Source organism: Leptospira sanjuanensis (assembly GCF_022267325.1).
Lineage (GTDB): Bacteria > Spirochaetota > Leptospiria > Leptospirales > Leptospiraceae > Leptospira > Leptospira sanjuanensis.
The window spans coordinates 115,344-173,014 of record NZ_JAIZBG010000001.1 but is presented as its reverse complement, the minus strand read 5'-3'; the positions used below and the strand labels follow the sequence as shown (position 1 = coordinate 173,014).

47 protein-coding genes, 1 rRNA gene, 1 other RNA gene and 1 pseudogene (2 of these 50 cut by a window edge) are annotated in these 57,671 nt (G+C 44.0%); 13 read left to right on the top strand and 37 right to left on the bottom strand.

The features are described from left to right. The 7 genes in view from LFX25_RS00805 to rpmH are tightly spaced (at most 47 nt apart) and all read right to left on the bottom strand, a layout consistent with a single transcriptional unit that may run on beyond the window. Positions 1-1,005, bottom strand: partial view of a malic enzyme-like NAD(P)-binding protein gene (locus tag LFX25_RS00805; protein ID WP_238728408.1) — the 5' portion only. 258 nt of this gene lie to the left of the window's left edge; only the first 1,005 of its 1,263 coding nucleotides appear in the window; its start codon is at positions 1,003-1,005; its stop codon lies off the left edge, out of view. Between the two features lie 47 nt (positions 1,006-1,052). Beyond that, positions 1,053-2,423, bottom strand: a complete 1,371-nt coding sequence (gene mnmE, locus LFX25_RS00800; RefSeq protein ID WP_238728407.1) for a tRNA uridine-5-carboxymethylaminomethyl(34) synthesis GTPase MnmE — start codon at positions 2,421-2,423, stop codon at positions 1,053-1,055. Next, a complete protein-coding gene (jag, locus tag LFX25_RS00795) occupies positions 2,416-3,126 on the bottom strand; it encodes an RNA-binding cell elongation regulator Jag/EloR (protein ID WP_118954369.1) in 711 nt (236 codons plus the stop codon). Before jag ends, mnmE begins: the two co-directional genes overlap by 8 nt. A 43-nt stretch (positions 3,127-3,169) precedes the next feature. Beyond that, positions 3,170-5,050 carry a membrane protein insertase YidC gene (gene yidC, locus LFX25_RS00790; RefSeq protein ID WP_238728406.1) on the bottom strand — a complete coding sequence of 627 codons (1,881 nt, stop codon included), beginning with the start codon at positions 5,048-5,050 and terminating at the stop codon, positions 3,170-3,172. Further along, positions 5,040-5,285, bottom strand: coding sequence for a membrane protein insertion efficiency factor YidD (gene yidD / locus LFX25_RS00785; protein WP_238728405.1), 246 nt, complete (start codon positions 5,283-5,285; stop codon positions 5,040-5,042). The genes yidC and yidD overlap by 11 nt, the downstream gene beginning before the upstream one ends. Beyond that, positions 5,282-5,572, bottom strand: coding sequence for a ribonuclease P protein component (gene rnpA / locus LFX25_RS00780; protein WP_238731460.1), 291 nt, complete (start codon positions 5,570-5,572; stop codon positions 5,282-5,284). The genes yidD and rnpA overlap by 4 nt, the downstream gene beginning before the upstream one ends. 40 nt (positions 5,573-5,612) lie before the next feature. After that, the gene (gene rpmH / locus LFX25_RS00775; protein ID WP_000828326.1) at positions 5,613-5,774 is read right to left on the bottom strand and encodes a 50S ribosomal protein L34; all 162 of its coding nucleotides are present in this window, start codon (positions 5,772-5,774) and stop codon (positions 5,613-5,615) included. A gap of 55 nt (positions 5,775-5,829) precedes the next feature. Here rpmH and LFX25_RS00770 point away from each other — a divergent pair, with 55 nt between their 5' ends. After that, on the top strand, positions 5,830-6,006 hold the full coding sequence (locus tag LFX25_RS00770) for a hypothetical protein (protein ID WP_238728404.1): 177 nt from the start codon (positions 5,830-5,832) through the stop codon (positions 6,004-6,006). Positions 6,007-6,015: 9 nt separating this feature from the next. On the opposite strand, the gene rrf is transcribed toward LFX25_RS00770, so the two are convergent. From rrf to LFX25_RS00750, 4 genes are all read right to left on the bottom strand, one after another. Next, positions 6,016-6,132: ribosomal RNA gene (gene rrf, locus LFX25_RS00765) — 5S ribosomal RNA — on the bottom strand. A gap of 47 nt (positions 6,133-6,179) precedes the next feature. Then, the gene (locus LFX25_RS00760) at positions 6,180-8,087 is read right to left on the bottom strand and encodes an FG-GAP-like repeat-containing protein (RefSeq protein ID WP_238728403.1); all 1,908 of its coding nucleotides are present in this window, start codon (positions 8,085-8,087) and stop codon (positions 6,180-6,182) included. 207 nt (positions 8,088-8,294) lie between these two features. Then, on the bottom strand, positions 8,295-10,634 hold the full coding sequence (locus LFX25_RS00755) for a hypothetical protein (RefSeq protein WP_238728402.1): 2,340 nt from the start codon (positions 10,632-10,634) through the stop codon (positions 8,295-8,297). 88 nt (positions 10,635-10,722) lie between these two features. Further along, positions 10,723-11,976: a valine--pyruvate transaminase gene (locus LFX25_RS00750; protein WP_238728401.1), complete on the bottom strand. Its 1,254-nt coding sequence runs from the start codon at positions 11,974-11,976 to the stop codon at positions 10,723-10,725. 128 nt (positions 11,977-12,104) lie between these two features. Between LFX25_RS00750 and LFX25_RS00745 the strand changes: the two genes are divergently transcribed. After that, on the top strand, positions 12,105-14,003 hold the full coding sequence (locus LFX25_RS00745) for an adenylate/guanylate cyclase domain-containing protein (protein WP_238728400.1): 1,899 nt from the start codon (positions 12,105-12,107) through the stop codon (positions 14,001-14,003). 19 nt (positions 14,004-14,022) lie between these two features. Here LFX25_RS00745 and LFX25_RS00740 read toward each other — a convergent pair whose 3' ends face one another. Further along, positions 14,023-14,673: a DsbA family oxidoreductase gene (locus tag LFX25_RS00740; protein WP_238728399.1), complete on the bottom strand. Its 651-nt coding sequence runs from the start codon at positions 14,671-14,673 to the stop codon at positions 14,023-14,025. A gap of 183 nt (positions 14,674-14,856) precedes the next feature. Continuing rightward, positions 14,857-15,206, bottom strand: a transfer-messenger RNA (tmRNA) gene (gene ssrA, locus LFX25_RS00735). A gap of 172 nt (positions 15,207-15,378) precedes the next feature. On the opposite strand from ssrA, the gene LFX25_RS00730 reads away from it, so the two are divergent. Further along, positions 15,379-15,600, top strand: a complete 222-nt coding sequence (locus LFX25_RS00730) for a hypothetical protein (protein WP_135572701.1) — start codon at positions 15,379-15,381, stop codon at positions 15,598-15,600. 42 nt (positions 15,601-15,642) lie between these two features. On the opposite strand, the gene LFX25_RS00725 is transcribed toward LFX25_RS00730, so the two are convergent. From LFX25_RS00725 to LFX25_RS00715, 3 genes are all read right to left on the bottom strand, one after another. After that, positions 15,643-16,491, bottom strand: a complete 849-nt coding sequence (locus LFX25_RS00725) for a hypothetical protein (protein WP_238728398.1) — start codon at positions 16,489-16,491, stop codon at positions 15,643-15,645. 126 nt (positions 16,492-16,617) lie between these two features. Beyond that, on the bottom strand, positions 16,618-17,988 hold the full coding sequence (rsx, locus tag LFX25_RS00720) for an LIMLP_03685 family anti-sigma factor (RefSeq protein ID WP_238728397.1): 1,371 nt from the start codon (positions 17,986-17,988) through the stop codon (positions 16,618-16,620). A 9-nt stretch (positions 17,989-17,997) separates the two neighbouring features. Beyond that, positions 17,998-18,522, bottom strand: coding sequence for an RNA polymerase sigma factor (locus LFX25_RS00715; protein ID WP_118954379.1), 525 nt, complete (start codon positions 18,520-18,522; stop codon positions 17,998-18,000). Positions 18,523-19,172: 650 nt separating this feature from the next. Here LFX25_RS00715 and LFX25_RS00710 point away from each other — a divergent pair. Beyond that, positions 19,173-19,421, top strand: coding sequence for a DUF433 domain-containing protein (locus tag LFX25_RS00710; RefSeq protein WP_238728396.1), 249 nt, complete (start codon positions 19,173-19,175; stop codon positions 19,419-19,421). A 59-nt stretch (positions 19,422-19,480) separates the two neighbouring features. Here LFX25_RS00710 and LFX25_RS00705 read toward each other — a convergent pair whose 3' ends face one another. From LFX25_RS00705 to LFX25_RS00680, 6 genes are all read right to left on the bottom strand, one after another. After that, a complete protein-coding gene (locus LFX25_RS00705) occupies positions 19,481-20,008 on the bottom strand; it encodes a NuoI/complex I 23 kDa subunit family protein (protein WP_238728395.1) in 528 nt (175 codons plus the stop codon). Then, positions 19,995-21,452 carry a 2Fe-2S iron-sulfur cluster-binding protein gene (locus LFX25_RS00700; protein WP_238728394.1) on the bottom strand — a complete coding sequence of 486 codons (1,458 nt, stop codon included), beginning with the start codon at positions 21,450-21,452 and terminating at the stop codon, positions 19,995-19,997. The genes LFX25_RS00705 and LFX25_RS00700 overlap by 14 nt, the downstream gene beginning before the upstream one ends. 166 nt (positions 21,453-21,618) lie before the next feature. Next, the gene (gene aroC, locus LFX25_RS00695) at positions 21,619-22,761 is read right to left on the bottom strand and encodes a chorismate synthase (protein WP_238728393.1); all 1,143 of its coding nucleotides are present in this window, start codon (positions 22,759-22,761) and stop codon (positions 21,619-21,621) included. A 75-nt stretch (positions 22,762-22,836) separates the two neighbouring features. After that, positions 22,837-24,330: an HD-GYP domain-containing protein gene (locus LFX25_RS00690; protein WP_238728392.1), complete on the bottom strand. Its 1,494-nt coding sequence runs from the start codon at positions 24,328-24,330 to the stop codon at positions 22,837-22,839. 390 nt (positions 24,331-24,720) lie between these two features. Further along, the gene (locus LFX25_RS00685) at positions 24,721-26,190 is read right to left on the bottom strand and encodes an HD-GYP domain-containing protein (RefSeq protein ID WP_238728391.1); all 1,470 of its coding nucleotides are present in this window, start codon (positions 26,188-26,190) and stop codon (positions 24,721-24,723) included. Positions 26,191-26,356: 166 nt separating this feature from the next. Further along, the gene (locus tag LFX25_RS00680; RefSeq protein WP_238728390.1) at positions 26,357-26,971 is read right to left on the bottom strand and encodes an ACT domain-containing protein; all 615 of its coding nucleotides are present in this window, start codon (positions 26,969-26,971) and stop codon (positions 26,357-26,359) included. Positions 26,972-27,153: 182 nt separating this feature from the next. Between LFX25_RS00680 and LFX25_RS00675 the strand changes: the two genes are divergently transcribed. Next, a complete protein-coding gene (locus LFX25_RS00675) occupies positions 27,154-28,983 on the top strand; it encodes an ABC transporter ATP-binding protein (protein ID WP_238728389.1) in 1,830 nt (609 codons plus the stop codon). Between the two features lie 54 nt (positions 28,984-29,037). Then, on the top strand, positions 29,038-29,436 hold the full coding sequence (locus LFX25_RS00670) for an SET domain-containing protein (protein WP_238728388.1): 399 nt from the start codon (positions 29,038-29,040) through the stop codon (positions 29,434-29,436). Here the strand turns inward: LFX25_RS00670 and LFX25_RS00665 are convergent. Together LFX25_RS00665 and LFX25_RS00660 are read right to left on the bottom strand one after the other, a co-directional pair. Continuing rightward, positions 29,425-30,651 (bottom strand): DUF3095 domain-containing protein, encoded by a 1,227-nt coding sequence (locus tag LFX25_RS00665; protein ID WP_238728387.1) that lies wholly within the window; start codon positions 30,649-30,651, stop codon positions 29,425-29,427. The genes LFX25_RS00670 and LFX25_RS00665 overlap by 12 nt on opposite strands. Before the next feature lie 381 nt (positions 30,652-31,032). Continuing rightward, positions 31,033-33,075, bottom strand: coding sequence for a sigma-54-dependent Fis family transcriptional regulator (locus LFX25_RS00660; RefSeq protein WP_238728386.1), 2,043 nt, complete (start codon positions 33,073-33,075; stop codon positions 31,033-31,035). A 465-nt stretch (positions 33,076-33,540) separates the two neighbouring features. On the opposite strand from LFX25_RS00660, the gene LFX25_RS00655 reads away from it, so the two are divergent. From LFX25_RS00655 to yihA, 3 genes and pseudogenes are all read left to right on the top strand, one after another. Next, the gene (locus LFX25_RS00655) at positions 33,541-35,424 is read left to right on the top strand and encodes a GAF domain-containing SpoIIE family protein phosphatase (RefSeq protein ID WP_406600466.1); all 1,884 of its coding nucleotides are present in this window, start codon (positions 33,541-33,543) and stop codon (positions 35,422-35,424) included. Between the two features lie 20 nt (positions 35,425-35,444). After that, positions 35,445-36,748, top strand: a pseudogene (gene tilS, locus LFX25_RS00650) (tRNA lysidine(34) synthetase TilS). Then, a complete protein-coding gene (gene yihA / locus LFX25_RS00645; RefSeq protein ID WP_238731459.1) occupies positions 36,748-37,413 on the top strand; it encodes a ribosome biogenesis GTP-binding protein YihA/YsxC in 666 nt (221 codons plus the stop codon). Before tilS ends, yihA begins: the two are co-directional and overlap by 1 nt. Positions 37,414-37,419: 6 nt before the next feature. Here yihA and LFX25_RS00640 read toward each other — a convergent pair whose 3' ends face one another. From LFX25_RS00640 to LFX25_RS00630, 3 genes are all read right to left on the bottom strand, one after another. Further along, positions 37,420-38,124: a hypothetical protein gene (locus LFX25_RS00640; protein WP_238728384.1), complete on the bottom strand. Its 705-nt coding sequence runs from the start codon at positions 38,122-38,124 to the stop codon at positions 37,420-37,422. A gap of 113 nt (positions 38,125-38,237) precedes the next feature. After that, entirely contained in the window at positions 38,238-38,588 is a 351-nt protein-coding gene (locus LFX25_RS00635; protein ID WP_238728383.1) for a PilZ domain-containing protein, read from the bottom strand. 128 nt (positions 38,589-38,716) lie between these two features. Continuing rightward, a complete protein-coding gene (locus LFX25_RS00630) occupies positions 38,717-39,655 on the bottom strand; it encodes an MBL fold metallo-hydrolase (protein WP_238728382.1) in 939 nt (312 codons plus the stop codon). A 49-nt stretch (positions 39,656-39,704) separates the two neighbouring features. On the opposite strand from LFX25_RS00630, the gene trmB reads away from it, so the two are divergent. After that, positions 39,705-40,358 carry a tRNA (guanosine(46)-N7)-methyltransferase TrmB gene (gene trmB, locus LFX25_RS00625; RefSeq protein ID WP_238728381.1) on the top strand — a complete coding sequence of 218 codons (654 nt, stop codon included), beginning with the start codon at positions 39,705-39,707 and terminating at the stop codon, positions 40,356-40,358. 147 nt (positions 40,359-40,505) lie between these two features. Here the strand turns inward: trmB and LFX25_RS00620 are convergent, their stop codons facing one another. The 5 genes from LFX25_RS00620 to rsgA all read right to left on the bottom strand — a co-directional run bounded on the left by LFX25_RS00620 (position 40,506) and on the right by rsgA (position 49,199). Beyond that, complete coding sequence (locus tag LFX25_RS00620) at positions 40,506-44,099, bottom strand: tetratricopeptide repeat protein (protein WP_238728380.1); 3,594 nt, start codon at positions 44,097-44,099, stop codon at positions 40,506-40,508. Next, the gene (locus LFX25_RS00615) at positions 44,096-45,721 is read right to left on the bottom strand and encodes an LIC10124 family lipoprotein (protein WP_238728379.1); all 1,626 of its coding nucleotides are present in this window, start codon (positions 45,719-45,721) and stop codon (positions 44,096-44,098) included. The genes LFX25_RS00620 and LFX25_RS00615 overlap by 4 nt, the downstream gene beginning before the upstream one ends. Before the next feature lie 151 nt (positions 45,722-45,872). After that, on the bottom strand, positions 45,873-46,802 hold the full coding sequence (locus LFX25_RS00610) for a FecR family protein (RefSeq protein ID WP_238728378.1): 930 nt from the start codon (positions 46,800-46,802) through the stop codon (positions 45,873-45,875). 133 nt (positions 46,803-46,935) lie between these two features. Further along, positions 46,936-48,246, bottom strand: a complete 1,311-nt coding sequence (locus LFX25_RS00605) for a hypothetical protein (RefSeq protein WP_238728377.1) — start codon at positions 48,244-48,246, stop codon at positions 46,936-46,938. Further along, the gene (gene rsgA, locus LFX25_RS00600; protein WP_238728376.1) at positions 48,243-49,199 is read right to left on the bottom strand and encodes a ribosome small subunit-dependent GTPase A; all 957 of its coding nucleotides are present in this window, start codon (positions 49,197-49,199) and stop codon (positions 48,243-48,245) included. Before rsgA ends, LFX25_RS00605 begins: the two co-directional genes overlap by 4 nt. Positions 49,200-49,217: 18 nt before the next feature. Between rsgA and LFX25_RS00595 the strand changes: the two genes are divergently transcribed. Genes LFX25_RS00595 through thiD form a run of 3 tightly spaced genes read left to right on the top strand, consistent with a single transcriptional unit; the run spans position 49,218 to position 52,306 of the window. Continuing rightward, positions 49,218-51,035, top strand: coding sequence for an ATP-binding protein (locus tag LFX25_RS00595; protein ID WP_238728375.1), 1,818 nt, complete (start codon positions 49,218-49,220; stop codon positions 51,033-51,035). Between the two features lie 2 nt (positions 51,036-51,037). Next, the gene (locus LFX25_RS00590) at positions 51,038-51,451 is read left to right on the top strand and encodes an MGMT family protein (RefSeq protein WP_240009027.1); all 414 of its coding nucleotides are present in this window, start codon (positions 51,038-51,040) and stop codon (positions 51,449-51,451) included. Between the two features lie 45 nt (positions 51,452-51,496). After that, entirely contained in the window at positions 51,497-52,306 is an 810-nt protein-coding gene (thiD, locus tag LFX25_RS00585; RefSeq protein WP_238731457.1) for a bifunctional hydroxymethylpyrimidine kinase/phosphomethylpyrimidine kinase, read from the top strand. 7 nt (positions 52,307-52,313) lie between these two features. Here thiD and LFX25_RS00580 read toward each other — a convergent pair whose 3' ends face one another. The 5 genes from LFX25_RS00580 to hisA all read right to left on the bottom strand — a co-directional run. Next, entirely contained in the window at positions 52,314-54,131 is a 1,818-nt protein-coding gene (locus LFX25_RS00580; protein WP_238728374.1) for a DUF885 domain-containing protein, read from the bottom strand. A gap of 75 nt (positions 54,132-54,206) precedes the next feature. Then, positions 54,207-55,613 (bottom strand): PP2C family protein-serine/threonine phosphatase, encoded by a 1,407-nt coding sequence (locus tag LFX25_RS00575; RefSeq protein ID WP_238728373.1) that lies wholly within the window; start codon positions 55,611-55,613, stop codon positions 54,207-54,209. Positions 55,614-55,619: 6 nt separating this feature from the next. Further along, on the bottom strand, positions 55,620-56,144 hold the full coding sequence (locus LFX25_RS00570; protein ID WP_238728372.1) for a zinc ribbon domain-containing protein: 525 nt from the start codon (positions 56,142-56,144) through the stop codon (positions 55,620-55,622). An 18-nt stretch (positions 56,145-56,162) separates the two neighbouring features. Continuing rightward, positions 56,163-57,383, bottom strand: coding sequence for a vitamin K epoxide reductase/DsbA family protein (locus LFX25_RS00565; protein ID WP_238728371.1), 1,221 nt, complete (start codon positions 57,381-57,383; stop codon positions 56,163-56,165). Positions 57,384-57,472: 89 nt separating this feature from the next. Then, positions 57,473-57,671, bottom strand: the 3' end of a protein-coding gene (hisA, locus tag LFX25_RS00560; RefSeq protein WP_238728370.1) for a 1-(5-phosphoribosyl)-5-[(5-phosphoribosylamino)methylideneamino]imidazole-4-carboxamide isomerase. The gene runs 527 nt beyond the window's last position; the window shows 199 of its 726 coding nt (coding positions 528-726); the start codon falls outside the window, past its right edge; it ends in the stop codon at positions 57,473-57,475.

Genomic DNA, 57,671 nt, shown 5'->3' with positions numbered 1-57,671 from the left:
GAGAGTAATATGACGGGCTCTGACATCCAAAGCGCCTCTGAAAATAAAAGGAAATCCTAATACGTTGTTCACCTGATTCGGATTGTCGCTTCTTCCCGTTCCCATGATTAAATCGGAACGGACCGCTTTTGCGACCTGATACGGGATTTCAGGATCCGGATTTGCTAATGCGAAGATCACCGGATTTTTCGCCATAGAACGAACCATGTCTTGGTCCACCATGTTCTCCACCGAAACTCCGATAAAGATATCTGAATCTTTCATTACGTCGCGCAGGGTCGTCGCATCCGTTGTTTGAACGTATTTCTTTTTGGATTCGTTGAGATCGGCGCGCTTATGATGAATCACACCTTTCGTATCCACGAGAAAGATCTGTTCTTTTTTGATGCCGATATGTTGAATGAGTTCCGCGATCGCGATTCCTGCCGCACCCGCTCCGCAGATTACGACTTTCACATCGCCCGGTTTTTTTCCGGTAAGTTCGAAAGAATTCAAAAGCCCCGCAACGGTAATGATCGCGGTTCCGTGTTGATCGTCGTGAAAAACGGGAATGTTCATCTTTTCGATGAGTTGTTCTTCGATATAAAAACTTTCGGGAGCTTTGATGTCCTCGAGATTGATTCCACCGAACGTAGGTTCGAGAAGTTTTACCGCATTGATGAATTCGTCCGGATCCTTCGTGTTGATCTCGATATCGAAAACGTCGATCCCCGCAAACTTCTTAAAAAGAACCGCCTTACCTTCCATCACGGGTTTACCGGCAAGAGCGCCGATGTCGCCGAGACCGAGAATCGCGGTTCCGTTGGTGATGATGCCTACGAGATTTCCCCTGTTCGTATATTCGTAAACGAGCTCGGGAGAATCCTTAATTTCCAAACATGGATAAGCGACTCCGGGAGAATAAGCGAGGGAAAGATCGTAAGAATCCTGAGTCGGTTTGGTTGGAACTACTTCAATTTTTCCCTTAGGATGAAGCGCGTGATATTGTAACGATTTTTCCCTCATACGATATTTCCCATATTTTTGAAATCAGGCGGTGCGACCATAACATTTCATTTACCTACACAGAACTTACTGAAGATTCTCCCCAAAATTTCTTCCGTGTCCACTCTGCCGTTCACCTCTCCGATTTCGGAAAGGGCATAGTCAATTTCTTTGATATAAATTTCCGCGGGAGCCCCTTCTCCGATCAAACGAAGCGTATTGTCGAGACAACGAACGATGGTTTCAAAATGATAACGTTGTCTTTCTTCTAAGAGGACATAATCTTCGGAATGTCCCATCGTTCCGGCCCTTTCTTTGATCGCCCCGAGAAGAATCGAAATTCCCTCTTTGGTTTTACAGGAAATTTCGCAGATCGTCAAATCGCGCACTTCCGAAAACAAACTCGGATTCCAGGAAGAATCTCGAATGTCAATTTTGTTTGCGACAAGAATCGATCCTTCGAGACGATCCTTCGTCTTGGTTATAAATTCTTTCCAATTCTCATGTTTAGAAGTATCGACGAGAAAGAGGCGAATGTCCGCCGATTGAAATTCTTTCTCGCTTCGTTCGATACCGAGTTTTTCGATTCGGTCTTCGGTTTCGCGAACGCCGGCCGTGTCGACGAGACGAACCGGAATTCCTTCGAGAAGAATTTCTTCGCTGATATAATCTCGGGTTGTTCCGGGAATTTCGGAGATGATGGAACGGTCCTTTCCGAGAAGGACGTTCATCAAACTCGACTTGCCCGTGTTCGGTTCTCCATAGAGAACGATTCTAAGTTGTTGAATCAATTTTTCCGCGGAGTCGGATTTGCGGATCACGGTTTGACAAAGAGTTTTTACTCTCTCGATGCGTGCCTTTCTTTCTTCCAAAGATTCGTAGGTAAGATCTTCGGTGGAGAAGTCGATCTCCGCTTCACATTCCGCTTTGAGAGAAATCAACTGGCTTCTCAGATTGGAAGTGAAACGGGAAACTTCTCCGAACACGTTTTTTTGCGCGAGTTCCAATTCGAAACGGGAACGCGCAGAGATCAGTCTTCCGATCGCTTCCGCTTCGGTTAAATCCAGTTTCTCATTTAAGAACGCTCTACGCGAGAATTCTCCCTGCTTAGCGGGCCGCGCTCCGGCCCGGAAGATGGCGTCTAACGCTTCTCTTAACAAAATCGGATTTCCGTGAAAATGAAATTCACATAGATCCTCTCCGGTATAAGAATTCGGCGCTTTAAAATAAAAGAACAAGATTTGATCGACCTTGCGATCGCCGATTTGAAAAACGCATTGAATCGCGGTTCTCGGTTGAATATCGGACGCGGAAATCGATTTGTTTTTTGAAAAGAGAAAGGAGGAAGAGATCGTGAGCGCCTCCGGCCCGGACATTCGGATAATTCCGATCGCACCGGACCCGGAAGCTGTTGATACTGCAGCTATCGTATCATTCAAAGTTCGCTTCTTCGAGAAGGTCGTTGTTCGGACCTTTCTCAGCAACGTCTTTGTATTTGTGTTTGTCTTTCATAGGAATGACTCTTACTTTTTTGTAAGTGCCGTTTCCTTCGGATCTTGTGAAAACTTTTTCGTTCTCTTGAAGAGCCATGTGGATGATTCTTCTTTCGAAAGGATTCATCGGCTCCAGAAGTTTGGACTTTCCGGTTTTAGCGACGGTTGCCGCTACGGATTTTCCGAGACGGACGAGAGAAAGTTCCCTTTTGTCTCTATAGGATTCGATATCCAAAACGATTTTTCTTCCGTGTCTGATCTTGGAATCGACCATCAGGTTGAAAATAAACTGAAGAGCGTCTAACGTAGCTCCTCTTTTACCGATCACGAGTCCGGATTCTTTGCTCGCGATTTCGACGTAGATCTTTCCGTCGACGTCGCCCATCCCGACTACTTCGGCCTCGATTCCCATCTTTTTCAAAACGGTGAGGACGACCCCGTGAATGATCTTCTCGGCGGGAAGATCCCGGGAAGTAACGTATGCCCGAACGACCGCGGGTTTCTTTTGGGAGATTCCGAAAAAGCCGCCTTTTCCGGAATCAACGGTTTCAAAACGAACCTCGTCCGAATTCAATCGGAGAGTTTTGAGAGTGTACTCTTCGGCTTCGGACTTCGATTTCGCCTCGGCTTCAAAGATGTAATTTTCCATGTGTTTATCCTCGATAATGAGTTCGTTGCGTCGCGATCCGCGATCAGGCCTTCGCCTTTTTCTTTTCTTCGGTTTTCTTTAAGTGATTCGTGATCCATTGCTGACCGATGGAAAGAATGTTCTGGAAAGTCCAATAGAGAGTAACTCCGGAAGGCATGTTCCAGAAAATGTAAAGCATCATCACCGGCATTACGTAAAGAAGAACCTTCTGGTTCGGATCCATGGATACGGAGGTCATTCTCGTTTGAAAGATCTGTGTTCCGACCATCAAAAGAGCGAGAAGGTTCAGACCGATTCCGGTTTGAGTGAAATAAGGAATCGCCGGTGAAGTCCAGATTACGTCCGGTTCGCTGAGATCTTTGACCCATAAGAAAGGTGAATTCCAAAGATCTATTGTATCAGAGAACGCGGTATAAAGTGCGATAAAAATCGGGATTTGGATCACCATAGGAAGACAACCACCCACGGGATTCACGTTATTCTTCTTATAAAGCTCCATCGTTTTTTGCTGACGCAGCTTCGGATCGTTCGCGAATTTTTCGTTGATCGTCTTGAGCTGAGGACTGAGTTCCTGCATCTTCTTCATACTATCCGCTTGTTTCTGGTTCAAAGGATAGAAGACGAGTTTAAAAAGAATCGCGAAGATGATGATGCTCCATCCATAGTTCGGGACGGTGAAACGGTAGATCTGCTTCAAAACCCAGATAATTCCGTTTCGGAAAGGGGTGGTGATCCCTTGATTGAAGGATTTGTTCAGATCGGAACTTAAGCCTGCAAACGGACTGTTCTTGGCTTGATTCGGATCGAGTTCCGGATTTTTAAAAACCATTCCCACGCTTTCTCTGATTCCAACGTAAGAAGCGAAATCAAGAACGTATGTTTCTCCCGGACTCAGAGAAATATTATCATATACTAATACGGCGCCGCTCTCGTTTTTCGGTCTGTTGTCCAGAACCACACCCTGCGCTTTGTGATCGAGCGGATCGGCGACCGCGATAAAATAACGAGAACCGGTTCCGGCGAAGTCCACACCTTCCGCGTTCGTTTTTAAACTGAAGGATTCGTCCGCTCCGGAATTTCCGGTAAAGAAGTTTCCGACGGAAGACCAAAACCCCACCGAAGAACTCCCGTCTAACGTATCGTTAAACGAACCGCCTAAATGGTAGAACCGGAAAAAGTTGGCGGTGTCTCTGTCGTTCAAAGGTCTGTCTTTCGGAAACGGTCCGAGACTTCCGAACGTTCTTAAATATTGAGTCGTTTTCGGAGAAGCGAAAGCGAGTTTCTCTCTGGTTAAATTCGTGATAGAAAAGGAAACCTTGAAGTAGTTTTCGTTGTTGAAAAAGCGGAACGTTTTTTTCAACTGAAACGTCTTGTCGGGTGAGGTCGCGGTGAACACGACGGATTGATTCGCTTTATTTTCTTCCATAAAAAACGAAACCTGATTCCATTCCGAATCGGGGAGACCGTTTAAGGAATCCGTAAAGTTGAAATCAAAACCTTTCTCTCTGGATAATTCGACGCCTTGATACGTTTTGCCGTCGACGGTGAGAGTTTCCGGATTTTTACGGGCAACCTGAACCATATGCCCATCCGAACCTATGTAGTCTTTCACATAAAACTTGGAGATTCTACCGCCTAAAGAACTGAATTCTACGATATAAGAATCGGTTACGACTAACGTCTTTTTAACGTCCGAAGGAACTGCCTTCGTCTCCTTTACGGGAGCCGTTATTTGGGATTCTTTTTTCGGTTCGTTCGGTGCCGGATCCGTCTTTTTCGTTTCGGAAGGTTTATCGGAGTTCGCTTCCTTTGTTTCCGGAGTCTTTTTCGGAGGATTAGAGGGGAAGAAAAAATAATTCACTCCCATCCAAATTCCCATACTGAGAATTAAAGCTAAAAATAATCTGCTTTGTCTATCTTCCATGTGTGCAGTTCGTCCTTTTAATGTTAGGTGGTAAGGGATCTTCAAACCCTCGAGAAAGGGGGTTGCATCTCAAGATTCTCCAAGTGCTCAACTGAAGCGCACGGAAGAATCCGTATTCTTGAAACGCTTGAGCGGCATATTCGGAACAAGAGGGTGTAAAACGACAGGCGGGCGGGAGTAAAGGAGAGATTAGCTTTTTATACAGCTGAATCAGTTTAATTGCAATTCGGTTCATCGGATTCGGTTGATTAGAGAGACCAGAATCTTAACCAGCTCCCCGTGGTTGAGATCCAAAATTTCTTTTTTGGCTAAGATCGCGATATCAAAGCCTTTCAGAAAATTCTTCTCTTCCTCGTGTATGACCGATCTGAGTTTCCTTTTGATCCGATTTCTTTGAACCGCAGTCTTTACCGTGCGCTCTGGACAATAAAGAAAACGATTCTTGGTTAAAGAATTGGGAAGATATACTAGAACGATCGGGAAGCGGGAGACTCTTTTTCCAGCCTTAAAAAGAGATTGAATCTCCTTCCTGGATTTTAACGTCTCTTCGATGACTTAATTCTTAGTATTTTTTACCGAGTTTTTCGTCGGATACGGTTAGTTTGTATCTGCCCTTTTTTCTTCTGCGTGAAAGAACTTTTCTTCCACCTGCAGTCGCCATTCTCGCGCGAAATCCGTGGGTTCTCGCTCTTTTAACTCGGCTGGGCTGGTAATTTCTTTTCATAATTATCCCTGATTGGCATTAATGATTGCGTTTTTCTTCTTTCGGGAAAAATCCAATGCTCTTTCCTTACAGAAGCTTTCTGAAAAAGGTCCAAGTCAACCTATTTCACACGATCGGTGTGAGTTTGTCCGAATCGGGATTTCTATTCTTTGAAATTCAGGGAAAGGAAATCGCCCTGAGGGAAGGCCCGAACGACCGGAGAAGAATTGTCAGAATCAATTCTCTGTCCTAAAACAAGAAAACCCGGCAACGTCCTACTCTCCCATGCAGCGAACCACACAGTACCATCAGCGATGAGAGGCTTAACTTCCGTGTTCGGGATGGGAACGGGTGTGGCCCTCTCTCTATAGTCACCGGGAATCTTGAAGTCAGGTTCGCGTACCGAATTCTCCCGTCAATCCAATTTTAAGAAAAAAGTTCAAAGAATTCTTTTCGCCAAAAAAAAAGCGGCTCCATGGTTTCGATCCATTCAAGTTTCCATCGGAGAAAACTCGATTCTATGTTGGAAGCGATTGAATAACCGAATTGGCTGAGAGGTTCTCCATTGAGAATGGTGGGCGCGGAAACGGCCGACGTATTCGGAATGCCTGTCGAAGCGCCGGAAAACAAATACGCCCGGCCTTGGTTTGAGGAATAACCGTAGGCTCCGATACATGCGTCAGAATATCCGTCACCATTCGGATCGGCAAACGAAACGAAAATTCCGAATTGATCGCCCGCGTTTTCACCGTTAAAGACAGTGTTCGGCGTTCCACCGCCGGACAAATTTTGAGTCGATATTCCCGAAGCTCCTGAAGAATGAAATACGAATCCGTTCCCTTGCAATAATCCGTACGCGCCCACAAGCGCGTCTTGATACCCGTCGCCGTTTACATCGCCTAAAGCGACGGCGATTCCAAAAAAACCCGCACCGGCTTGTCCCGTAAAAACGGTATTCGCTGTTCCCGTTGTGGAAAGGTCTTGGTTTGCAATTCCGGAAAAACCGTTCGAATGAAACACGTAAGCCCGGCCTTGGTTTGCGGAATACGATCTCGCACCGATCAACACGTCTTCGGGACCGTCCCCGTTGACGTCTCCGACTGCAACGGAAATTCCGAACTGAGTCGCGCTTTCTCCGATCAAAAGAGTATTAGAATTTCCTGATGAACCTAAGTTCTGACTCGTAATTCCCGAGGTGCCGTTGGAATGAAAAATATACGATCGGGAAATTCCATCCGCTCCGACTAAGACGTCGGAATAACCGTCCCCGTTTATATCTCCCGAAGAAACCGCGATTCCGAATCGATTGTTGATGGCCGCTCCGATCAAGGTTGTCTGTGCGGATGCGACGGCTGCCGTCGGAACTCCGGCGCTTCCGGAAGAATGAAAGATATCGACTCTTCCCTGCGAAGTACTGTAACCGTACGAACCGACGATAACGTCTTCAAATCCGTCGCCGTTTACGTCTCCCGTTACGATCGAACCCCCGAAAAAAACGGCAGATCCGGCCGTCAGCGTAGAAGTCGGAGAAGCTCCGGTTGCGATTCCCGAACTTCCACCCGAATGATAAATATAAACCGCATCTGCTCCCGCACTCGGTGCGCTTACGATCGCATCCGCGTATCCGTCTCCGTTGACATCGCCCAGAGTTACGGACCAGCCGTATTGCCCTCCCACTACGACGGCCGACAAACTCGTGTTAGCCGCCGTCGCGGCCTGTGAAAGAACTCCCTGTTTCGAACCGTGAAAGATATAGACTTTTCCGTCGCCACCGTTGTATTGATTGGCGCCTACGATCAAATCGGGAAACCCGTCTCCGTTTACGTCCTGATTGTTTCCCTTTCGGACCGTGATCCCGTTGATCGAAGCGAACAGGGAGGACCGAACCGCGATCAAATGTTTCGTATTCTGCTTCCAAATCGCGGAACCGGTAGGAAGCGCAAATGTCCATGTCGTTCCGGAAACTGTTGCAGGTAAAAACGGACTACCGTCCAACGAAACTTCCACCGTCGACGCAAATGGGGCCGTATTTCCCGTCAAAAATCCGGAATGAAGCGTTCCCAAATTTTGTACGTTTCGAATCGTAGGCGCGGCACATCCCGGAGTTTGTCCCATCATACATTGGAGAATTACGTTTTCATAATAGGGAGAAGAGCTTGTATCTCCCGGATTAAAACTTTTTATCCGGTCGCATCCGAACAAAAAAAGAATCGAACAAAAAAGAAGAACGTTGAGCCGTTCGGAGAAAAACGAAGAGTTCGCTTCTAAGAACCGAGAATACGTCCGAAATTGTCTAACAAACGTTTGTCGAAAAATCCCCCGAATGGAATCCATTGTAATATTTTTCAATTTAAAACGAACGGAAAGAAACTGCACGATTAAATCTGAAAATCGGTATGGCCTTTAGTCAATAAATATTCGCGGCGCAAGCGCGGCAAAGACAACACGTAAAAAACTGAACAACCCGCGGGACAGATCGTTCGTTTCAAAATTAGAAACTCGAAACTGCAAAAACCGAGCGATTCGGACGATATTGTCGGATTATTTTTTCTTTCTACTCGGCAGGTATTTGTAATATTCGACTTCGATCGTATTGATTAGAAAAGTATAATATTTTACGAGCTTCTTGTCGTATTTTTTCTTTTGAGCCTCGTTGCGTAAAAACTCTGAAATCTGATCGCGGATCAAAGGAGCTTTTAAGTCGTTGTGACTGAGAATGATGGAACCGGGCATTCCTTGCGGCACGATATCGTCCGGAATGAGGATCGTCGCGGAGTTTTGCAACAAAGCGTATTCGATCGTGGAAGCGACTTTGTCGTCGTCCTTCTCCGTTTTGAGATGAGCCACGCTGTTTCGAATGTTATCGAGGTTTTCGAAAATCTTCTTACGAAGCGATCGGGAATCATGAATCTTATCGGTGATCTTCGTAAATCGACTCGGAAATACGAAACGTTCCGCGCCTTTTGCGATCAAACTCACTTTCTTTTCTTTCGGAGTTTCGCCTTTGGATTGAAAGTGCTCGTCCTCGGAATCGTCTCCGGAATAATAACCGTCCGAAGAAGAGGAAGTCATCGAACCGTATTCTCCCTTGAAGCCGGAACCGAACGACGCCGAAGAACTTCCGCCGGTGAGAATGTCCGATTTTTCCTTATCTCTAAAATAGAACGCGATCATCAAACCGAGAAACAAACTTACGGGAATTCCCACGAATAAAATTCCGGTCGTTTTAAAATGTACGGAAGCGATCAAGAATAAGATCATACTCGCAACAAAGCCCAGCATTCCCATCGGAAGATTGAACTTCTTTGCAAACTCTTGGGAGCGTTGTTTCTCCGCTTCCAATTGTTCCATCGCTTGAATACCTTGTTGCAGTTTTACGATATTCTCCGCTTTGAGCTTTGCGTTTAATCCGGGATGTTTCGGATTGCTCAGGCTTGCGTTGATTTCCCGCGCGATCTCGAGATCCTTTTGATACGCCGGATTGTTCGTCGCCATTCCGCTGAGTTTATGAAGAACCGCTGCCATATAACCCGGATCCACCGCGTAGATTTCCACGGTTTGATCCGGTTTTTGTATTTCCTTCATCGCATATTGAGCGGTAATATCGCGTTTCAATTCTTCGACCAAAGACGGATAACGCGACTCGTCAAGTAAACCGGACGATTTCAATTTTTGCTCGGGAGAAAAACGATATAAGGTTTGCTGTTCGAGAGTGTTTTCCGCGATCTTATTCAGAAGTCTCGACTTCAAAGATTTAAAAACGTTTTCTTCTTTTCGTTCGACAAGTCTGTCTTTTTCTTCCATCAGCTTGGAAAGAATTTGGATCGAGAGTCTGCAAGTTTCCGCGACCTTCTTGCCCAACTCGTCCGTTTCACGATCGAACGGATATTCGTTGATCAGCGAAATCAGCGCTTTGACTTTTTCGCTGTTTTGTTTTCTTCCCGGTTCGACCATTTGAATATGAGTCTGTTCGAATTCCGCGATTCGAGTTCCGAATAAGCTATAACCCGCTCTCGTACTGAGTTCCTTTAAATACGGAATCGCGAATTTTTCAAGAGCGTCCGCCTGACAACGATAATGCGCGATGACTTCGGGTTGATTCACGTAAGAACCGTCCTGATTCAACTGAAGATCATCCAAAATAAGATGGTAGTCGGGAAGAATCTTCATCACGTAATTCTTCTTATTCGCATACGTGAGAAAATCCCGTAAAAAATCCGTCATCGGAATATAACTGTAAGGTTGAAATCCGCGTTTTAACAACGTCGAAAATTCCGCTTCCAGCGAAGCCAACTTCGGAAAAAGCCAATTCTTTCCCGCTTTATTTTTATGAAGCAGGAACGCGCCCGGATTATCTTCATCGGGAAGTTTCGGTCTTTTGGCGCGGTTCTGAAGAATAAGATCGATCATCTCTTCGGAGAATTCAAAACACGCGACTCGATACGGAGTCACGTCCGTCTTCGCTTCCTTTTGCGGACTTGCGATCGTGATGCGCGCCAAAACCTTCGCTCCGTTTCGAACCAAAAACGGATAGATATATGCGGATTTGTTTTTTCCTTTTTTCTCGTAGTCGACCAACTGACGCAAAGCCATGTCCACACTCGGAGGAGATTTGGCCTGTTCGCTTAAGTTTCGATATTTATTTAAGAGTTCGGCAAGCTTGTCTAACGTGAGAAGGTAAGAAGGGTGAATGCTTTTGGAACCGTGCTTTTCCGTTTTTTTATGCCAGTCCCTGAGTTCGTCCAGAATACAACGAGCGGTCGCGGATAAACCTACCGCACCTTCGTTTAAAAAAATGTAATCCGGAGTGAGGGACTGGATTTCAACCGGTTTACTCGCCGCCAGTTCCTCAAAGCTTATGTCCTGTTCCGTGTCTTCCATGCTTCCTATTCAATCAACAACGCCGTTCTTTTTCGGTTGAACCGTTCTCAGTATCCAGTGTTCCATTTTCAAGGGTTGGACGAAACCTTTATTTGGAGAATTTTTCCAATACCCGTCCGATTCTTAGAATTCCCTCTTCCATCTCTTTGTCTTCTCGAACAAAGCTCAATCGAAAACATTCTTCTCCGTGTTTCCAACTCGGATCGGCTCCGGGAAAGAAGGTTTTTCCGGGAACGATGATTACTCCCGCCTCTTTAAGAATCGGATAAAGATCGTTAAAGGGCAAAGATAAATTCTTAACCCAGATCCAAAGAAAGAAAGCGCCTTCACTTTGATGAATTCGGTAATCGATCTTGGAACTCCAACGGTTTAGAATCGTTTCCTGAGCGAAAATCGATTTCTTTTGATAAAAAGGAAGGATCACTTTTTCACATAGGTTTTTCCATTTACCGCTTCGAAAAAGATCCAATGCGATAAATTGCCCGGGACTTGCGCTCGTTAAATTGATAACCGAATTGGCCCTTTGCAACATCGCGATCGTCTCTGGATCTCCTAAAACGAAACCGGTGCGGACTCCGGGAAGACCCAACTTGGAAAGACTGAATCCTTGAATCATTCCGGGTTTATGCACGAAAGAATTCTTCCCAAATACGACGTTCGGAAACGGAAACCCGTACGCGTTGTCGACGAGCAAAGGGATTCCTGCGTTATTCGCCTTTGTGATCAAAAATTCCAATTCCTGATCGGTGATTACGTTGCCCGTTGGATTCGTGGGGCGTGACACGCAGATACAGCCCGCCTGTTCGGCCCAATTCGAAACGGAGTCGAACTTTTCCGCATCGATAAAATATTTATAATACCGATCTCCGATCTCCCGAATCACGGGAGAAAAGGACAAAAACGAATCTTCCTCCAAAGTTTGATCCGTATAACCGATGTATTCGGGAAGAATGGGGAAGAGAATTTTCTTTCGGTTTCCGTTGCCGAAGTTTCCCGAAAAAAAGTTCAATAAAAAGTAGAAAGCGTTCTGGCTTCCGTTCGTAATCGCGATTTGATCCTTATCGATAGCGGTTCCGGATTCTTCCGATAAAATCGATGCGATCGTTTCTCTCAACTCGAGAACCCCAGAAGGAGATTCGTAACTTCCGAGAATTCTTCCTATGCTCCCCGATTCGAGTAGTTTGGAAACGATTTCCCTCCAGACCTCGTTCACTTCCGGAATCAAGGCAGGGTTCCCTCCTCCCAAAAGGCAAGAGCCCGGAGGAGGATTTCCGAGATCGTCCATCAATTGTCCGATTCCCGTTTGTCTCGAAAATTTGTTTCCAAAAAGAGAATATCGCATATCGTACCAAAATTCTTCCGAACTCTAAACCAGGAACTAGAATCTAAAGGGAAGGATAAATTTTGTGGATTCTTTTTCAAAGAATCCGAAAACGTAGAAACATAAAAATCGGGAAGCATGGAATTTATATGGAAATCAATCAGAATAAAATCAAAGCGTCGGAAATATCGGACCTTACCGATTTTTTAAACCGATATCCGTGGGCGGAAGAATGGACACGATTCGGAAAGACGATAGACACTTTGTGGGAATTCGAACTCGACGTGAACGTCGAAACGCTTTGGCCTTGGCTGATCGATACCTCTTCGTTTAACAAAAGGATCGGAATTCCCGAAATGAAATTCGTCGAAAAGGAGGGGAAACTTTTCGGCCGCTCCAAAAATGCAGGAATTCTAATGGAGTGGGAAGAAGTCCCTTGGGAATGGGAATACTGCAAAGGAATCAACAACGCTAGAATCTATAGCAGAGGTTTGGCGCGTTATGTCCGCACCAGATACGTTCTCGAAAAACTTTCCGAAGAAAAAACCAAACTTACCGTTTACTTCGGATGGGTTCCAAGAGGAATCGTCGGAAAGCTGATTCTTCCGTACGGAATGAAACAGATGTATCTGGAATATCAAAAAGGTCTCGCTGGTCTTTTACAAGATATCGAAACAAGACAGAAAAACGAAACCGCACTCCTTCTGAATAAAAATTCGAAACAATCCTCGCCGATCGCAGAAAGCCTTAAGTTAAAGCAGATTAAAACCAATCTTTTGCGCGAGGGAATCGACGAAGCTTTGCTAGATCGAGTGATTCATTATATTCTATCCGAAGACGAAAACGAACTCTATCGAATTCGGATTAAAAAGTTGGCGATGGAATGGAAGATTCCGTTCGAAAGACTTCTCTTTATATTCTTACACGGATGCAGGCAAGGTTTGTTTACGCTTTCCTGGGACGTGATCTGTCCGCATTGCAGAGGAGTTCGATCCGAGCTGTTCAATCTAGGCGACGTTCCCACGCAGGATTCCTGCGAGGTTTGCGGAATCGATTTCGAATCAACGAAACTAAACTCGATCGAAGTTACGTTTCACGTTCATCCATCGATTCGCGAAGTGCAGAAACGTTTTTTCTGCGCGGCGGAACCGTCGACAAAAACACATATCCGATTTCAAAGAACGATTCAACCGGGAAGCGAATATATTACGAATTTATTGTTGAACGACGGCGTATATCGTCTGCGGATCGCAGGAAAAAAGAAATACAATCTTTTGGAACTGCAGCCTTCTTCGGCCGAATCGATCCGATGGACCGTGGATCAATCGGCGGAAGAACTCACCGCAAAACCGATGCCTACGGTTCAAATCTTCAACGCGGAAAATTCGCCTCGAACTTTTATCATCGAAGAAAGAAAAGAGGACGCGATCGGACTCAGACCGGTCGAGCTGTTCAACTTTCAGGATTTTAGGGATTTATTTTCGGAACAAGCGATCGCATCGGATTTGCAGTTGGACATCGGAGTTCAGACGATTCTTTTTACGGACATCGTCGGCTCGACCCGATTCTATCTTACCGAAGGGGACAACGGCGCGTTTAAAGAAGTACGGGAACATTTCGTACAAGCGTTCCGAATCATCAAAGAACACAAAGGCGCCGTGGTAAAAACGATCGGGGACGCGGTGATGGCTTCTTTTTCCAGTCCGCTGGATTCTTTATTGGCCTCGATCGAATTGCAAAAAGTGTTTCAAATAACGCCGGAAAATCGGATTCAGATTCGCATCAGCATCCACTCGGGTCAATGTCTCGCCGTGAATTTAAACAGCAATATCGACTACTTCGGAAATACGGTGAACTACGCGTCTAAATTACAGGGGATCACCGACGCCGGGGAAATCGCGTTTTCCGAGGCGATCTTTCGCGACGGAGAGATCAGACATTACTTGAAAACCTCGGGAATGAAAGTGAAAAAAGTTCCTTTCAAACTCCCGTGGTCCCAAGAGGAAGATCCGGCTTACAAGCTGGTTCAAGAAAATTCAAAAAATTAGAAAAATAGAATATTCCAGATTATGAATTCTCTTTTTCCAGTTGATCGAAAACCTGCAAAAAGAGATTCGTTTCCTGTGCACCGGAAACCGCGTATTTTTCGTTGAACACGAAAAACGGAACACCGGAGACTCCGAGTTGACGGCCTCTCGTTTCGACTTCTTGAATTTCTTGTAAAAGTGTCTCGTCGTTCTTTACGGATTCCAGGAGGTTCTCGTCCAATCCGGCTTCTTTTAAAGTTTCGGAGACGATTTTCGGATCGGAAAGATTCTTACCGTCCGCAAAAAAGTTCCTAAAAAAGAGTTCCGAAAGAACGGAATCCTTTCCGAATTCTTTCGCCTTGCGGACAAGCGCGTGTAATAAGAACGTATTGGGTTGATGACCGGCCTGTTCGACTGAAAAAGGAAGCCCGTCCGCAGTCGCAATATCGGCGACTCGTTGAACCATCATCTTGACCCGATCCGGCGAACCGAACTTGCGGGTCATGTGAAGAAGACGGTCCTCTCCTTCCGGAGAAAGATCCGGATTGAGCTGAAACGCTCTCCATTCGATTTCAATCGTATCGTCGGGATGGGACTTTTTTCGAAGTTCGACGGCGTCCTCCAATCTTTTTTTTCCGATATAACACCACGGACAAACCATGTCCGAATAAACCGCGATTTTAGTTTCCACCTAACCTACTCCAACGGAAGAATGAAACACAACCAAAAGGAATGAAACTTCCGAGATGATTGCAAAGAAATCTTTCTATTCACTCAGACTTGGAGAAAGCCCACTCGGTTCAAACATAAAGTATTGGAAGGGAAGGATTTTCCTAAAAAAAGAAAACTGAAAAAAGAAGGAGGAGGAAAAGAACTATGGAGACGGCGGGGTTCGAACCCGCGTCCTATTGCGCCCCAAATTAGCCTCTACGTGTGTAGTCTATGTATAAAATTTCGGAAAGAGTTTAACCCACAGACAGGATTCTCTTTCCTATCCGGTCCGAATACAGTCTCTTTTAGGAACCGAAAGCCAAAAGAGCCGCCTCCCGATAAGTGTCAGAACGTTTAGAATTCGGGAGAAAAAACTAAAGTTCCGTAGCAGAGATTAAGCTGCTAAAGCTAATTCGTTATTAGCGGTTATTGTTTGAAGGTTTTGAGAGGAGCCTACAACCTCTACACGCCACATAATCCCTGGCAACAACAGTCGAAACCAATTTCGTCCCCTGCTGTTCTTAAGTTAGACTGTCAAAACTAAAAAACAAAGCTTCTATCGCAAGTTTTTTATCAAAGTGAGAATTTTCCGGAAAACAAGGATTCTTTGTTTAAATTCAGGGAAAAAACCCGAAGTCGTTTGTTGATTTTCTAACGAATACGATAACAAAGAGGTGCATTATTCATGGATCAAATTAAAGAGAAAATATCTTCGTTCGGAGCGTTCCTTTCCTTTGCAGGAGTCGCTTCTTCAGCATTGAGCTTTTTCAATTACAACTTAAAAATCCTTATGTGGATCGACAATTGGGGAACCGCAACCGGTTGGGCAATCAGAGCCGGATTGGTAGTTGTAGGCGTTATTCTCTATTTCGTAGGAAAAATCGGAAGAGACTCCGTAGCCGCTTGATTCTCATCGAGCTGCCGAATCGATCGGCAGCTCTTGCATCCTTTAAAAATAATACACGAACGAAAGTCTAGATTCCAGTTCCCCACCGACTTCGGGACGAAATTTACTTCCCAATCGAATATCGAAAGAACCTTTTTCCGCTTTACTTTGACTTTGTGCCTTCAACTTTGAAGTCATAGAAACGAGCTGGGAAATCGAAAAATCCAACAGCAAAACCGTAATCAAACCGGAGATCGATCGTTCCCTGCCTTCCAAAATTTTATCGCGGGTCGTATAACCGCCGCTAATCGGATCTTTGACGAGAGGAAGGTTCTCATAAGCGAAAATCAGACTCACAAATTGCGGATTGGAAGAAGAAACAGCCGGACTTAAATTGTTATAAGCGATCAAGAGATTGAACGGATCCTGATAATAACCCGGAGAATGTTTCGAATAGACGGAAATCAATTGGACGAGATACAATTCCGTTACGGAAAACAAGGCCCCTAAGGCCGGATAACCCAACACGAATAAATTGGACCAACCCGGAATCAAACTCGGCAGCGATTCTAAGATCGTCCGCTTTGCAATCTCCGATCTGCTTTTCATCGAGAGGTCCGTTTGCGGTTTGTCCGTCGACGATTCTTCGGTTTCAACCTCGTCCACTGCGGTTTCCTTCAACCTATTTTGCCATTGAACCGGAACGGATTTGATCGATTTGACGGAAGAAATCGGAACGTTCAAAACGGTGCCGATTTCCGTTTCGATCTTTACGGTCGATTTTCCCAAAACCGTTTTTACGTTTTTGTATTCGATTCCGTTTCGTAAAACGACGATATCAGCAAAAACGCTTTCAGGGTTCGAACAAACCAAGAGAATTATAAAAAGATAAGATAAGGGAAATTGAATCAATCGGTGACGGATCGTGTGCAAGGGACTTTCAGCTTTTTTGAAGAAGTTTGAACGATTTTAATCAATTCAGAAACCGCCGAAGAAGTCAAAGGCTTTCTTATCGGGTTTTGAAAATAGGAATTGAGGTTATTCGAAATCGATGGAATCGACTGCGTCGATCGGAAATAAAAGATTTCCGTCGTTTTTCAAAAGAATGTAAAAACTTTCGTGTTGATAAACGAAACCTTTTACGTGGGATCCGTCTTTGAAATGAATGACCCTTTCGATGTCGGGCTGATTTTTATCTTTGAGAATTTGAATCAATGCGGTATTGTCGAGTTTTGCCACCAGCGACTTCAACTTTTCGACCTTTTTTAGATCGGCCGGCGCAAAACGAACCATCGATTTGAATTTCTCTTCCAAGTCTTTTTCCTGATTCGGAAGAATGTCTTTGATCTTCTTACTAAGATCATCGTCCATCGCAAACATCGCTGTTACACTTTCGTCCCCGAGTTTACGAACGTCCGAATTTAATGCGAAAACGAAATTCTCTTCGAGTTTGACTCCTTTGGCTTTAGCCTCTTCGATACTTTTTTCGAGAGAACGAATCTTCATTAAACTGGATTCGGGAATTCCTTTCCAGGACAAAGATTGTCCGCGATTGATCTGAACCTTTTTACTCTGGAAAAGAATCGGAAAATTCATCTTTAAGAATTCTTTTTCCTCGTTCGTAAGAGTGTTTGCGGTTTTTTCGAAAGCGATCAAAGGACCGGTTTCGATTTCGACTTTACCGTCTAACACGTCTAATCCGAGTTTCGAGTGCGATTCGCTTACTTCCCGCGAATATACGACCTTTGTCCCGATCAGAAGCGCACGCACATCCGGCGAAAGGATTTCGAGCAATCCGTCGGATTCGTTTTGAATCGAATCCACAAGTACGGAACCTCTTGCAACGTTCAAAGAGGAATACTTTCTATTTCCGTTTAGGGAAACTTCCGTATCGGGTAGCACACGAACCGCGACGCTTTTGGCCCCTTCCACTTGAAATTCGCAGATCGAAAAATTACCTGAAACGAGCTTACGATTGAGCAGATTCGCACCCGGTTGAGAAACCTCTCCGTTAATCTTACAATCGCCGTATGAATTGATAAAAGCCTGCTCCAGCTTCGAGTCCGAAAAAGATCCGTAACTCAGCCAAACGGCAACACCCGCGATTAAAAGAACGGCGGCCGCCGCAAAACCGGAAGCCAAAAGACGGGATTTAAAAAAGGCATTTGGAAATTCTAATATCTTCCCTAAAGAAGCGGGGGCGGACTTTGCGGAAGCGGATTCGTTCGGATGAAGCGCATACGAGATTACGGAATTCATTGTCGTAGCGGATTCGTACATAGAACGCGCTTTCTCATTTTTGAGAATAAACTGAAGAAGTTCGCGCTTTCCCTCGGCATTCAGTTCGCCGTAAAGGTATTGCCCTAATAGATCTTCAAAACGTTCTATGTTGTCTGCTTCAAGTTTCATGATAGAGTCTTAGAATTGCAGTCCCTGTTTTTCCATTTTTTCTCTAAGTAAGGAGACGGCTGAAATGAGCCTTCTGCTTACGGTTCTTTCGGAAATTCCAAGAGCTTGAGCGGTTTCTTTCAAAGTTTTCCGTTCGAGTTCTTTATATAATATTATACTTTTTTCCGGCTCGGGAAGACTCTGAATTGAATCTTTTATCGCTTTTTCTAAAAAAGCTTTCTCTAAATTTTCCGGAATTTCCGGATTCACTTCAATATCGGTGACCAAATCTCCGAGGCTTAGGTTCCCGAATTCTTTTTTCTGTTTATTATAATGCTTGAAATACAAATTTTTTGCAATCGAGCATGTCCACGTACTGAAAGAAGCGATCTTAGAATCGAATTTATCAAAAAACGTAAACGCTTTTAAGAAGGCTTCCTGCGTCAGATCTTCCGCAACTTCGGGATCGCTTGAAATCTTTAAAAGAAAGTGATATACGGTTCGGTGGTTTTCCTCGTATAAACTTGAAAAATCTGTAGAATCTGATTGAACCATGGAGAAAAATGCCGGTGAACCGGGGCTTTTTGCAGTTTTTCAGTTAAATTCTGATTCTAAAAGCACAAAAAGAAATTAAAAACCCGGTCATTCATTGCTTCTTCGCTTGAAAACTATGTCAGATTTTCTTACGATTCCTGCCGTTCAGAGGATTTTTCGATCCTTGAAAGCGAATTTCATTGTTTGGACCCTTCTCCCCTTATCGTTAGCGATGCTTCAGTGCTCGCAAGAAGATCTTAAGGTCAATGACAGAAGCTGCACCAACGATTCAAAGCGACAAAACGAGTGTATCGAAAGAGTTATCACCTATTGTTCATTTAGCCAGGCGAGTACGGATAAACCTTTGAACGCGATTTGCACAAGTCAGCCTGTATTGCTGTTATTTTCCTGCATGATCATTTATCCGGGATGCCCTTCTTCCTCCTCTTCATCCCAAACCTCGGGCGGCTCTTCGAATTGATTTCAATTTATGAATCGGAATTTACGCTATAAAGCGGGACGTCTTTTTCAAAAATTTACAACGAAAGAATTCTAAAATTTAGAAAGAAATAGTATACGCTTTCTTATGAGTTCTTGGAAAAGAAGCGTTCGTTCCTACAAAAAAAATTTTCCGTTACAATTTTTACAAGGTCCTACTGTTATAGGAATATATGAGTAACGAAATATTTACTTCGATAGAAACTATCCCAGGTTATCTGGGAGGAAAACCTTTTATTAAGGGAACTGGGGTTCGCGTTTTAGAAATATTAGATCTGCTTTTAGCAGGAATGTCGAGAAAGGGAATTTTACGGGAATATCCGGGAATTTCCAACGACGATATCGATGCGGCGGTTTCTTTTTTGGAATCTAAATTGGAAATCGCAAGGCAGAATCAATATCTGAATCAAAAAGTTAGCTGAAGAATTTTAACAGCAGACGTTCTCACAAAGAGATCGTCTGCCTTTGCATCCGAGATTTTTTATTTTCTTTCGCCGATGATCGGCCCGCCTACGAGCTGCATCATTCTTTCTTTGGTAAGAATCAAGTCCTCTCTGTTATCGGTCGCCATCTCGCCCGGTCCATCCAAGTAGATCGCGCCCTTCGGACAAGCTTCCTCGCACATACCGCAAAAAATACAACGCAACAAATCGATCTCGAACTTCTTCGCGTATTTATCTTCCGGATGAAGATGTTGAATCTCCGGAGTTACTTCGGCCGCTTCGATATAAATCGCATCAGCGGGACAAATCCACATACAACAAAAACAGCTCGTACATCTTTCGCGGCCTTGTTCATCACGCTTCATCGTGTGCATTCCGCGGAAACGAGTGGAATACTTTCTTTTCTTTTCCGGAAATTCGATCGTCACCGCTCTTCTTAAAATCGCGGCTTTGATAAAGTGTTTGAGAGTGATCCAAAGACCCTTTCCGATCGAATAAAAATAAAACTTTTCGTACCAGGAAAGTTTATGACGGCTCGCGACGCGTACTACGTTAACGGTTCCCAACACCGACCTCCTTGCGAGAATCCGCGGATTCTTTTACCAACTCAGCGAGTCTTTGAAAAACGGTGCCGGAACTCAATAAACCTTTCGGTGGTTCCATCGCTTTTTGAAAACGTTGATTCAATCCGTTCTTGTTCGTAAAAGAACCGGCTTGCTCCGCAAACGTTTGAATCGGAATTCCATACGAAGCGTCCGGTAAGTCTTGCGTTTTATTCGTTTCCAAAACCACAAGCGTCGTGTTGGAAGAAACGGTTGGTAAGAATTCTTTACGATTTTCGTGAATGACGAAAACCAAATCGATTTCTCCCGATTCGATCGATTTACGGATCGATTCGATTCCCTGAGAAGAAACGAATCCTGCGTCCACCGCGCCTTTCGTATTTTGTCGTAAATCCGTGGTCATTAAAAAGTCTTTTTGTTCGGGCGCCTTGTATTGAACCGCGTCGATCCTCGCTTCTACGATAACCGATTTTCCGAAAGATTCCACGCTTTGCAGGATCGTCTTCAGATTTTCGTTCGATTCTTTCGCGCCGCCGAGAACCGCGATCTTTTTCGCGCTGCGGATTTTTTCGGCGATCGCGGGCAATACGACCGTACTTTCGGAAGACTTTCCGTTCTGATAATAAGCGAATAGACGGTTTTCGTTCAGCCAATCGATGTCGAAACGTCCCTTGTCGCAGAGGAAATACATATCTTTTTCCTCGTCGATTCGAGGCATATACCGATACATTTTGTTGTCTCTTACGTTGGTCGTAATGTTACAACCCGTGCTGCATCCGTGGCAGATCGACTCCGCGTTTTTATACCACCAAACTCTCGATTTGAATAAGGTCTTGTTGTTGAGAAGCGCGCCGGTCGGGCAAAGGTCCGCAAGAGCGCCTTGAAAGTTGTGTTGGATCGGTTCGTTCTTTGCGAGACCGATGATGGAATGATACCCTCTTTCGAAAAGACCGAGATTGGATTCTCCCACGATCTCCTCTTCGAAACGGACGCAACGGTAACAAACGATACAACGATTATGATTGATGATTAGGTTCGTGCCGATTTCTTCCTGAGGAACATTCCGTTTTTCTAATGTAAATCGGGAATTTCCTTTTCCCTCCTGGAAGGCGTTGTCTTGGAGTTGGCATTCTCCCGCTTTATCGCAGACGGGACAATCCAGAGGGTGATTTGCCAAAAGGAATTCCATCGTTCCTTCGCGCGCCTCTTTGATCCGATCGTTTTTCGTGAAAATGGAAAGGCCTTCGGTAACCTTGGTATTGCAGGCGGCCTGAAGACGGGGAACCCCTTCGATTTCGATAAGGCACATTCTGCACATTCCCACGATGGAAAGTTTTGGGTGATAACAGAAGAAAGGAATATCGATTCCGACATCTTTAGCCGCTGATATGAGGTTCTTTTTTTCATCCACCTCATACTCGATTCCGTCGATCTTGATTTTTACCATGGAATCATCCTTTTGATTAAACCCGGTACTGGGAAACAATTCTATAGAAACGTACCATTCTCATTCTGGCAACTTGTTTCTAAATTCTTCATTGTCCGTGGAATTTTGTTCTTGGAGTTTCGCTCGGACGGAAGTCGAAAACCTCCGTTCATTTTGAGACTGATTCTTAAAGTTCTAAGTCTTTGTAGTAATCGGGAACTTGCGCCCATTTTTGAAACCACAAAGGATTGATCGCTCTTTGATAGAGATACGCATCCACGAGGACCAAGTTGACGACCGCTTCGATAATTGGAACCGCTCTCGGAAGAACGCAAGGATCGTGACGGCCCTTTGCTTCGAGAGTGGTTTCTTCCCCTTTCAGAGTTACCGTATTCTGTTTTTTAAAAATCGTAGAAGTCGGTTTAAAGGCCGCGCGGATCACGAGTTCTTCTCCGTTTGAAATTCCACCCTGAAGACCGCCGGAGTTGTTCGTCTTGGTTCTCACTCTGCCGGTTTTTTCTTCCACATAGAATTCATCGTTATGCGAGCTTCCGGTCAAAAGCGTTCCCGAAAATCCGGAACCGACTTCAAAACCTTTGCAGGCCGGAATGGAAAGAATCGCCTTTGCGAGATCTCCGTCTAATTTGTCGTAAACGGGATCGCCCAAACCGGGAGGAAGGTTGTAGGAAACGCACTTGATCGTTCCACCGACGCTGTCCCCGGCTTCTTTCATCTTGAGAATTAAAGAACGCATTTCGTCCGCGCTGGCCGCATCCGGACAACGCACTTCGTTTTGATCGACCTCTTCCCTGGACTGGGGATATTTGTCTCCGATCTTGGATTGAACGGTACCGATGGAATCCACCCAAGCTACGGTTTCGATTCCTAAATCGTCTTTGAGTATCATTCTTGCGATCGCAGCGGCCGCTACACGACCGATCGTTTCGCGGACGGAAGAACGACCGCCGCCTACGTGAGCGCGAAAACCGTATTTCACCTGATAGGTGTAATCCGCGTGAGAAGGTCGGAATGTAGTTCGTAAATTTTCGTAATCTTTGGAGATCGTGTTTTTGTTGTCCACGATCAAGGCGATCGGAGAACCGATCGTTTTCCCTTCGAAAACCCCCGATACGACTCGAACCGTATCGGTCTCGTCTCGAGGAGTCGTAAGATCGCTTTGGCCCGGTCTTCTTCGGTTTAGATCTTTTTGAATTTCTTCTAAACGAATCGGAATTCCCGCGGGAACTCCTTCGACAACGACCCCGACGGATTCACCGTGGGATTCTCCAAACGTACTGACTTTAAAAACTTTTCCCCAACTGGAAGGCATAATACCAAGAAAACAGGGTAAAGCCCAGGGATAAAGCGCGTTTCTAAAAGAATCCCTTGGTTTTCTTAAGCGGACTTAAGCGACAGAACGCGGAGCTGTTCCTCGAAAACTCTGATCCACTTTTTCGTAGAGGTTCGGTTCCAATTCCGGATCGATGATATAGATCACTCTTCTCGGGTCCATACTGTTGTTCAAATCGAACACCGCTTTCCGTTTGTCCTGACGGAAGGATTGAGGATCGTAACCTTCGATTTTGATTTTACCTTTGTTCGTGATGATCGGGCGAATCGTTCCGATCCTTTCAAGAAGCGGTCTTGTCTGATGTCTGAAAATTTCCTTAATCACGCAGGTTTCAAAGTGGACCTTTTTCTGAGAATCCATCGAAACGACGATGATATAGTCGCCCGGGTTGAGAACGCTTCGGTTTTCGCAAAGGCTCAACGCCATCAAATCGAAAAAGTCCCGTACGATCTTTTCGTTATATGAGAAAAAGCTGTTATTCAAAATCAACTTCATGGAAGTAAGAGCGTCGTATGCCGGACGCCAATCCTGATCCGAGCTGAGCGAAGCGAATTCTCCCGAAATGGAAATGATTCCGGGATCCTCGTCCGTATACGAGTTGCTGAGAATATGATGAATCTGTTTTTGAATGTCTTCGATAAGAATTTGTTTCGACTTATCGTCCTTGTATTTCTGAAGGTATTCGGTCAACCTACGGAGAATCACGTTCGAAGAAGGGTAATTGTTGTTTAAACCTTCTCCACGGAACGTTCTGTGGCTGTTGAGAACAGCGGCCTTAACGTCCGAATCGATACCGTTCAGATTTCCGATCATCAAATAACTGATGATCGGATGATTTTTGATATAATCGAACTCTTCGGGACGAAGATCGGGGTGATTCGGCAGTTTCATTCTGGATTTTCCGATATCCACCATAAAAGAAGCGAGCATAACGTTCAACTGTTTCGTTTTTTGAATATCGTTATCGGTTTTGCTGAGGGCTTTCATTCCTCTGAGTTTCATAGCCATCGAAATCACGGTTCGTTTTGTCATCATTTCGGAATCCGCTTTGATACCTGCTTGCCGCATCACTTCGATGACGTTCACGAGACCGAGCTCCATATCCGAACTCGCCTTAAAATCCACAAGGATATCGTCGATTCCCTTTTGAACCAGACGAATATTATGATTCGTTAATGGATAATGCTTGAGTTCCTCCAAAAGATCGGACGCCTCTCTAGCGAGAGCCACCGTAAGATCGGAGTTTACGAGTTTCGTAAACGAAACTTCGCGGCCGTGAACGGAGTCTGGATGTTTCGGTCTTGCGAACTTATCCTTTTCCGAAATCAGAAAATAGATCCCCTGACTTTCGAATTTTTGAAGCCTCGTTACGTCTTCCTCGGATGCGTCCGATTTTTTATGGATCAAGATCTGGCCGTTCTTGTTGTAAAAGTCCACGGGGATTTCGCTCTGACTGATGAAACTCTTAATCACATCGGAATTGAATTCGAATTTTTCCAGAAGGTCCCGATTTACAGTATGCGAGCTATTACTCATATTAGAATTCATTGGATAAATACCGTTATTTGCGTTTCGGAAAAGAATCACGTACCGTAGATTCTTTTAGCAATCCTTTCTCCGTAATTGTATGGATAAGACTGGAAAAAATTTATTTACGAAACGTACATCTTAACTCAATTTCCGAGGGACTCAAGAAAAAGTAATCAAGAAATTATTTCCAAGGAGTAGCCGGGGTAGATGTCCGCAAAAATTATAGTCCGAACTTGTCGCGCTTAAGGGATGAATCATTCCTTTTTTATTATCCGTATCCGGCGATGCCCTTCGACACGGAGCATTCCATAGGGGGAAACACCCTATATCTCCTCGACAAACCGAAGGTAAAAGCAATGTACTTCGTCTTCGGTTGATTACGACACTTCCTAGGAGGCTGGTCGTAGATTATGCGGATTCTTTCGGAATTTCGCCTGTTTGTTTCGTTAATTCTTCGTAAAGACGCGCGTCCATATTCGGATCGAGGACATAGACGATTCTTCTCGGATCTTGGTTCTTCTCCAAATTGAAGATCGCTTTTCTGCGGTCCAACTTTAAGGAACTTAGGTCGAAACCGGAAATTCTCAATTTACCCATATTGCTGAAATTCGGCCGGATTGTCCCAACTCGTTCGAGCATAGGACGGATTTGCGTCCGATACATTTCACGAATGATACAAACTTCGAAAAAGACCTTTTGGTTCGAATCCTGGGTAACCACGATTACGAAATCCCCTTCACGAATGAAAGGCTGGTTGTTGCAGAGAGAAAGGCCGATATGATCGTAAAAATCCCGTAGTGTCTTTTCATTATATGCAAAAAAGCTGTTATTCAAGATCAACTTCATCGCAACCAGAGGATCGAACGGTTCTCTCCATTCCTGTCTAGTCGTGAGGGAAGCGAATTCTCCCGCGATGGAAATCACCCCGATATCTTCCATCGGCAGGTTGTTCGTAAGAATATTCCGAATTTGCTTTTGAATGTCGCCGACTAAGACGGTTCGTTTCAGATCATCCTTGTATTTATCTTTATAGAGATTGAGTTTCTGAACCAAAACTTTCGGCTGAGGATAATTGTTATTCATTCCCTCGCCTTTATGCGGACGATGATGATTCAAAACCAGGGTCTTTATGTTGTCGTCCAAATCAGGAAGATTCGCTACCATTAGATAACTGATAAGAGGATGGTTTTTGATGTATTCGAATTCTTCCGTTTTGAGATCCTTCTGAACCGGAATTTTCATCTGGGTATAACCGATATCGGCAAGATAGGACGACATCATCAGGTTCATCTGATCCATCTTTTTCTGTTCCATATCGACTTTCGTAAAAGCTTTTCCCGCTCTTACTTTCATCGCCATGGAAATCACCGTACGTTTGGTGAGCATCTCGGAATCCATAGGAACGCCCGCGCTGCTCATGACTTCGATGATGTTGACCAACCCGTTTTCCATATCGGGAGTCGATTTAAAATCCTCTAATATACCGTCGATGGATTTGTTGAGATGTCGAACTTGACTTCCGTTTAAAGGAAACTTCTTCAATTCGGATAGGAAACTCGAAGCGTTCTTTGCAAGATCAACGGTCAATTCCGAGTTTACGAGTTTCGCAAAACTGACCTCTCGCCCGTTGACCGAATTCGGACCCGCGTTTTGTTTACCGCCGGAAATTTTTTCGAATTCCGATTTGAGGAAGTAAATCCCCTGGCTTTCGAACTTTAATAATTTCGTAATGTCTTCGCCGTCGGCGCTTTCTTTTTTATGAATTAGGATTTGGCCGTTCTTATTGTAAAAATCAACCGGAATGACGCTGTTGATTTTAAAGTGCTGAATGATTTCTTCCGTGAAGTCGAATTTCTGTAAGTCTTTTTGAGCATCCATGAGAATAGTCGTATATTAGGGAATTTGGTTTGTAAGTTTTGAATGTTAACTAACGTAGAGTGAAATAGCCGCTCAAGAATTCCATTCTTAATCCATTAAAAGGCGGGAATGAACAGTTTGCACCGAATATTTTATAGTTGAGACGAAAAAAATATTTTCCTAGCGTTTATTTCCAGGAAGAATTCAAACTGATTTCGAGTATATTTCTGCTTATACGATCTTCTAAGGAAGAACCGGCAAAACCGGCTCCTTTTGCATCCGTTAGTATAAACGTGTCCAACGCTCGATTTCCGGTACGATCCGTCCGAATTGTTGCGGAATGAATGTTAATTCCGTTTTCTTTGAGAACTCCGGTCACAAAATAGAGAAGACCTTTCCGGTCCGGAGCTTCGAGCGTGAATTTCGTTTTCGTTCCCGATTCGATATCTTCAAATTCCAGTTTAGAATCCGCGCCGAGATGATACGTATTTCTAAGATCGATCTCGCTCGAATGATGGATGATTTCTTCCAAAGCGGAATCTTCCGTAAAGACCGAGGACATCAAAATTCCCAGCTTGGAAGCCTTGATTTTAGAATCGGTTTCGTCCGACTTTAATGTAAAAACGTCGTAACTGAAAAGTTGTCCGTTTTCCTCAATCGTCTCGATATCCCCCGAAACGATTTCCCATCCCATGAAGAACATCGTTTTCACCATTTTGTGAAGAGTACCGGGAGCCGTTTCTGACGTTTTCAAAGTAACCGTATAAAGCCCGTCGTTCTCTTTATAGTGAAAATGAACCATTCTTTCGACCTAGTTACAAAGATAATTGCCCGTTTCAAAAAAAACGACTCTTTTCCGGGGACATTCTGTCTCCTTACCGACGAAAAATTCTTGCCTCGGAATTTCCGGGAAAAACAGTCAAAGTAGAGTGGAAATGAAAGATATTTGCCGAAAATAAAAGGACAATATTTTTCCCAAACTGTATGAAAAGACCCCTCGAGTATAACCCGGAACTGATCCAAAAGTCCGATCCTTTGCCCCTAGATAAGGAGAAGGGCTCGGCTAAAAAATGGAAGGCTCCGAATCCGAAAAAGGAAAAACCTAGTTCGGAAACGGAAGGCGCGCCGGGCCTTCTCATATTCGGATTATTCCGTTTCGTTAAGAAATACAAGGGAAGAATTTTCATTATCATCGGACTTCTTTGTTTCGAGATCGGATTTTATGCGAGCATTCCTTTCAGTTTTAAATATCTGATCGACGAAGCTCTAATCAATCGAAACCAAAGCGCGCTCTACTGGATCGGCGCTTATCTCGCGATCGGAACGATCACCTTCGCTATTCTCGGAACCGTGCGCGATTATCTTTATAACTGGGCTTCCGCAAGAATCATCCAAGACCTTCGTTTACAGATGTACGAACATTTGGATCGATTGAGTTTGGATTTTTTCTCGAACAATAAACTGGGAGATATTCTTTCCCGATTTTTCAACGACCTCGCCTCTTTGGAACACGCTCTTCTTGCGTTTATTCCTTGGGGACTCGGGCCTTTATTGGAAGCGATCTTCGGAACCATTCTCCTTTTCCTTTTGGATTGGAAGTTGGCGCTCATCGCGTTGTTGATTTGGCCGATCAGCTTTTTAGGTCCGGGATTTTTGTCCAGAAAATCGACCGAGATCAGTTACACGAGAAAATTAGAAGAAGCGCAAGTACTCAGTTTGGTGGAAGAATCCATCTCCGCGCAAAACCTGATCCGTGCGTACGACCTAAGCGATTATTTCTTCACTCGATTTAAAAACAACTGCGAGAAGTTGTTTCAAGTTTCCTTGCGACTCGGTTTGACGAATTCGTATTTGGAACGATCCGCCGGTTCCGGAATTCTTTTGTTACAGGGAGTTCTATTGCTCGTGGGAACAACATTCGCATATCATAATGCACTTAGCATCGGAACTCTGGCTGCGTTCCTGCCTCCGTTCCTGAACTTGAGTTATTCTTTATTGTATCTTTCCCAATATCTTCCCGCGTTAAACCACGCCAGCGGTTCGGCAAAACGAATCTTAGAATTGTTGCGCGCTCCCGTATTCGAATCGGATCCGGAAGAATCTTCGATTCCCGAATTGAAGGAAGCGATTCATTTCGAGAACGTTCATTTCCGTTACAAAGGACGTTCTAAGAATTTAAGCGATATTACTCTAACGATTCCGAAAGGAAGTTATACCGCAATCGTGGGCGGTTCCGGCGTCGGAAAGAGCACGTTCATCAAACTTCTTTTGGGAATGGTCCAGCCGAACGAAGGAAGAATTTTGTTCGACGGAACTGATTTGAATTCTTTATCCAGAAGTTCGGTTCGATCGCTTGTGGGAGTCGTGTTCCAAGAAACGTTTCTTTTTAATACGACCATCTTCGAGAACATCCGCATCGGTAAACCGAGCGCGACTTTGGAAGAAGTGATCGAAGCCGCAAAACGGGCCGAGATCCATGAGATGATTCTTTCCCTGCCGATGGGTTACGAAACGAACGCGGGTGATCGTGGAACCAAGCTTTCCGGCGGAGAAAGACAAAGAATCGCGATCGCAAGGGCATTCCTTAGAAATCCGCAGATTCTTCTTTTGGACGAAGCGACTTCTTCCTTGGATCCGGTTACCGAAGCGAGAATCATGAAAACCCTTTCCCAGTTGCGCGAGGGAAGAACCGTGATTTCCGTTACGCATAGACTTTCCACGATTCGAGAAGCGGACCAAGTCTTTCAAATGCGCAACGGTAAGCTGGAACGGTTTTCCGTTCCCGAGCCGGAACAACAAGCGATGGTTCTCTAAGGAATTTCGTTTCTTACTTGCAATTTTTTTCCCCGCTAATTTACATTCTTTCCAATGCTCTTGGTTCCCACATACATCGCTAATTCTCCGATCGGAGGTTTCGGTCTCTTTGCCGGCCGTGATATTCAAAAAGGAGAATTGATTTGGAAATATCATCCGAAGACGGTTTGGATTCTAACCGATCAAGAGCTGAATTCCCTACCTCCTTCCGTTCAAGAAATGTTCCGCACGTATTCGTATCAAACGGACGGCAAATGGTATTATTGCTCCGATAATTCGAAGTTTATGAATCACAGCGACGATCCGAATACGAAAGAAGATTTTACGGGCGATCAAACGAACCCGATGGGACAAGACAGCGCGACTCGATTGATTCTCAAAGGAGAAGAGCTGACCTGCAATTACAAACTCTTTGACGATAACTGGACGATCAAACTCGGATCAGATTCTTGAATTTTTGATTTGCTCTTTGAGTTGAATGGCGGCAAGAGCGTAACCTCCGTCCGCCGAATCGACGAAATGCACTTCTCGAACCGATCCTTCGTGTAAAGCGCAGGTCATCAATGCACGGTCCGAAACGTGATACCCGTAGAATAGTTTTCCTTCCCGATGCAGATCTTCCAAAAATTTCAAAAACAATTCCCTGGATTTCGAATCGCACGCGACAACCATCTTCAAGGTTCCGTCGTATTTGCGGAAATCGGACGCAATCACTTGCGATTTTCTTAATTCTCTCAGTTCCATTCCGTTGACTTTCGGACCGAACTTCCATTGAGTGTTGATAGCGAGATTCACCGCAAATCCTTCGATCTTTATCTTCAGCATTCTTAAGAAATGGAGAAATCCTTTTCGGTTTCCGGCGTGAACCGTCGCTTCCTTATCGAAATATTTTCCCGAAAAGTCCACCTTGATATCCTCTTCCTTCAAAGGATGAATCTCCGTGTCGTTCCCCAAAAAAACATTTACTTTATCTAATATGATTTTCAACAATTCCTGATCGCCCGCAACCGTAGGCGAATTCGTTTTAATGATGAAAGAAACCGTTTCCCCTCTGTGGCTCGGAATGTCCTGCCAACGACAGGTAAAGCCTGTAAAGTCCGGTTTGATTTTCGTTTTATGAGCGAGAGGAATGATATAAGGATTCGTGGAATCGTCGTTCTTTACGAAACGTTCCGCGGCATCCAATGCGTTTCCGGTCAAAATCGCCTGATTGTAAAAATCGGAGATTTTTAGTTTACAAAGTTTTAATTCTTTTCCGCTTCTTTTTAACTCGCCTACGTTTACGATTCCGGCTCTGAGTTTTAATCCGAAATTGTTTTTAACCAACTCACGGATCGAAAATAGAATATCCTTTACCCCCGGAAGAACGCTATCCGGAAGAAGAAGAGTCATTCCGTCCCCGCCGAATAAAAACGGATAATCCATATCACCCATTAGATTTGAAACCGCCATTGCAGTAACGCCGCCCGCGATGTTTACGTCCTTGTAGTTTCCGTTGCGGATCGCATCGGTGGAATTCACTACATCGGTGATCACAAGATTCCAATCGTCGGGAACGGTGAAATAATTCGAAGGTTCTATGATTTCCTGAAAGGAAGAAAGCGCAGGAAGATATTTGTAAAAGTTGTGAGTATTGAGAGTTTGTTTTTTATCCGCAGTTTCGATCATCTCGTTCACCTAATCGGGTTTATATTTTTATGGAAAAAAGAATTTTAAAAACTGTCTTCGATCGACCGAAAAATGGAAAGGAAGAATGTCGAAAATTCGATCGTATTCGAGCCGCATTTCATGAATCGAAATACTATTCTTAGACGTTTTTGAATAATTTCATACTTATTTTTGTCGTAGAAGAACGGCAGGGAAGAGCGACATAAAACCATTCGAGTTCCGACAGATCTTTCGTGAAACAAAAGCGGCCCCACCCTAATTGGGTGGAGGGGCGGGCCTCGTGGGAAGTGTTCGAACGAATTTTCCTATATCAGAAAAATCCTTAGAGGTCACCCAGAATCCTTGCTTTCTGTCGGAACTTTCGTAATTCTTTAGCGAGAATCAATAGTCGATCTTCAGATCCTTGATCTTTTTATCCAAAGTGTTTCGGTTGATCCCCAAAAACTTTGCCACTCTGGTTTTTGTATATTTGAACTTCTTCATCGCGTATTTGATCAAACGGGCTTCCACTTCCCCAACCACGACTTCGATCGCTCTTCCGTCCAAAGCGTCCAAATGCGAAGAAGAGAATCGTGAGTTCGCGATTTCGACCGACGTTTCGGAATCGCCCGATTCAGGATCGAATTCCTCGTCACCGTAAAGAAGCCGTCCGTTGATCTCGGAAAAGTCCTGAATGTCTAACATCTCCAATTGAGAAAGAACCACCGCACGCTCGATCACGTTTTCGAGTTCTCGAACGTTACCCGGCCAACTGTAGTTCATCAGAAGTTTATGCGCTTCTCTCGTGATCCCGGTGATCTTTTTACCGTTTTCTTCCGCATATTTCGCGATAAAGTGATTGATCAAAAGAGGAATATCATCGGCTCTTTCACGAAGTGGCGGAGTTACCATGTTGACGACATTGAGTCTGTAAAAAAGATCCGGTCTGAATTTCTTCTCGGTGATCAACTCTTCCAAATTCGCATTCGTAGCTGCGATAATCCGTACGTCGATCTTCTTCGGTTTAACGGAACCCACCGCTTCGATTTCTTTTTCCTGAAGAACTCGCAAAAGCTTGGACTGAAGATTCAGATCCATCTCACCGATCTCATCTAAAAAGATCGTTCCCGTATCCGCCATCTCGAACTTTCCTTTTTTATCGGCAACGGCCCCGGTAAAAGAACCTTTCTTGTGACCGAAAAGTTCGCTTTCCAGTAAGTTCTCCGGAATCGCGGCGCAGTTGATTTTGATAAACGGTTTATCGGCGCGGGAAGAATTGTAATGAATCGCGGACGCAATCATCTCTTTACCGGTTCCGGATTCTCCCGTAATTAAAACCGAAGCGCGAGAATCGGAAACGAGATGAATCATCTCGAAAAGTTTTTCCATCGGTTTGGATTTACCGATCAACGAACCGAACTTGTATTTATTCTTTAATTCTCGTTTGAGAAGAACGTTTTCTCTCGAAATTTCCCTCTTCTCTTCGTCGATCAGCTTTTGAATCCGGATCGCCTGATAGATCACCGAAGCGACTACTTGCAAAAAGTCTAAATAAGTTTTTAAATCTATGTATTTTTTATGGACGAAGTAAACGCTTACGACTCCGAGAACGTCCGTATCCGATTTGATCGGCGCCGCGAGAAAGCTGACGTTCTCCGGATTGTTCTTAAAGTGCGCGGCGTTTCCGACGCGATTCAAAAAGTTTTCGTCGTTCGCGATCGATTCCACGATGATCGGTTCGCCCGTTTCAAAAACCTTGCCGGTAATTCCTTCTCCGGGAAGATAAACGCCCTTCTCCATTTCTTCCGCGGTCAAACCGGAAGCTGCCTCGAGCCTTAAAATCGCTTTTTCTGGTTCGAAAAGAACGATACTTCCCCGTTCCAAGTTCAGGGATTTTTCAAGTCGATCCATGATGTCTTCGAAAATTTCCTGAAGAACCAAAGTGGAAGTTACGGTTCTAGAAATATCGATCAACACCTGTTGAATCTTATTCTTCTGCTCCAGTTGTCTGAAAATCTGCAGGTTCTTGAAGATCTGTGCGGCCTGATTGGCAAGCGTGGAAATGATTTCCAAGTGTTCATCGTTGAAGGCGCCTTTCCGGCTCGAATCCAAGGATATCACTCCGATGACTACGTCTTCCACAATCATAGGAACCGCAAGTTCGGACATGATATCGTCCTTAATCGAAATATAATGCGGGTTCGCGGTTACGTCGCTGACGATCATCCCCTCTCCGGAAGCGGCCACAATTCCGGTAATTCCTTCCCCAACCTTGAGTTTTACTTTTGTACGGATCGATGGATTCATTCCCCGAAAGGTAACGATATCCAAAACGTTTTCTTTCTCGTTGATCAGCATCAGAGAGCCCGAACCAACTTCGCAAATCTGAATACAACGTTCTAGAATCAAATCCAGAAGTTTATCCGGATCTAAAGTTGAATTCATAGCGGTTGCAACTTCTTGTATAGATCTTAATGGACTTGGCTTCACATATCCTGACATGCTTAAAATTTTTGCGATTTGATACTTTTGGGGTCAATCGAATTTTTATTTTTCGCTTATTTTTGGAACGATTTTTTTAAGAGGTGCTGATAATCACTTATGCCTATAAATTCCGTATCTCTGTGGATTTGATTTCATAAGAATCTATGCCTCACTGAATTTGGGCTTTCTGCACGGAAAGAAGTGAATTTTAAAGAAAATCTCAAATAATTTTGTATCAGTATAAACCATATTCTTTATAATTTTACGCGTATGACCTGTGCATTCTGCTCAGAATTTAAAACTCCCGACGGAATGTTTCATGGAGGTCGCTTTTTTTGCAGATCTTGCGGCCGAGAATGGATTTTAGAAAAAAGGAAGAATCCAAGGCTGCAACCCCCAACGGATACGAGATTCAGCAACGAAGTTTTGCTCGAATTTCTTTCTCTTTTCAATACGAGTCCGAATTTAAATCACCTGTTGGAAAGTTTTACTTCTCTCGCCTTTTACAAACTCGGAATCCCGGGCGTAAGTGTGATGATCTACGAACCGAAGCTGGATCGTATGACCGTAATGTCGGTCAAAAACCAGAAAACTTCCCTCTCCAAAGTCGCTCTTCATTTCGAGATCAAAAAGGGAGAAGACAACGGAGCTTTGACCGAATGTATCGAAAACTGCAGATCGATTTATTACCGATTCGCCGATCAAAAACACAAACACTTCAAACAATACGCGCGACTGAACCGGACCGTCGCTTCTCTTGCGATTCCGATCCATCTCAACGGAGAGGTCTTAGGAATCATCTCCGTCGATTATAAAACGGACGATCCCGAGAAAGCGGAGAATGACCGGTATTTTCTGGAATTGATCGCGGCTCAGTTTGCGGTCACTTTAAAGAACCGAATTTTATTCGAGGTCTCTCAAACTCAATCCCGCAATTTCAGATCGCTCCATTCCGCAGCGTTGCGACTTTCCTCTTTGGGATTCAAATACAAGGTGGAAATTTTTCGCGTCATCCTTTTGTCTTTGACCGAGTTTTCGGAAAACGACCTTTATTCTCTCTTCGAATGGAACAGAGACAATCATACTTTGTTCGGACATTTTCTTACGGGGAATATCACAAGTCCTGAAATTAGAATGGACGTCGATTTAGCGAGACAGTCCACGTTTAAGGTTCGTATCCAAACGACAGCGGAGGAAAGAGAAGCCGCGGAAACGTTCAAAAAAAGAATCACAAGAAAAGAATTGGAACCGATCCCCGGAGAAATGTCCCTTCCTATGGATCGATACGAATTCTTTCTCAAAGAAGTTTTCGAACTCACCGAGTCCAAACTCGCTCTTTCCTCCGATTTTCCGGAGCTCGAAAAATTCGGAATGTTGGGATTGAATCTTGCGATTCTCCCCGTGGTTCATACGGACAAATCGGACATTGTAGTCATTCTCGGAAAAAGAAAAGGGCTTCAATTCAACGCCGAAGAATTAGAAGTTTTGAATGCATTTTCGATTCAAGCCGGAATATCGATCCAAAACTATCACCTCTTCGATCAAAGAGCCCAAAAGGAAAGACTCGATAAGGAAATCGAAATCGCGAAAGAACTCCAGAGATCGCTTCTTCCCCGCAAAATGCCCGAACATCCCGGATACGAATTCGCGGGAACAATGGTTGCCGCGAGAGGAGTCGGAGGGGACTATTACGATTTTATAACGGACCCGTTTAACACCGAAACGGTGATCTGCATCGGCGACGTAAGCGGCAAAGGTGTTCCCGCAGGAATCGTCATGGCGACCGTAAGAACCATCATTCATTCTCTCGTCCGAAAAAAGGTGAGCCCTTGGGATATCGTCAATACGGTAAACACTTACATCTTTCAGAATTACAACGATTCACCTTCGCCGCGATTCATGTCGATGACCGTTATCAAATGGGAAATGAACCGAAACGACTTCGCTTTCAGCGGCGCCGGACAAGGAAATCTTTATCTTTACCGCGCGGCTTCGAAAAAAATCGAAGAGATTGCAACGGGCGGTATCATATTGGGAATCGATCCGGACGTTTCCAAATTCGAAAATCTAAACCAATTTAGAATGCAGCCCGGCGATCTGTTAATCATGTGTACGGACGGAGTTTTAGAAGCTTCCGATCGGGACGGAATACAGTTCGAAGCGGAACGATTTAAGAATTCCATTCTCCGTTTTCAAACCGAACCTCTGCAGGCGATGTTGGATGGAATCGTTTCCGAGATCCGTAAATTTACGGGAAACCAAGAACAGATGGACGATATTACTCTTGCAGCAATCCGGAGGATCCGTTAAACCTGCATTTGCGAATTGCCATGAGAGATAAGATCTCCGAATCCACTCGAAAAATTTTCGAAACCGTATGGGAAAGAATTCTTCCCTTTCAAGAAATGATCCTTTCTCGTCCCGCGATTCTTTCGTATTCCGGCGGAAAAGATTCTTCCCTTTTACTTCATTTTTACTTTTGGCTCTGGGTCGAAAAAAAAATTCCCGCGCCCTGCATTTATCATTTGGACCATTCGATCCGTTTCAATCTGGAACAGGAAAAACAAATTCTTGAATATGCGGAAACCACCTTTCCGTTTCCGAGAATCTTTAAAAAAAAAACGTTCCACTCTTATCGCGTAAGTTAGGAAAGACACTCGAAGAGACCGGGAGGGCTTTTCGTTATAAGGATCTGGAACGAATTTCGGATCGTTACGAAGGGTATATCGTTACCGGTCATCATTCGAACGATTATTTGGAAACGATCCTATTGAATCTGATCCGCGGCGGAGGTTGGGGCGCTTTACGCACCTTGGGTTGGTACGAGAAGAATCGATTTAGACCTCTCTTTGCGTTTACAAAGGAAGAAATCAAAATCGTGTTACAAACGGAATTTTGGCCGGTGTTCGAAGATGAATCCAATCAAAGCAACGAATATCTTAGAAACAGAATTCGAAACGATATCGTTCCGTTATTGTTAAACGAAGGAGCCGATCCGGATCGGATTTATAAGAACTTTCACCGGATGGAAAGACCTGCAGCGCAACTTTTTTCTAAAGAAGCCGAAACAAGTCCCCAAAAGATTCCTTCTCATTTGAAAATCGATATCTGGGTTTTAAACGATCTTTCACGAAGAGAAAGAAAATTCTTCATCGACCGTTATCTGCGCTCGTTGAATCTGCATCCGATCACTCGAAATTTTTTCGAAGATCTTACTCATTGTCTTCAACGGGAGAATTCTTTCGGAATTGAAAATAAGGAAGCCTGGTTTTGGAAATCGACTTCTTCCGATTTGTATATCATTCCCAAAAATTCGGTAGCGTTAAAAGAATTTCGATTCGAGCCGAAAGAGATGATTCTTCGATGGAACGGAAACCAGAAAAAGATTCCTCCCGGATTGATTCCCGATTTATGCCCTCCCGGAGCCAAAATTCGCAAAAACGGGATGAGTATAGAAATTTCAGAAATTTTTAGACAGAAAGAGATTCCCGTTCCGGTTAGAAAAATGCTACCCATTCTTTACGGGGAAGGGAAAGTTGATGTGATCTGTCTGAGTCTTTGGGATACTAGGATAAGCGATATCGTAGCGGACAGAGAAGTTGAGATTTTACCTGACCTTCTGGAGCCCGGATGATGAGTGAGGATCCTCAGAAAAAGGACGAACCATTCTTCAAAGACGTAGAATTCAGTGCGTCTTACGGAGAAGCGAACAAGATTCCCGCTAAAGGGGTTCCGCAAATCGCATTCGCAGGCCGATCCAACGCGGGCAAATCCTCTTTGCTCAACGCGATTCTTGAAAGAAAATCCCTCGCAAAAGTTTCTTCCACACCCGGTAAAACAAAACTACTGAATTTCTTTTTTGTAAATCATTCCGTTTATCTTGTCGATTTACCCGGGTTCGGTTATTCCGCAAATTCCCACAAAGATCACGAAGCGATGATGGACCTTTTGATGGATTATCTGAACCTCGCAAAAGATCTAAAGTGTTTGTTCTTGGTTTGTGATTCGCAAAGAGAACTTCCCGAAGAGGAATTGGAATTGATCGGAACTTGTTTTGAACGGAACATCAAACCCGTTTTAGTCAGAACGAAGATCGATAAGCTCAACCAAAGCGATCTTTCCAAATTAAGAAAGAAAATGAAAAATATTCACGAATTATATCCGATGCTCGAAACGGTTCTTGTATCGAATAAGTCCGGAAAGGGTTTGCTCGAACTGAGAAAAATCGTGGATTCTTTGATTAGTGCGGTCGGAACTACGTCTGAAACTTATACGGAACGGATCGAGGAAATCTCTTAAATAAAATCAGGCTTTCTCGTCGAAAAGATTTCCGAGTTTATCGGAAGAATTCGCATTCAAAATTCGTAAACTCATCTGAGTTTGTTTATCCGTCAACTCCTGGAACGTTTCCATCGTATCCTCTAAAATCGACTTCAACTTTTCCTGATTGAGTGCCATTTCGAGTTTTCTTTTTCTTTCTTCTAACTCCGTTTTGCGGGTGGAATCGAAGCCCTTTTCTTGTTCGGCGCCTTGATTCTCCGTTTCAAACGTTTTTAGTTCGGATTCGATTTTGCGGATTTCGGAAAGAATCTGTTTTTCCTTATCCTCCAAACGCATCTTGGAAGAATCGGCTTTTTCTTCTTTTTGACGCGTTTCTTTTTCTCGGGAAGTTTCGGCGGATTCCGCAGATTTTTGATTATCCGGAATGATTTCGTTTTTGCGGGAAGATTCTTCGGACTTCTTTGCAGTGACCGCCTGAGTTTCACCGGAAACCGCGACGAGTTTTCCGTTTCGAAATTCGTAATGGATCTTCATATCCAGCGAACGAATTTCAGCCCGGTCTCTCATCGCTTCGGAGCGAAATTCGGCTACGTGCCCGAGTTCGTGCGAGATCACGTGAAGGACGGAAGTGGATGCGGGAGAACTCTCAAGTTGTCCGTGACCGATATAATGCAAAGATTCATCTCGTGGAATTCCGAGCTGCATTCTATGTTCTCCGCCGATTCTCATTCTAATACTAGTGTCGGCTTGTACATACCTAAGTTAAGGGTAGTATATAAAATATTTCTAAAATCGTTTCGATTCTTCGGAAAAAAAAGATAAAGAAATCGTAATAAACCCGTTTAATCAGTGGAAGCGATCTTATTCAGGATTTCAACGATGGCGGCGTCCGAAAGATCGTGAAATACGAGTCCGTATTTATACTTCTCTTGAACTAAATCCCTTCTGATGATATCCGCTTCGATTTCGACGGAAAGTATTGGAGACATAAACTTGACGCGTTCACCGAGAAGAATTTCTTCTCTAGAGCTAATCGAAGCTCCGATCATACTGATGTCTTCGAGATTTCCCAATATCTCATTCTTACCAAGAACCATCTTCACTAGGTTGTTCTTCTGAAAACGTTTATAAAAACGTTTATCATCCAACGCATCGCTAGCATTCTTTTTTTGTTGTCCCATCTCTGTGTGCATAGCCGATCCAGCATAACTCAAATAAAATGAAAGAAAAGAAAATTTTTACGAAAGTGCCGAATAACACAGTCTGATTTTCTTTAGAAGAATTCTTAAAAACGAAACGATCTAAATAAACCGGAAAGTCTTTAGAGAGAAAACGAATCGTTTTCTCGTCCCAACAAAACTTGCATCTTTGCGGAAGCGCCCGATTCCTGATGAAAGATTCTAAGAATGTCTTCGTCTTTGTGATCGGGTTCATGATGTGTAAGCACCAAACGTTCCACTTCCAATATTTCCCCGCAGCGAACGGCGACTTTTCCGGAAGTATGACCCCAACCCACTTTTTTTTCAGCTTCTTCAGAGCTGTATTGAGCGTCTATAATTAACATGTCCGTTTTGCCGAAGGACTTTTTGAGATCTTGGAATTCTTCCAAGTCTGGCTCCTGAACTTCCACGTCGGTACAGAATAGAAAGCTCTTACCTTCCTCTTCGAATCGAAATCCGGTACAGTTCCCCGGATGTCTCAAAAGAAACGGAGTGATTTGCACCGTGCCGATCCGAGCGCTTTGATTCTTTTCAAGAAGATGGAACGTTTTTTTAGACATCATCCCTGATAGTGGAAGAGGAAAATTTTCCTCATTCTGTTGTCTTTCAAATCGTTCCTGAAGATTGGGGATGGTAGAATAGAAGTGGATGTCGACGCCCGGAAAATATGCCGGTTTAAAGAACATCCAACCTTGGATGTGGTCCCAGTGTGTGTGAGTAATTAAGATATGAATCTTATCGCCGGGCTTCAATCCTTCCGCGAGGAGATCGTTGCCCAATTGTCGAATTCCGGAACCGCAATCGATGATGTAACGATCACCGGATCTAGCTTGTATATAAACGCACGTGGTGTTTCCCCCCACCGTGCGCGATAAAGACGGATCGAGTGAACTTAGGAATTCTTCCTCTGAAAACTTTCCGTTTTGCTGTTTGATTGCAGTATGGGCCGCTTTCAGAATTTTGAGGATTTTTTCCCTGTATTCCGATTCGCTCAGTGGGGTGGGGAGTGAGCCCCGTACGCCGTATAGTTTTACTTTCACTGTATTATATTAGACAAACAAAATGTGTAAAATTCTCTGACGATAAACCATGATCCAGGATCTCGAACAAAAGCTTTGGTCAATCGCAGGCGGTATTCCTTTCGCTTCGGAATATTTTTTGCAAGCCAGTCCTGTAAGGAAACTGAAAAAAGAAAATTTATTCTCAAAAGAGTTCGAGACATATTTTTTAGAGCTGGGTTCGGGTTGGGGAGAAGTCGCAATCTCCCTGGCACGTCAAAGACCGGACACCGGTTTCGTTTTGATGGAGAAGAAATTCGATCGAATCCGTCATACGATACGCGGAATCGAAAAGCATTCCCTCAAAAACGTGAAAATTCTCTGCGTTAACTTCAATTGGTTTCTGGAAGATGTGTTTGAGGAAAACACGTTTTCCGAAATTCTTCTGAACTTTCCCGATCCTTGGCCTAAACGAAGACATCATAAGAAAAGAACGATGAACGCCAAATTCTTGGAATCGCTTCGAGTCCTTCTTCCGGAAGGAGGCAAGTTTTCCTTTGCCACCGACTACGGTCCGTATGCGAGAAAGGCCATCCGTCTTTTCCGCGACTCGGAAGTTTTCCGGCCGGAAACCACCGAACTGAGATTGGAACGGAGTGAAATCCCCGTTTCCCACTTTGAAAGAAAAAAAAGGGAAGAAGGAAAAAGAATCTATTACATCGATCAGATCCTCCTCAAAAAATAATTTCCAAAAAACCGAAGGAAGCGGAATCGAAAAAAGTAAATTCCTAAAAACCGCGGAACGGTAAACGCATCCTCTCGCAAAAGAAAACGCCGAACTTTCAGAGGAAAATCCGGCGCTCGGTCGAATCGGAATTCTTCGTTGAACGTTTTAACGATACACCAAAGAATAAACCTTACCTTCCTCGTCTTTGAGAGGATAAGTCCAAATCGGTTTGCCGTCGATGCCGTAACGAATCGCTTTGCCCGATTTGAAAAGAACGATCCCGTCGTCCTTTTTACCCGGAAGAATCCCTTCGATGTCCGCTGCTTCCACCGTAAACGAAGTCGCTTTGAGCGAACCGGATTCGATCCGATAAACCTGTTTGCCTGCGTGGAACCAAAGATACGGGGAACGAACGACGAACTGTGAGGCGCTTTCGCTCGGTAGATCGATCGAAGAAACCTTGTCGTTATCGATGGAAACGATCTTTTTACCGGAAAGAAAGAAAAGTCCCGTTTCATACGAACCGAGATAACGAAGTTCTCCGCTTCCTTTTTGGGAAATCTTTTTTGCGTTCAAGTCCTTTAAGGAAGAGTCATATACTTGCGCTTGAATTCCCTCTTTTTGAGTTACAGAGAACAATGCTCCTGATTTGATAGCGGACCAGAACGTTCCTTCGAAGGCGATAGAACCGTTCAACTCAAGCTGATCCGAGTAACTATAAATCTTGGAAGTTTTTCCGGTAACGACTTCGACTAAAATGTTTTCACCGGAAAGATTCGCTTTTTTGATTTCGCCGTTCGGAAGTTTCGCGTCTCTCAAAACGATTCCGGTCTTTAAATCCATTACTTCGATTTTCTTTTCTGAAATTCCGATCAAACGTTTGTCAACGAGTAGGAATTTATAAGGAACGGAAGTTTGAATTCTCCATTGGCGAACGCCTCGGTCCTTATCCAAAGATTCCACGCTCGTGCCGTAATTTAAGATTACGGAATTGTTGATTAACAACGGAACTCCGATCAGTTTTCCTCTGCTTTGGTAGGATTGAAGAATTACCGGCGTATCCTCGTCGGCGATCACCAATCGTTCGGCTTGAGCCGCGTGCGGAGACGCAGGGAATTTTTCCGCGAGTTCTCTTCCCAAATCCAAAACTTCTTTTTTAAACGTAGGATTCCCCATTTTTGTTTTTTGTTCGGAAAGGATTCGAATCAAAGCGAAAAGATTTCTTTCGTTTCTTTCCAGATCGAGAGCCTTGCGGATTTCTTTTTCCGCCTGTTCCAGATCACCGCGTTTGTAATAGATATAAGAAATCTGATAATGAGCGTCAGAGAATTCCGGATTTTTCTGGATAATCTCTTTGAAGATCGTGATCGCCTCGTTATAGAGATTGTCGTTGAACAAAATGATCCCGATGTTGTACGGAGCGAGCTCGTTTTCGGAATCCTGCTGCATCGCGGTTTCAAATTCTTCCTTAGCGAGTTTTTTATTTCCGGAATGATACGTGGAAATTCCCTTTCCGATTCTCGCCGCAACGAAGTCGGTGTTTAACAGAAGCGATCGATCAAACGAATCGATCGAAGCCTCGTATTTCTTTCTTTGAAGATGTATGATTCCCATCTGATAATGGCTGTAATAGGAATCCGGTTTTTTGGAGAGAATCTCCTTGAATCCTTCTTCCGCTTTGTCGATCTCCCCTTTTCGGAGCAAGAACGCGTTGATCGCTTCTCTTGCCTGAAGATTACGGGTTCCCTGAGGCGGATTTTCCAACATGGAAATCCCTTTTTCCTCGTTTCCAAGCGCCAAGTAACATTCAGCAATCTTAATATATAAGGTCAGTTTTCCGGTTTTTTGGAAGGCTTCCTGATAAAGCGGGATCGCTTTTTCGTATTGATGCGAATCGAAGGCTCGGTTCGCCTTTTGAATGGTCGGAATTACGGTCGCGAATTTTTGGTTTTCTTGAATCGTCTTTCTTGTTTCCGCGATCTCGGGAATATCTTTGGACAACTTCTCCGCTTTTCCGATCCAATTCAACGCCGCGTCGTGATTGCCCTTTTCGTTTTCTTCGAGAGAAATCTTATAATACAACATCGCAAGACGGAAGTTGACCGCTTCGTTGCTCGGAAATTTTTTCTGAAGATTCTTATAAACCGTTTCGGCCTTTTCGTATTCCTTTTTATCCTCGTATGTTCTTCCTAAAACGATCGCCGCAGACGGATCGTTACCGGTGAGATTTTCGAGTTCTTTCGTGTATTGATTGGCGAGGGTTTGATTCTTTTGGGAAGAATAAAGACGAATCAATCCTTGAAGAGCCGGAATGTTCTGTTTATCGATGGAAAGGGCTTTTTTGAAATTCTCTTCCGAAGACTTAGGTTCGCCGGATACGAAATACAATCTTCCGAACGCATTGTAAACGGAAGGTTCTTCCGCGGAAGCCTTCTTCGCTTTTTCGTAAAAGGATTTTGCTCCTTTGAAATCGCCTTTTCGGAGATGTCGATCCCCTTCAAAGATTTGTTCGGAAACGTCGATGAACGCAAGGATTTGCTTTTTATCGGCTTCGGATTTTAACGACTCGACCTCTCTTCTCGCCGCTTTATAGCGATTTTCGGCGATTAAGAGAAAGACCAAGTTTGCCACCGGTTCCGCGAACGCGGGATCGAGTTCCTGCGCTCTTGTAAAATATACCAGGGCCTTTGCGGGTTCGCCAAGAGCCTTCATATTCAAACCCATTTGGTTTTGATAAACCGCGTTGTTCGGAAATACGGAGATCGCCTTTTCCAAAACGGAAACGGATTTTCGATAGTTGCCGGTTTTGTAATGTACGGCGGCGATTCCGGAAATCGCTTCCTGATAATCCGGTTTAAGTGCGAGGGAAGTTTCAAAAGACTTCAGCGCGGCTTCGTATTCGCCGGCAAGAATTCTCGCGTTTCCGAGAAAGATATAGGGCGCTGGATTTTTCGGATCGTTTTGAACCGCAGTTTGAAAATGAGAAGCTGCTTCCTTATAATTCTTTCTTCTCATCGCTTGATTTCCGTTTTCCAAAGCCGAAGCGACTCGGGTTACGGAAGCGGATTTTTTCGCGGACAACAACTCAGGATCGTTCTTTCTTGCTTCTTCGAAATAAACTTCGGCTTCTTCGTATTTTTTTAGCTGAACCGCCGCGTCGCCGAGCTGCATATTCAACTGAGCGGGAAACGCGAATTCCTTCACCGGAATCTTTTTTAAAGTCGCGTATGATTGTTCGAACTTACCTTGATTCTTTAAAAGAACCGCCTTCTTAAAGGAATAATTGTATTTCTCTTTAACGGGAAGGGATTCCAATTTTCCGTAAACTTCGATCGCGTCCTCGTTTTTTCCTTCAGCCGTATAAATAATTCCCAACGTAAGAAGAATCTGTTCGTTTTCGGGATCGACTTCGGTTCCTTTTCTGAGAGAAACAAGCGCATCCTGATTTTTACCGAGTTTGTATTCGGAAATTCCCGCGAGATAATAACCGGGCGCGGTAGGATACGTGTTTATGGCGAGGTTCGCTTTTTCAAGAGATCGATCGAAATTTCCTTTTTGGAAAAAGGAATTTCCTTCATTCAAAATCTTTGATACACGTTTGAGCTTTTCGCGGGCGGCGGAATCCTTTTCCATAATGGAATCCTGCGTTTGGGACTTTCGGAAATCCTTGCTCAAACAGTTGATGGTGAATTGTCCGCCGATCAGGACGATAACAGAAATTAATACGACATTCTTTTTCATGGAAATCAGACCTTTCATTTGTATCCCTTGTATTCGATCTTGAGGTTTCTAAGCGGAGAACGTTTCGAAAACTTTTCTCCTCGGGTAAGAACCGAAATTCTCCAGACGCCGCCGTTCGGTTCGAACTTATCTTCCAGAACTTTGGAATAACCCAAATACAGCCGGATGATTCCCTCTTTCGTATCCGTTACGATGCGGAAAGGGCGTCCGTCTTCTTTCGTTTCTTGTTTAAATTTATAGGTTCCGACGTTGTTTCCGGTGGATGGAAAGGAGTAAACGCTCAATCGTTCCTTTTCGTATTCCAAGCTGATCGTTTTTTTCGGTGTGTGAAACGAAATCGCAACGATTCCGGAATCTAGTTCGGAGCTGATGGGAAGGATTCCTTCCAACTCGAGATTTTCCGGAACAAACGGAGCGGAAAAAACCCCGTACCAACCCGGAGGCAAGGAGGAAGAAACATTCTGAAAATCTAATGTTTTTCCGGAAAAAGCCTGAAATCCTTTTTCGCCGGAAAGTTTCCAGAATTCGGGCTCGGAAACGAGATTGTCCGTTTTATACGGTAACGCGATTTCGGTGATCTTATCGGCTTCGACGATCAATTGTCCTTCGTAATAAACGAGAGGACCGTTTTCCGTATCGCGAACCAATTCAAGCTGCATCGCCCCCGGAGCAAGATTACTTCTGTAAAACGGAGTTTCCCCGGTTCGAAAGCCGTCTAACGCAACTTGGAGCGCCTCCGGAAAACTCAAAATTCTCAAACCGCCGAGAGTTCTATCCTCTTTCCACTCTTGATAAATGGAAACGGTTTGTCCCGAACGAATCTGCAAGGATTTGACTATATCTTTTTGTCCGGGACGGGTGATTTGAATCTGTTGCAAACCTTCCGGCAAAGGATAATTGCGAAAAGAAGCGATTCCGATCTTCTCACCCTGAAACGTAACTTCCGTATCCGCGGAAGAAGCACTGAAAGAAAGATAACCTTGAATCGATTTCTTAAGGATAGAATCGATCTCGCCGGAACTCAGAGATTTTTCCCAAATCGGGACCAAAGAAGACTTCGGATCCAGCGCGAGAACTCCCGAACCGTGTTTCAGATAATAAACTTGATTGGCCTGCAGATCATCCTGCATCTGAGGAGGTTGAAAGGAAGCGTCTACGGTTCCATATACGATTTCCTTAACCGGGTCGGTGATTTTTTGGGTTACTGCCCACTTTCCCGAGACTTCGCGGATATCGGTTTTGATCACCGCATCGACGTTCAAACGTTTCAGTTCTTGAGAAAGCAGGGAAGAATTCTTCCAGGACGTATCCGTTATGCGCACTTGCCTGCCTTTTACTTTAGCCCAGATCAGGCGGACCTCGTCGCTCAAAAACGAAGCAAGTTTCGGATCCATCTCCTTAGGGACGTTAATGGGAGCTAACGCGAAAATGGGAACGGTGTTCCCCGTTTTACGGATCTTATAGTCCGCATCGGAGCTTCCTCCCAAAATCGCCTCCTCCTCTTTGAGAGCCTTGAATACGGGCTCCTGCAAAACGGAATTGAAATTTTCGATTTTTTGAACGGAAGAACAATCTATAAGAATTAATAAAAATAGAATATAGAATACGAAGAGTCGTTTTGGGTTAAAAATAAATTTCATCGGAGTCAATAATTTTCTACCTAGTTGAATGAGAAATCCATTATAAAAACTTTCGGGGGATCGATCATCCGTAATTTTCGATGATCCGACTAAAAATAAAAAAACCGGGGAAATTTCCCCGGTTTATGCGGTGTTCAGGGTTGGCTGAAACTTAGAAAGTTTCTTTCGGATTTAATTTCAGCTTTTCCTTTTGTACGTCTTGTTGAACGTATTTGGTTTCATTGACTGCCTTAGCTGTCTTTGTCACTTCATCGGCGTTGTTGCGATTCGCTTCACGCTTTTGAAGTTCGGCTTTCGCCTCCTCGACGGAACCGGATTGACTCAATATTTTGAGTTCTTCGCTGGAAGATTTCAGTTCTTCCACGAGTTTTCCGTATTCGAAGGTTTCGTTTTTATGAAGAACGATCAATTCCTTCATTTCGGTCAAAGAATCTTTTTGAAGAGAACGAATCAACTTGTCCGTAAGTTTTTGATTCTTCTCGATTCTAAGTTCGCGATTCTTGCTAAGAATGACTTCGGACGATTCTCCTTTTTTAGAAACCGCGATTGTTCCTTCGATCACGGCAAAACGAACGGTACAATTTTCTTTCGCACAGTTGATTTTGGATCCTTCAGGACTTTCTACGGAAGTTAAGAAAGAAGTTCCTCTAACACCTGCAAGTGCGGTCGGAGTAGAAACGGTAAACTCGGTGCTTTTCTGACCTTTTTTAACCATGGTCACGATTTTTCCGTAGTTCACTTGAACGTTTGTATCCGATCCGTTCGGATTCATCAGAGTGGAAATTTCGATGTCGGAATTTTTGGACATCTTAATAATACCGCTGTCCGCAACCATGATCTCCGCTCCGCCGTTAGATCCGGTTACAACGCGATCGGTGGAAGCGAGTGCGGTTCCGAGTTCCGCTTTTTTCTCACCGGCATCGGAAAGAATTTTCACGTCGCCAAGAACCCAGACGATTCTCGCCGCTGCGGTATCGGATTCCGTTTTTACTTGGTCCGTACCGGACGATTTATTAGTGCTACAAGCGATGGATAACGTAAAAAATACGCACGTCACCGCAACCCATAGAGAACGATTCATATTAACCCCCGAACTTTAAAAAGATTGCATTCTAGACAACAGGCTTACAAGAAAAAAATTGCAAGAATTCAGAATTAGTTATACCACAGATAAAACTAATTTCCATAAAAAATGCCCTGAATCGAAGGATAATTCAGGTTTTCTTCGGATTTTCCGGTTCAACGTGAATCGAATCCAATTCCTCTTCCAACTTACATTTCGGATAATTATCGATCGGAAGACTCGTTCCCACCCAACCGAACGCTTCTTGCGCCGTAATTACGTGAATGTCCCAACCCATAACGATGTTCGGGCAACCCCAAACCTTATTTTTGCAGAGAACCTGACTGGATTTCGGCTTCGGATACGCCCATGCGGACGGAGGATACACACATTTCATCTCCACTTCCGCGATCTTCCTCATTCGTTTTACGTTGACTTCGAATTCTTTAAAAATCGAAACGAGAGGATTGGCCAGAAGTTCGTCGAAGTATTTTTTGGAAGTGTTATAGGCGATGTAATACACTAACTCTTCCATCACATAATCCTTGTCAGCCGCATTGTGGCTCACGTTTGCGATATAACGAGCCAGTTTCAAAGCGTCGGTCAAGAGAGCTTGGAAAAAGTCGTAGGATTTTTCGGGAATTGCGTCTTCTCGGGATTTATCGTTTTCTTTCGAATCGCTCTCCCCATCGTTCGAAATAATATCGTCAAAAAAAGCTTCGTCCGGATTTTCCTGACCCGACTTATCGATCGAAATCGGTTTATCAGGGTTATCCATCATTCCGAGCGGCATGTGATTGGAAATCGCGCTATAACTGAATTCCACAAGATCCAATTTTTGTAATATATCGGAACACTTATGGGCAACGCGAACTTTTTCGCTGTCTTCGGCCGGAAGTTTCGTGAATCGGTCCGCATTGATCCGCGGAATATCCATCAGAATTCCGGCGGTAAACGCATATCTCCGAAGAAGACGAAATTTCATCGTATCCGGGATCATGACGATTCCGAGGGTCAAAAGACCCAACTCGCTGATATATCGAAAAAAGTTTATGTTTTGATTATATACTTTTAAAAGAGCAAGAACGATCTTTTTGGAAAGAAGTGAATTTCGGATGATTCCTTTGTAATTGTAGGTCGTATTTTCATACATGAATTTCAGGAATTTCATTTCCGAAGTCTTGAGCTGATTTACGATCTTGATCGCGAGAATATTTTGGATTTGTTCTACGAGTTCTTTGTTTAACTTTACTTCGAATTTCGGAGTATATTGTCCTTTGATGTCCTTCAAACGGGCGAGCGCTGATTCTTTTACCTGCACTTCTTCCTTTACGAGAACGTTTCCCGAATTGTCCTCAATCGGGGAAAGAAAACGAATCATCGATCCCGTTTCGAATTCTTTCGTAAAATCGATCAGGTCTTCAATGGAATCAAATTCCAGATAAGAATGGGTCACTTTCATTTTGAAATTCTATCTCTCCGTGTGACTCTATGCGGGTTATCAAGGCTTGCGATCATCGATTCCAGACTTTTCTTTCTTTCCGAAGTTATAATTTCAGTATCAAGAGCGGATAACATCGCACAATGAGAAGATAATTTACAACAATTTGATTCTTCACAATGCTTTTTTTGACTCGCGAGCTCGGGAAAACTCTCCAAGATTTCCTCTTTTTTTAGATGGAGAATCCCCCACTCCTTGATTCCGGGAGAATCGATCAAAGTCGTTCCGTCCTCCATGACAAGCAAAAGAGAATTCGTAGTCGTATGCTTTCCTTTATCCTTGGATACGCTGATCCCCGACGTCTTTTGAACCTGCTTTTCGGTCAGCACATTGATTAAAGTAGACTTCCCAACTCCCGAATTTCCGACGAGAAACGTCGTTTTTCCTCGAAGATATTCCCGTAATTCGGGGATTCCTTCGCCGGTTGAACAGGAAATTCCCAAGGTTTGATAACCGAGATCTCGATATAATTTCAGCCGTGTTTCCGCCTCTTCTTTTGAGGCCAAATCCAACTTTGTAAAAACGATTAAGGGAAGCGTTTTAGAAGTAAAGACCGCCGCCAAACAACGATCGATAAAACCGTCCTTGGTTTCGGGAGATTTAAGAGAAACCAAAACCGCGGTCTGATCCGCATTCGCGCATAACACCTGCGTGTCGCCTTCGCGGCTTTTTCTCGTCAGGAAAGAATTTCTTTCCAATCGTTCGGAGATCACCCAATCCTGGCCGGCTGAATGTTCCGCGAGAATTTTATCTCCGACAACGAACGGATGCCTTTCCTCCGCGGAGATGGTCCTAAGTTTACCGCGTAAAAACGCTCTTACCGTTCCGCGCTCCGGAGAATAAATTTCGTAGTAAGCTCCGTAAACGCGGGAAATGGTAAAAAATTCTTTGACTGATTTATCCGACTCTAACATGATTCAACCGCGTTTTCTATGTCGACCCAAAGACTCAACGCCTTAGGGCCAATCGTTTATCTGATTCTTTTGATAGCCGGATTTCAGCTTATCTCCGTGCTAACTTTACAGTCATTCCATTTCTTTTCTTTCGAATCCTATAGAATTCTCATAACACTTCTTCCCGGCGTGATCTTAGGATTTATAGTCTATATTCTTTCGATTCGAATTTTAAGAAGAATTTCCGGAAAATTTCTCGGACGACTCTTTCCGTTTCTACAGTCTTCGAACACCGAAATCGTTCGTTATCTTTCCGTTTTGGATCAGTTTAAGAACGATCTGATCGCCACGAACTTAACCGCGCTCGTGTGCGAAAAGATTTTGAAATTCATTCAGACGATCATTCCCGCAAAAAAAGTAACGATCTTTTTATGGAAGGAGGAGATGGGAAAGTTCGCTCCGTTTCCGGACGAAGGTGAAATTCAATTCTTTATCTTTGATCCGTTTTTACTTTGGGTCACGGAAAACGATAAGATCTACGATCTCAAAGAATTCGAAACCAATCCCGGTTTGAGTAAGATCGCGAAATCCGCGGAATCTTTTTTTACAAAGACGGAAGCGGAACTCGTTGTTCCTTTGATTTTAAACCGAAGTCTTTTAGGTATGATCGTTCTCGGAGAAAAGAAGAATCGAAAAAAATATTCCTCCTCCGAAATCGAAAAGCTCAACGAGATCCGCTCCGTTTCCGTGATGTCCCTTTCCAACGCGATCTTTTACGAACGTCTGATCGAGTTGACCGAAACCTTGGAAGAAAAGGTAAAAAGTCGCACACGCGAATTGGAGAACGCTCAGTCGCAGCTCATCATGTCCGAGAAGATGGCTTCTCTCGGGATCATGGTTGCCGGAATCGCGCACGAGATCAACACACCAGCCGGCGTCATCAACGGAGCCGCGGATAATCTCGATCAAAACATGAATTATCTCGTAAGAAATATTTTCGACATCGTTCTTCTTGCGAAAAACAGAAAGCTGCGTAAGAATTTCGAACTCGCCCTTCTTCATTTGCTTCGCGATAAAAAAAATTCGGAATTGGATTCGCGAGAAAAATTCCGTTTAAAAAACGAGCTGAAGGAAGAGATGAAAGATATGAACTTCGGTCCGGCTCTCACTTCGGAACTTTCAAATTTCATAATAGAGAATCAGATCGGAGAGGAACGGAAATATATCTACAGTATCATTCTCAAAGACGACGATCGCGGTTACTTGATGCTCAAAAACGCGACGAATATCAACCGGAATATCAAAAACATACGTTATGCGATTCGGAACGTGGTTCGGATCGTAAAGGCCTTGAAGTCCTATTCTCACTTGGATCAGTCCAAAACGTTTTCACCGGCGAATATCATCGAAGGTTTGGAGACTACGTTGGTTATTCTTCATAATCAAGTGAAATACGGAGTCGAAGTGATTCGAAACTTTCAGGAAATTCCTCTCGTCATTTGTAATCCGGACGAACTCAATCAAGTCTGGACGAATCTGATTCAGAACGCGGTGCAGGCTATGAAAGGCAAAGGAAAAATCGAGATTTCCGTTTTTCCAACGGACGGCGCCGTGATCGTTCAAATCGAAGACGACGGTCCCGGAATTCCAGCGAGAATCCAGGATAGGATCTGGGATCCGTTCTTTACGACGAAGGATCAAGGAGAAGGAACCGGTCTCGGCCTTGGAATCGTAAAGGGAATCGTTGAAAAGCACAAAGGAAAAATCACCCTGACATCCAACCCGGGTAAAACCGTTTTTCGGGTGGAACTTCCGATTAACCCGGAAGCCGTTCCAACGGAAATCGCACGTACGTAATCATGGTTTTAAAATCGAAACTCAAAGCAAAGACGCATAACGTGAAAGAGGAAAAAAATTCTTCTGAGACTTCTTTTTTTAAGGAAGTGTATGCGTTGGTAAAAAAAGTTCCCCGAGGCAAGGTCACTTCGTACGGAAGAATCGCGGCCCTTTTGGGAAAACCGAGAGCCTCTCGCGCCGTCGGTTATGCTTTGAACGCGTTATCCAAAGGTCAGGAACAAAAAGTTCCTTGGCAGAGAGTGATCAACGGCCAGGGAAAAATTTCCTTTCGAGGAGATACGGGGCGCTCGATTCTACAAAAGAAAATGCTCGAAGACGAAGGAATTCGTTTCAACTCCGCGGAAACGGTAGACTTGAAAGTTTTCGGATGGCCGGACACGATTCCTCACAAGACCGCCCGGAAAAAAAGAAAATAAAATTTTTCCTGGTTTCTTACGACCCGGAAATTGGAAGATTCATCCATGACTCATATCATCAAACCAGTAACTCTTACGATCGCCGGCTCGGACTCGGGAGGCGGCGCAGGAATTCAGGCGGATCTCAAAACATTCACCGCGTTGGATACGTTCGGAACGTCCGCAATCACTTGTTTAACCGCCCAGAATCCCTCCGGCGTAACCGGTATTTTGGAAGTGGATGCGGACTTTTTAGAAAAACAAATTGCGGCGGTTCTCGATTATTTTCCCGTCCAAGCGATCAAAACGGGAATGTTGTTTTCAACTGCGATCATCGAAAGAACGAGTTCGTTTCTGACTTTGCGAAAGAAAGAAGGAAAAATATTTTCCTTAGTGATCGATCCGGTCATGGTTGCAACGAGCGGAGCCAAACTTTTGCAGGATTCAGCGATCGAAGCCTTGTTGACAAAGTTGATTCCGATCTCCGATCTCATCACTCCGAATCTTGACGAAGCGGAAATTCTTTCCGGTAAAAAAATTTCAAATAGCGAGGAAATGCCCGGTCTCGCCAAGGAAATATTCGAAAAATTTAAAGTTCCCGTTTTGCTCAAAGGCGGTCACTTACGAAACGAAAAAGTCGCTCTTGATATTTTATACGACGGGAAAACGATTTCCAAATTCGAAAAACCGTTCATCAGCGGGTTTTATCCGCACGGAACGGGCTGTACGTATTCTTCAGCGATCACATCCTATCTCGCACACGGTAAAACGTTATTCGAAGCGGTTCGTTCCGCGAAAGAATATCTTCATGCAGCCATCGAACAAGCTTATACCGCCGGAAAAGATAAAACCTTAAATCATACCCCTAAATTCTAAAATGAACTCATTTGATTTCGTTTAACAATTCGGTTTGTACGAGTTTCTCTAAAATCGTAAGCGGTAAGGAACCGCTGTCCAAAACGACGGAATGAAATTTTTGAATATCGAACTTTTCCTTTTGATGTGCGCGGACTTTTTCCCTTAGTTCGAGAATCTTCAGCATTCCCAATTTATACGAACAAGCCTGCCCGGGATAAACGATATATCTTTCGATCTCAGCCGTTACGTCCTTAGGAGCCATTCCGGTATTAGTCATCATATAAGAGATCGCTTGTTCTCTGCTCCAGCGTTTGTAATGCAGACCCGTATCGACCACGAGACGAACCGCTCGAAACAACTCCGCCTGCAACCTCCCTAGATCCGCATAAGGATCGGTAAAAAATTCGTAATCCTTGGCAAGTCGTTCCGCATACAAAGCCCAACCTTCCACATAAGCCGTAAACGTGATCGTGTTTCTAAAACGGGGAAGTCCTTTCAGCTCCTGCATAATCGCGATCTGAAGGTGATGCCCCGGAATCGCTTCGTGATACGTCAATGTGTTCATTCCGAATTTCGGAATTTCCTTCGTATCGCGAAGATTCGCGTAAAATACTCCCGGCCTCGAACCGTCTAACGCCGGTTCGTCGTAGTAGGCGCCCGGAGCGGTTTTTTCCTTAAAGACCGGAATTCTTTCCACTTCGACTTTACTCTTAGGCATTCTCAAAAACAGAGGTTTCGTTTTATCTTCGGCTTCCTTTAGAATTCTCTTATATTCTTCCAATGCCTGCAGTTTTCCCTCTTCCGTATCGGGAAATAGAAAACGGGAATCTTTTCTGAGTTCGGCCATTGCGATCGGAATCGGTTGATTCTTCCCGATACTTTTTAAGATGGTCTTCATTTCGTTTTGAATCCGAGCGACTTCGGACAATCCGATTTTGTGGATTTCTTCCGGGGACAAATCGGTGGTCGTATGTTTTTTCAACTCCTGAGAATAATAGGAATCACCGTCGGGAAGTTTCCAAACTCCCGCGTTGGAATCAGAATGTTTTTTCTGTTCCAGAAAAAGATTTAGCAATTTTGAATATGCCGGATAGATTCCGGATTGGATCGACCGTTCGGCTTGGTTCAAATATCGATCCTTCGTTTCTTTGGAAATCGAATCGAGCTTTCCTATTTTCCTTTCCAAAGCCGCGTAGAGAAGATTCTTTTTCGCGGAAATTTCGGTGAAACCTTTCACCTCGGAGATCAAACGATCCAGAATAAAATCCGGCGGAAGAATTCCGTTTTTATCGCGATAAAGAATTCCTTCTAAAAGCTGATCGATCTTTTGCGGAACCGCGTCCAGCCTCGCGATAAAATTTTCCACGTCCTGCGAATTTTGGATAGGATGTTGAGTCGCCAAAAAGGTGGGAAGCTGGCTTTGAACGCCGAACAACTGATTGGCGGGATAATCATGGAATAAAAACCGTTCTCCCGAAACTTTTAATCGGAGAGACCATTCCAAAATTTCAAAGGACAACAACTCCTGACCGGACAAATCTTCCTTGCCATAGGACAAAAGAGTTTCAAGATTCCTCTTTGCTTTTTCCAGATCACGGTTTTGTTTATCGATCGATATATCCGTTAGCTTTCTTTGATAGCCGTTGATACCGAATCCGTTTAAAACACCTAGAGAAGTCAGATATTCTGGATCGTCCAGAACGGATTCCCAAAACATCTTTTCGTAAAATAAACCTAGAGTCAGCGGTTTAAAAAAAATCGTATGAAGCAATAACGTTAAGGAAAGCGAAAGTAAAAAAAGAATTCCGATTAGAATTCTTTTTAAATAGGAGTGATTGGACATAGTGGAACAAAATACGAAAGGATGAAAAGAAAGAAAATTCTATTTTTGTTAAGCGAATGGAAAGTGAGAAATTTTTTACCGAATCATATCCGGAATTTGAATCGAGATGACGGTCAAATCGTCCTGAAAACTGTTATCCTTCGTAAAGTCGCGGAGATCTTCCAAAACGAGATCGACGATTTCCTTTGCGGTTCGATCGAGATTTTCCCGGATCAATGCTTGAAGCCGTTCTTCTCCGTAAAACTCCTTCCGAGCATTCAGCTCCTCAAACAAACCGTCCGAAAATAAGAACAACCGATCGCCCGGTAGAAGTTTTTGAATCCGATCCTTATAGATCGAAGCCGGAGAAAGTCCGATCATTCTGCCCGTTTTCTGCAAAAGCATAAACTCGGAATCATGCAATAAAATTTGTTCGGGATGACCCGCCGAGGAATACCGCAAAACTCCCGTGTTCAAGTCCAAATCGGCGAGAATACATGTATAATATAGATTCAACGATCGAAACTTCGAAAGAAAGTCCTCATTCAATATTTCTAATATTTCACCGGGACGTTTTCCGGATTGTTTTACGAACTCGTACGCGACTTTGATTGCCATCGTGATCAAAGCCCCTTGTACCCCGTGACCCGTTGCGTCTGCGAGAAACAAACGATATGTCCCGGGACCGGTTCGAGTTACGTCGTAAAAATCACCGCCGACTTCGTCCTTGGGAATGTATTCGGCGCGAATTTTCAATTCGGAGAATTCTTCATACCCGGAAGGAAGCATACTCTTCTGGATTCTTTTTGCGGTCGAAAGATCCTTTTTGATGATGTGAAACGATTTATTCAACTGAGCCATCAGCTCTTCGATCGTCCTTCTTTCCTCCGAAAGTTTTCGTTTGTCCTTTCTAGATTCGCGCAAAAGTTTTTGAACGGTCGACGTTTGTGTCTTTAAAAATCCGGAAGCCTCGCTCATCCAGTAAAAGTATAACAATACCGTTACTACGAAAACGATAAAAAAGATCACCAAGGTCCGATCGCTCAGACGTACGGGAGAAGTTCCCGCGATTCCGGTAAAATAAAAAACGAACAGAGCGAACGCGTAGATCAGAGCTCCGAAAATAAAATATCTTCGCTCCATTACTCCGAAGGAAGCGAGATAACCCGCGTAAAGCGTCGTAATCATCACGACTAAAAAATCGGGAACTTGAACGGTAAGCCAAGCGTTGTATAGCAACATCGGAACATACCAGCAATAAAACGAAAACTTCATCCATCGCTGAAGATTCCATTTTCCTCGTGCGAGCTGATAATTCAAAGGAAGCGCAGCCGCGATATTCAATACTACAAGAAGCGTGAGCTCGGAATACGAAATCTTTTCCAATCCTTCCGTATCGAAAAACTTGAGAACGGAGAATAATACGGATACGAACATTCCTCCGAAAATCCAGTTCAACGTAACCGGAAGCCGGAGCGTTCTTTTTAAATTTGAGAAATTCATAAATTTCTAAATTAGCGGAACGATGACTAGGGAAATAAAGGAAATCAATAAAGTCCAGATGCTCGCGGAAGCCATGGAGAACCAAAGGGAATTCTGCCATTGAATCAAAGGCGTCGCTACGAATAGGATCATACCGAAATAAGAAAGATACGGAGAACGATCATAGAGATGTTTTTGCCATTCTATAAATCCTTCCTTAAAGTCCTTTACGTCTCCGCGAAATTTCAAGTCCAAGATCAATTCCCCGATCCAACCCGAAATCGAAAAGATCAGCGTCCATAAAAAGAATAATATAGAAGCGAAAAAGGGAATCTTTCCAATCCAAAAAAAGAAGTGAAGCACCGGTAAAAGCAAACCCAGAACGGGAAAAATCGGATAAAGCAGCTTTGTCCGAAAGAATTTACTTTCGGAAACGTATCGATACCAAGGAACCGAACCGGGAGTTTGAAACGATCCGCAGAAAACGCACTGAACGGACTCGGTTAAAATATGAGTGCCGCAGTTTCTGCAGAATCGTTTATCCGTCTCCATGTTCGAACGATATGAACGTCAGCTTTGTTTAATCAGCTGATTGATCAGTTGATGTAAAAAGTCAACGTCCGGTGTTCCGCTCTTCGGAAGAGGTTTGTTGTTGATGAACAACGTCGGAGTGGAATTGATCTTCAATTGTTCCGCCTCGTCCACTTCCCGATTGATCTGATCTCTAATCTTGGAAGAGCTCATACAAGCCCGGAACTGATCCATTTTTAATCCGCTCTTTTCCGCAAGGCGGCTCACGGTTACGGCCGTGTGCATTACACCGGCTTCATTATCATCGTACAATCCGGTGTAGACCGGATAGAATTTGTTCTGTTGATTCGCACAAAGTGCTGCGCTCGCAGCAACACAGGAACTCGCTTCGGGCGATTTCCTTCCCACGAGACGATTGCAGTTTCCATCCAACGGAAAATTCTTATATGCGACTTTGATGATTCCGCTGTATTCGCTCAGGAACGATTTCAAAATCTTGCTCGTGTGCATACAATGACCGCAATTAAAATCGGCGTATTTTACGATCGTGATCGGTGCGTTCGGATCGCCGACGACCGGAACATCCTTCAGATCGATCGGAACGGTAGCGGAGGTTTCAAATTCCTTCAACTGCTCGGGAATGGATTTTTCTCCGTTTGCCGAGCCCGAAACCAGTCTCGCGCCGCCTGTGGAAATTCTCCCTCCATAAAGACCAAAGACGAAAAAGGAAAGAACCACGATCAAAAGATTCAATATATTTCCGTTTAAGGAATTCGTAACGGCCCGAATCGATTTATCGGAAAGTTTTTTAAATTCGGAAAAGTTAACGGCGAGAAGCGCGATCGTAACCGCGTACGTTGCGGCACAAAGACCGCATAACGCTTTGATCACTCCGACCGAAATAATGAACAATCCGGCATCCGCAACTAAACCGAGAACCAAAACGTAAAATGCGAGTCTGAGATTGGATTCGGCCGTTTCTTTTTTGATTTCGGATAATACGAAAAGAAAACCTACGAAACCGTAAAATACAAAGCCGAACAAAGCGATCGGAAGATCACCCAAACCCGGAACGTTCCGGATCGCGGAATAAGAACTTTCGGAAACCTTGTCGCAGGAACCGGATTCGCTCAATGCGTTGCAAAGAGTTTCGCCGACGGAGCTTGGATCTCCGTAATATTTTTGAATCAATAAAAACGAGAGAAGCAATCCTAATGCGGAAAGAATGATCGATATTTTATTTTTAGAAAGTTGGCTCATGAGTTTCCCCGATCCTGTAAGATCGATTTACCTTTATGTATGGTTCCTTTTCAAATGAAAAGAAAAAACTAATTTCGAATTCGGTTTCCTTAGATGGAAGAAATCGCTTCCGCAAGATCCAGCTTTCCTTCGTACAACGCTTTGCCGGTAATCACACCGAACAAAGGAATCTTCGTATCGAGCGAGGAAAGATCCATAAGATCCTTTAAGGAGGAGATTCCTCCCGAAGCGATCACTTGAAACGGATAAGAATTTAAAATCTCCCGATATGCTTCCAGATTCGGCCCT

What these genes read in the sequence shown, in the direction of transcription:
- LFX25_RS00670 (WP_238728388.1), top strand. Translation starts at nt 29,038, where the DNA reads ATGCTCTTGGTTCCCACATACATCGCTAATTCTCCGATCGGAGGTTTC.
- LFX25_RS00760 (WP_238728403.1), bottom strand. Translation starts at nt 8,087, where the DNA reads ATGGATTCCATTCGGGGGATTTTTCGACAAACGTTTGTTAGACAATTT.
- LFX25_RS00605 (WP_238728377.1), bottom strand. Translation starts at nt 48,246, where the DNA reads ATGAAAGTGACCCATTCTTATCTGGAATTTGATTCCATTGAAGACCTG.
- LFX25_RS00665 (WP_238728387.1), bottom strand. Translation starts at nt 30,651, where the DNA reads ATGATCGAAACTGCGGATAAAAAACAAACTCTCAATACTCACAACTTT.
- LFX25_RS00675 (WP_238728389.1), top strand. Translation starts at nt 27,154, where the DNA reads ATGAAAAGACCCCTCGAGTATAACCCGGAACTGATCCAAAAGTCCGAT.
- LFX25_RS00755 (WP_238728402.1), bottom strand. Translation starts at nt 10,634, where the DNA reads ATGGAAGACACGGAACAGGACATAAGCTTTGAGGAACTGGCGGCGAGT.
- jag (WP_118954369.1), bottom strand. Translation starts at nt 3,126, where the DNA reads ATGGAAAATTACATCTTTGAAGCCGAGGCGAAATCGAAGTCCGAAGCC.
- LFX25_RS00575 (WP_238728373.1), bottom strand. Translation starts at nt 55,613, where the DNA reads ATGAATTTCTCAAATTTAAAAAGAACGCTCCGGCTTCCGGTTACGTTG.
- rpmH (WP_000828326.1), bottom strand. Translation starts at nt 5,774, where the DNA reads ATGAAAAGAAATTACCAGCCCAGCCGAGTTAAAAGAGCGAGAACCCAC.
- LFX25_RS00680 (WP_238728390.1), bottom strand. Translation starts at nt 26,971, where the DNA reads ATGGTTCATTTTCACTATAAAGAGAACGACGGGCTTTATACGGTTACT.
- LFX25_RS00700 (WP_238728394.1), bottom strand. Translation starts at nt 21,452, where the DNA reads ATGGTAAAAATCAAGATCGACGGAATCGAGTATGAGGTGGATGAAAAA.
- LFX25_RS00620 (WP_238728380.1), bottom strand. Translation starts at nt 44,099, where the DNA reads ATGAAAGGTCTGATTTCCATGAAAAAGAATGTCGTATTAATTTCTGTT.
- LFX25_RS00660 (WP_238728386.1), bottom strand. Translation starts at nt 33,075, where the DNA reads ATGAATTCAACTTTAGATCCGGATAAACTTCTGGATTTGATTCTAGAA.
- LFX25_RS00770 (WP_238728404.1), top strand. Translation starts at nt 5,830, where the DNA reads ATGCTCTTTCCTTACAGAAGCTTTCTGAAAAAGGTCCAAGTCAACCTA.
- yidC (WP_238728406.1), bottom strand. Translation starts at nt 5,050, where the DNA reads ATGGAAGATAGACAAAGCAGATTATTTTTAGCTTTAATTCTCAGTATG.
- LFX25_RS00570 (WP_238728372.1), bottom strand. Translation starts at nt 56,144, where the DNA reads ATGGAGACGGATAAACGATTCTGCAGAAACTGCGGCACTCATATTTTA.
- LFX25_RS00590 (WP_240009027.1), top strand. Translation starts at nt 51,038, where the DNA reads ATGGTTTTAAAATCGAAACTCAAAGCAAAGACGCATAACGTGAAAGAG.
- thiD (WP_238731457.1), top strand. Translation starts at nt 51,497, where the DNA reads ATGACTCATATCATCAAACCAGTAACTCTTACGATCGCCGGCTCGGAC.
- LFX25_RS00595 (WP_238728375.1), top strand. Translation starts at nt 49,218, where the DNA reads ATGTCGACCCAAAGACTCAACGCCTTAGGGCCAATCGTTTATCTGATT.
- LFX25_RS00615 (WP_238728379.1), bottom strand. Translation starts at nt 45,721, where the DNA reads ATGAAATTTATTTTTAACCCAAAACGACTCTTCGTATTCTATATTCTA.
- rsx (WP_238728397.1), bottom strand. Translation starts at nt 17,988, where the DNA reads ATGAAACTTGAAGCAGACAACATAGAACGTTTTGAAGATCTATTAGGG.
- LFX25_RS00715 (WP_118954379.1), bottom strand. Translation starts at nt 18,522, where the DNA reads ATGGTTCAATCAGATTCTACAGATTTTTCAAGTTTATACGAGGAAAAC.
- yihA (WP_238731459.1), top strand. Translation starts at nt 36,748, where the DNA reads ATGAGTGAGGATCCTCAGAAAAAGGACGAACCATTCTTCAAAGACGTA.
- rsgA (WP_238728376.1), bottom strand. Translation starts at nt 49,199, where the DNA reads ATGTTAGAGTCGGATAAATCAGTCAAAGAATTTTTTACCATTTCCCGC.
- LFX25_RS00730 (WP_135572701.1), top strand. Translation starts at nt 15,379, where the DNA reads ATGGATCAAATTAAAGAGAAAATATCTTCGTTCGGAGCGTTCCTTTCC.
- LFX25_RS00710 (WP_238728396.1), top strand. Translation starts at nt 19,173, where the DNA reads ATGAGTAACGAAATATTTACTTCGATAGAAACTATCCCAGGTTATCTG.
- LFX25_RS00685 (WP_238728391.1), bottom strand. Translation starts at nt 26,190, where the DNA reads ATGGATGCTCAAAAAGACTTACAGAAATTCGACTTCACGGAAGAAATC.
- LFX25_RS00640 (WP_238728384.1), bottom strand. Translation starts at nt 38,124, where the DNA reads ATGAGAATCGGCGGAGAACATAGAATGCAGCTCGGAATTCCACGAGAT.
- LFX25_RS00750 (WP_238728401.1), bottom strand. Translation starts at nt 11,976, where the DNA reads ATGCGATATTCTCTTTTTGGAAACAAATTTTCGAGACAAACGGGAATC.
- yidD (WP_238728405.1), bottom strand. Translation starts at nt 5,285, where the DNA reads ATGAACCGAATTGCAATTAAACTGATTCAGCTGTATAAAAAGCTAATC.
- LFX25_RS00690 (WP_238728392.1), bottom strand. Translation starts at nt 24,330, where the DNA reads ATGAATTCTAATATGAGTAATAGCTCGCATACTGTAAATCGGGACCTT.
- aroC (WP_238728393.1), bottom strand. Translation starts at nt 22,761, where the DNA reads ATGCCTTCCAGTTGGGGAAAAGTTTTTAAAGTCAGTACGTTTGGAGAA.
- trmB (WP_238728381.1), top strand. Translation starts at nt 39,705, where the DNA reads ATGATCCAGGATCTCGAACAAAAGCTTTGGTCAATCGCAGGCGGTATT.
- LFX25_RS00745 (WP_238728400.1), top strand. Translation starts at nt 12,105, where the DNA reads ATGGAAATCAATCAGAATAAAATCAAAGCGTCGGAAATATCGGACCTT.
- LFX25_RS00635 (WP_238728383.1), bottom strand. Translation starts at nt 38,588, where the DNA reads ATGCACACAGAGATGGGACAACAAAAAAAGAATGCTAGCGATGCGTTG.
- LFX25_RS00610 (WP_238728378.1), bottom strand. Translation starts at nt 46,802, where the DNA reads ATGAATCGTTCTCTATGGGTTGCGGTGACGTGCGTATTTTTTACGTTA.
- LFX25_RS00565 (WP_238728371.1), bottom strand. Translation starts at nt 57,383, where the DNA reads ATGAGCCAACTTTCTAAAAATAAAATATCGATCATTCTTTCCGCATTA.
- LFX25_RS00580 (WP_238728374.1), bottom strand. Translation starts at nt 54,131, where the DNA reads ATGTCCAATCACTCCTATTTAAAAAGAATTCTAATCGGAATTCTTTTT.